Below are 42,670 nucleotides of genomic sequence, written 5' to 3' on the forward strand. Positions count from 1 at the left end.
CGCCCAACATCCCGCTGCTCTATGGGTTATGAAATAAGCAAGCTTCGATTGTTGGGTATTATTTTAAGAACTCTATAAAAAAGCCGGACAGTAGTGAATAACAATATATATTGAATTTAAACTTAGATAATAATAACTTTAAGATGTAAAATAAAAAGGAGAAAAAATGCGAAAAATTGGTCAACTGTTTTTGGTTGTCACACTGATGGTATTTCTGATTAATGGCTGTCAGGATGCTTCCATACCGAACAGCCATGAGTCGCAGCAAAAATCATATAGTCCCAACTCAGCATTGCAGACTGCAGCTATTGGCGATTATATCTGGTTTGATGAAAACATGGATGGAATTCAAGAAGATATTGAGATGGGATTAAGTGATGTTAATGTCAACCTGTATGATTGCGAAGAGAATCTAATTGCCTCTGCTGTTGCAGATGAAGCCGGTTTTTACGCCTTTGAGGAGCTTGAAGCCGGTGAATATTTACTTGAATTTGTCGCTCCTGAGAATTATGCATTTTCACCGCAGGATCAAGGTGATGATGATGCAATCGATAGCGATCCTGATCCGCTTACCGGTATGACTATGTGTTTCACGCTCGAAGAGGATACAGAAGACATATCCCGGGATGCAGGTTTGTACATGATGGAAGATGACGATTGTACTTATGACAAGGGTTTCTGGAAAAACCACACCGGCATGGGTCCGCAAGATGACCTGGCAGCCGAACTTTTGCCGTTATGGCTGGGTAATGAAGACGGTGATAAAAGCTTGAATATTGAGACTGCTGAGACAGCTTATAATATCCTGCAACAGCATGAATATGGTCATCCTTCAAACGGTATTACCGGGCTTTACGCTCATTTTTTAGCTGCCAAGCTTAATATTGCTAACGGCGCCAGTGATGAGGATATTGTCGATTTGATAGATGAAGCTGATGATTTCCTTGCCGATTACGACTGGAATGACTGGGGTGATCTTTATAATAAAGATAGACAGATGGTTAATGAGTGGAAAGGAACATTCGAAGATTACAATGAAGGGGAAATCGGTCCCGGACATTGTAATGACGATAACGAGCTGAATACAAGCCATTAAGCTGATGTCATATTAAAATTTAAAGCCTGCGGATATTTAATCTGCAGACTTTTTTAATTTAATTATTTGCCGGTAGTGTAAAAAGCAGTCGAAAAGTGTACCAAAATACGAAAATACGAAAAGACAGCTCGGGAGAGTATGTTAATCATTATCGTATAAGTCCCTATCCTGCAAAATCTATAATAATATCAACCTGCTGCTTTAGGCCGCACAAAGGCATAATAAAAATCATTGCGATTAAATTTGGCAATATCCTCAAAAATATCCTTAGCTCTTTTTTCATCGCCGGATTTCCGGTAGCTTAAGCCATAATAATACTTGGGATACTGGCTTTGAGAATCTGCCTGCGACAACTCATCAATAGCGCTTTCGTATTCATTATTCCAATAATAGACTATGCCCTTAAGGCCATGAAGAGTTTTCTCCAAGTTTGGGTTATTAGAAGTTTTAACTGATTTCTCATATTCGGCGGTTTTCGCTATGGCTAAATCATTCCTATTCTGGCTGGCATAAACCAATGCCTCTGTATAACTGCAATTACGCAGATATTGCTCTTTTAGTCTGTTATGGATTTGAGGGTTCATGCTTAGTTTGCGCAGGGCCGCAGTTTCTTTTAAGGCCTTGCTGAATTCGCTTTTCTCATAGTAGATAAAGGCTATCATATTGCGGGTGTTGGCTTCACTATATAAATTACCTGTCTTTTTTGAATATTTAAGCCGTTTTTTTAATACATCTATGGCTTTTTGATAATTCCCTTCAATGATATGCGAGACTGCTATCCAATAATAACCGGTATTTGTATCAGCCTCATTCTGGGCATGTTTAAAAATCAATTCATATTTTTCTCTCGCCTTATTATATTTTCCTAGAAACGAATAATTATGCCCCAATCCGGCGATTGATATAATAAAATCGGGATCAAGTTCTAAGGCATTGTTGTAGCTCTTTATAGAGTTATTATAATCGCTTATCATCAAATAAATCTCGCCCATTGAATCATGCGGATTAGGGTCGTCAGGCTGAAGTTTGGCGTATTTCTTCAACGCCTCAATAGCCTGAGTGTATTTATCCTGATTTGAAAGCGCATAACCAAGCATATTGTAAGCGGGCGCAAATTCAGGGTCTAATAATATCGATTGTTGATATTCGCTTTCCGATAATGCCCATTCATTGCGGTTGAAATAAAAATTGCCAAGCAAGTAATGGGCTCGCTTGCCTTCGGGCAGAAGTTCAACCAATTTCTCTAAGCATTCCCGCGCCTCATACATTTCCTCATCAAAAATCGCCTTGGCTCCATGGATAATCAACTTCTCAGGTTCACTAATATTGCCGGATAGCTCAACCGCTTTATTAAAACGATCAATATAATCAGCGGTTGTCGCGGCTAATAAAGCCAAGTGATAGTAAGCCATAGCAAATTCCGGGTCAGCTTCAATCGCTTGTTTAAAAAGCTCTCCTGCCTCTTCCTCGTAAAACGCATCATCCTTGGCCAGCCCCTCAAGGAATAGCTTCCTTGCTTCAGGCGATTTCGTAGTGTAGGTAATATCTTTAGCCTTCTGGCTGCATTGGTAAAATAATACAAAAGCCAATACTAAGACTGACACATGTATTATGACTATTTTTTTAAACACAAAATACCTCCTTGAATTTAATTCTTTATAAAAACCATTATCTAATTCGCTAAATATGTTTCTAATATTAATATTAATTTAACTTTTAAACCAATGTCAATAAGAATTTTTAAAAATTTCCCGATTATATAAATATCTTGCCATGCTTGCATTTGTATTATATTATTGCCAAACATTTACTGAAAATGCTGAAAATAAGAAGGAAGGTTGAAAATGAAAAAACAGCTGACACTGCTCATTATTTGTCTTACTACTTTATTTGTGTATCAAACGATGGCTCAGGTTTTTGATGATTCGGGAAGCAGTAACGATTCAACGGAAGTTCAAATTACCACTGAAGCTTATCCCCTTGATGAAGCAGATCATAACGTCCGGACAGAGCATGCCGGTTCGGAAAGCGCGCCTGCCGAGGAATCCGAACAGGACAATGAGGATTTTGCCTCAATACTTATTTCGCTGATAATTATCCTTCTGGCAGCTAAGCTTGGCGGCGATTTATGCGAAAGAGTAAATCAGCCGGCAGTTCTTGGCGAACTTATATTCGGTGTAATTTTAGGCAATCTATATCTGCTTGGGTTTGGAGGGTTTGAACATATCAAACATCATATTACAATCGAGATATTTGCCGAAATAGGCGTTATTATCCTTCTTTTCGAGGTTGGTCTTGAATCAAACATAAAAGAAATGATGTCAGTTGGCTTGGTTTCTTTCCTTGTTGCAATATTGGGAGTTGTTACTCCGTTTCTTTTAGGCTGGGGAGTTTCGGCGATGTTTATGCCCGATGAATCTATTTATGTTCATGTTTTCATAGGCGCGACTCTAACCGCCACCTCAGTTGGCATAACCGCCCGGGTTTTACAGGATATCGGGCGGCTAAGATACCGCGAATCGAAAATAATTCTTGGCGCGGCTGTTATTGATGACGTTCTCGGTTTAGTGATATTGTCAATTTGTACAGGCATTATCGCCGCGGCAAATGCCGGCGGTTCAGGCACCTCTAGCGGTATGGTTTTGTTTATTGTTGCCAAAGCCTTTGTTTTCATATTTGGTTCGATTGCTATTGGTACTTTTTTGGCGCCGAGACTATTCGATTTTGTGGCAAAGATGCGCGGCTCCGGACTATTAATAACTTTTTCGCTCATGTTTTGTTTCCTGTTTGCGTATATCGCCAAACTTGTTGGGCTGGCGCCTATTGTCGGCGCTTTTGCCGCCGGTTTAATACTTGAGGATGTATACTATAAAGACTTGACCAAAAAAGGAGAAACGCAATTAGATGAATTACTGAAACCAATTGCTGCCTTTTTAGTGCCCATTTTCTTCGTTCACATGGGCATGAAAGTTGACCTGATAAGCTTTGGAAATATCTCAATACTTGGCTTCGCTCTTGTGCTTACCATTGCCGCCATCATAGGCAAACAGGTTTGCTCTCTCGGTACGCTAACCGAGAAAGGCTTAAATAGATGGGTTGTCGGTATAGGCATGATTCCGCGCGGAGAAGTAGGTTTAATATTCGCCGGTATTGGGTCGAAGATGATTCTTGATGGCAAACCGGTCGTTGATACTAATACCCTGTCTGCCGTTGTAATCATGGTTATTTTGACAACTCTCGTTACGCCGCCTGTTCTAAAAGTGGTCTTTAAAAAATAGAAATTAAATTTGCTCTTAACATATTCCGGTATATGTCGATATTATACCAGATGGTAATAAATTATGACATTTAGCGGTAAATCTGAAAATATCTATTTCGCCACAAAAGGGGTAATTATTACTCTTATGATGGTATTTCTGTTTTTACAGACTAATACACATTCCGAAACTTCCATTATAATTAAATCATCATTAGTATATTTAGTCTTAAATCTTATTCTTTACTGGATAATGACTAAGAAACAAGTCAGATGGCAAAATATAATATTTGCATTATCTTTTTGGGATGGTCTATTTATATTTTTCATTATGAAATTTGGCGGTGATAGCGATAGTCAATTGTTTGTTGCTCTTTATTTTCTAATTGCGTTAACCTCAATTTATCTCCCAACTTGGAAGGTGATTTTAACAGCATCCTTTTTTTCAGCTTGTTTAATAGCAGGAGACAATATTGCTGCAGGAAACAACTCGATTCTTAATATATCAGCCAGAACCGCTTATATCTGGCTAACTGCCGGTATTGGTTCTATATTATCATACAGCATGAATCTATCGCAAAAAAAGCTATTGAAAACATTAGATACATTAAATGAAAGAACCTGGGAGCTTGAATCATCTCAATCAATGCTGAAAAATCTATATGAAACAACCCGCGCGTTATCTTCAATCCTCGATTTTGAACAGTTGTTAAAAGAAATACTTATTATTGCCGAGGATTTGCTAAATGTGAATAGGTGTACGGTGCTTCTGTCGAAAATAAACAGAGATAATCTGTTTGTTTATGCTGAATTGAATAATACTAAAAAATCGTTTTATGACCCACCTATCCCGATTTCAGATTTTCGTTCCGCTGATATTGAGAAAAGCAGCTTTAAAAGCAGTCAGATTCAAACAGGAGTATTTTATGTTAACGAGGCCCAAATGCTCGAACTACCGTTGATTTCTCATGGCAAGGTTATTGGACTTATACAACTGCAATCAATGAATAAAGACGGTTTCACAGGGAAAGAAAGAAAAAACTTCAATGTTTTTGCTAATGCTACCGCTGTTGCTATCGATAACGCTTGGCTTCACCGGGAAATGCAGGAGCTGATTATAATAGATGAATTAACAGGATTGTATAATTACAGGTATTTTAGAAATAAGCTCTCAGAGGAGATTCGGAGAGCGGACAGATACCATCAAAATCTATCGCTTTTGATGGTTGACTGCGACCATTTTAAAAAAATAAATGATTCCCAAGGGCACGAAACGGGCAATGTTATTCTCAAGGAAATTACCGACATTATCAGGTATTCGGTTCGCGATGTTGATATTGTTGCCCGCTACGGCGGCGAGGAATTTATGGTAATTTTACCGCAAACTGATGTTGAATCCACGCTTGTTATTGCCGAAAGAATCAGAGTGCAGATTGAAGAATCATATTTCACGAATTCTCAGGGTCAGCGCGACCTCAGGATTACTGTTTCTATTGGCGCCGCTATTTTCCCCGATGGCTTAAAATCCTCAAGTGAATTGCTTAAAAAAGTTGACAAGGCGCTGTATATAGCAAAAAACAATGGCCGTAATCAAGTTAGCACAGTGCCGCCAGCGAAAATGGGAAAAACAAGAAAGATTATGCAATGAACCCCGGCCAGAGAATTATACTTGGTATCGAGGGAACATATCTAACCGATTCAGTTATCAGCATCTTATCAAAAAAACAAATTGGCGGTATAATTCTATTCGACCACAACGGCGAAAACCCCAATCAACTAAAAGCATTAATAAACAGCATATACAATGCCTGCGAAATAAAGCCGTTTATTGCAATCGATTTCGAGGGTGGTAGAATCCGCCGCTTAAAAAAGTTCTTTCATCTTTTAGCAAAACCATCAGAATATGATGGCAAAGCGAATGAGTTGAAATCAGATTGCGAAAATGTAGGCAGGGATTTTAAAGAATACAATATCAATCTCAATTTAGCCCCCGTTGCCGACATTTCGTATTCACCGCTTAATGCTGCACTTGAGGATAGAACATTTTCAGCTGACCCGTTAAAAACATCCGAGTACTGCATTTCATTTTGTGAAGGATTTGCAAAGAATAACATTTTATGTTGTCTAAAACATTTTCCCGGCTTGGGTTCATCCACAAACGACCCGCATAAATTGACAGCGGTGTCATGCCTGCCCTATGATAGAATCAGAGAGAACGATCTTGTGCCTTTCAAAGCAGGCATCAATGCCGGTGTTAATATGCTGATGACCACTCATCTGTTGATGACCGCTATCGATGATAAAATCGGGGCTTTTTCTGTTAAAACTACGGGTCTGGCGCGGGCTTTAGGTTTCGAGGGAATTATCATTTCTGATGATTTATGCATGGGTGCTCTCAAAAGCGAAGACTCATTGCCGGAGATAACGCTAAAATCATTGTGCGCCGGACATGACATGGCATTAATTTGCCATAACCATAGCCGGTATAATGAGATTATTTCATATTTAGAGAATAATATATCGGTTTTGGAAAAGCATGGCCACAAACGCGCGCTTGAAAGAATTAGAGATGCCAAAGAAAGTTTGTCTTAAAGATAAAATAAAACTAAAACAGAAAACGATAATCGGACTAAACAGCGGCACCTCTGCCGATGGCGTGGATACGGCTATAATCAGAATATCAGGCAGCGGATTTAAAAGCAGGGTAAAATTTATCTCAGGCCGCCTATATAAATTTGATAAGAGACTAAGGTCGAAAATAAAAAAATATGCCGAGCCTGATTATCGAGATGCTGAGGAATGGCTTAAACTTGATATAGAGCTGGCTGAATTCTTTTCGAAAGCGGCGCTTAAAGCAATAAAATCCGCCGGGTTGAAAACCGATGATATCGATTTAATCGGCTCGCATGGCCAAACAATCCGCCATATGCCGGACACTAAATGGGGGACTATTACCTGCCAGCTTGCCGAGCCGGCGCGTATCGCAGTCCGCACCGGCATCATCACAGTGGGCGATTTCCGGGTTGCCGATACAGCCGCCGGCGGTCAGGGCGCGCCGCTGACCCCTATAGTCAATGCTATCCTGTTTGGACAGAAACATAAAAATATAGGAATGCTCAATATTGGCGGCATCGCTAATATAACCCATATTGCCCCTGATAAGCATGATTATAAAATCTTTGGCTGTGATACAGGTCCTGGGAATATGCTTGTCGATTATCTAACTAAGAAACTTTATGAAAAAGATTATGATTTAAACGGACGGTTAGCATTAAAAGGAAAGGTTGATTATTCAATCATAAAAAATATGCTCAACCGAAAGTTCTTCTCCATAAAGGGACCAAAATCTACCGGCAGGGAAACTTTTGGTAAAGCATTTGCCAAAGATTTTTTGTCTGTTTGCCGAAAGAAAAGGTTAAATAAATATGATATTATAGCCGCTGCTTCGCAATTTACGATTGAGGCAGTAAAATATTGCCTGCAGATAAATAAACTCAACTTCGATGAGATTATTATAAGCGGGGGAGGAGCTAAGAATAATTATTTCCAGGATGCGTTATCGCAAGCGTTTAAACAAATAAAAATCACCGCCTCGATTGACTATGGTTTTGATATGGATTATCTTGAGGCGATAAGTTTTGCGGTTTTAGCTAATGAGGCGTTATGCTCGAACAGGTACCGGTTGAAAAATATTACAGGCGCCCAAAAGGCGGTTGTGCTTGGCAAAATCTGCCAGAGCTGATTTTTATCATAGCGGCGGCTATATGCCTGCTCAATTCAGAATCGTTTGCTTTCTCCAAAGAGAAGCCGCCTATAAAATTTGAATTTGACCGGCAAATAAGAGTCAAATTGGGAGCTTATGACAGCCTGGCAGTTAGCTCATCCGGCGAGATGATTGTTGAATGCTATCGCGATAATAGCCGCGCTGAAATTTATTATACCTCATCCGATATAGATATTCATAAAAACAGAAAAGGGATAACAATCCTGGATAATAACGGTATTCTGGCGGCAAATCTATCCTCGGTTTTGTTTCGTCCGAGGTTTCCAAATGTATTCTTAGATTTTGACGGTAATTGCTACCGCGGCAATATCGAATGTGATATTGATGCTAATTCATCCGACAACCTGCGAATATTTAACCTTATAGACATAGAGCTGTATCTTAAAGGTGTTCTGCCGGGAGAAATCGGTGATAGAAGCGAGGCTGAGTACGAGGCTGTTAAAGCTCAGGCTATCGCTGCCAGAACCTATGCTGTCTGGCGGCTGTCAACCCAGCCGGATGATAAGCACCTGAAAAACTCCATCGACGACCAGCTTTACCTTGGGGCAAGCACAGAACTTGACTTGCTAAACAAGGCGGTCGAGGAAACCAAGGGCTTGATTATGACTTATGATAAAATGCCGATAGCCGCCTATTATCATGCTGTATGCGGGGGGTCGACAGCTCCTATCGAAAAAATATGGGACAGTAGAAAAATCCCCTACCTTAGAGGCGTTGTGGATGGCGATTATTGCCAGTGGGCTAAAACATTTTTCTGGAATGAGGATTTTAGCGCCGCCGACCTCGAAAAAAACCTGAGTAAGTATTTCGGACAGAAAAGCGAATTGCCTCGCAAGGGTTTCGGTAAAATCCAATCGATAAAATTTAAAAAGGACAATTCCATCGGCAGAATGGTAGAGTTGAAAGTGAAAACCACTACCGGCACTTTCAAAGTCGAAAATGACCAGATTCGCTGGGCTTTAAAACGTCCCTCAGCCCCGGGTTCGATATTGCCCTCAACCAGATTTACCTACAGGGTAAAAAAATCGCAGGGCAGTATCGCCGCATTAGAGTTAGTGGGCGCAGGCAACGGCCACGGGATAGGCATGTGCCAGTGCGGCGCTATAGGCAGGGCAAGGAATGGAGTCGCCTGTGAGAAGATTCTTAAAACATATTACAAGGGCATTACAATAGAAAAGCTTTATTAGATATGTAGGGCAGTCCGCCGCGCCGGACAAGACCTGCCAATTACTGCTTATGATTCAACAAAAACTGTGTTTGGTCGCATAAACGCGTTTGTCGTCAGGAAAGGATTCCTGACGACGCGAAAGGGTCCCTGACGACGCGGAGAAGCTTTATTAGATATGTAGGGTATCAGCTGCCATCGCGGATGCTCTTTTGCTGCAAAGAAGCGCTTGATAACAAGAATAGTTTGTTTCTTTTATATCGATTTAATATCTTCATAATTATTATCTGAGGATGATTGACTTATATTATCGCTAAGGCTTAATATAAATTTCTGGATTTTAGATACGCTTTTTTCGATTTCTTTTAATTTCTTGGTTATATAAACATTTTTCTCCGTCTGGCATTTCCTCAATAGAAGTTGTGTATTGCCGAGAATTACCGCCAAGGGATTATTGATTTCGTGATTATATGATAGAATTAAATCGGAGATATCTATATTATTATTTCGCTTTAATTTATTTGCAAGATCCCGATTCTCTTTGATAAGTTCCTGCAATTCTTTCGCATTAATTAATGCCGCAACTATAGTCTCCTCGAAGTTATAATTGCGGGGAATGTAGCTTATGCCTTTTTTAATGTCATAACGATACTTTCCCGAAACAATAGTCTTATCCTTTACAAATATTACATGCGGCACATGAATCTGATTATTAATAACTTTAAGTAAATATTCTGTCTCTTTTTTCGTGTAATCCTCATTGAACACAATAGCATCATAATTATTGCGTTTTATTTCATTAATAGCGCTTTCGATATTGTATTTAATAACTACTGTAAAGTTGGTTAATATATCTTGCAATATTTTAGACTGTAATTTGTTAGAGTTTCGATGGCAGTCAATAATCAAAGCTGTTATTCTATTGTTCACGGTATAACTATCGGAATACGGCATCTCTAATTTATCTAAATATTATATAGAGACGAAAGTACTGTTTTAAATTGTAAAGCCCTTTTCATTATTTAACAATGGCGAACTTTATAATCTCGCTGCCAAACTCGGTGTATAAATATCCAAGATAAATACCGGAGGCTGTTTTTTTGCCCGAATCATTGACGGCATGCCATGTTTTTCTGTTTAGCCCTTCATAAGTGGAATTTTCATCTATGGTTATAGTCTTAACTTTTTCGCCGGCGACATTGAAAATCATAATGTCAACACTAACCGGCTGTGATAATTCAAATAAAAATATTACCGAATCGCTGGCAGGATTAGGTACCGCCGTAAAATTAATTTTGACCGAACTATAGGCATTAAATTCAATAACCTTAGATTGCCTTGAGACATTATCATAAATAACTATTTCATGAACTCCCGGCAGAGGGAAATATATTTTCTGAATAAGTGTATCCGTACCTATTGGATTGCCTATAATTTCTGCGGTTGATGATTCGATGATAATATCATGTTCGCCGCCCGCCGATGAAAGCGAATCAAACAAGGCGATGGCAATCTCGACCGTATCGCCCTTATAGACCGCAGTATTTGGATATTCTACAGTGAAAAAGCCATCGATTGCGAACATATCAAACATATTGGGAATACCATAACCTAAATCCGTATCCGGGTCGTTTGCCTGGCTGGCGGTCATTCTTAACGCATTATATAATTTATCGAGGTTCCAATCGGGATGTGCCTCAAGTATCAATGCCACACCGCCGGCAACAACCGGCGCCGACATTGATGTGCCGTTGGTTAGATTAAATCCATCCGATAAGTAATTTGCCGCCGTTACAGAGGATGCCATCGCCGACACATCAGGCTTAATGTTGTCCCATGAAGAGCGTCCCGGAGAGGAACGAGAATATAAATCGCCATTCGAATTAACGCCGCCAACTGCAATCACCGAGTCGCCATCGGCAGGCGGGATAATAGTTCCCCACTCATTGCCCCGTTCATTGCCTGCTGAGTTCACTACTGCTACACCCAGCGAGGCGGCTATATCTGCGGCTATGGTTATAGCGGCACTGTCGCCGGTCAAAATAGTCGTGTCATACCAGTCATAATAACCAACCGAACTTGAAATAACATCGATGCCCAACGGCTCCATCCATTCAGCCGCCGCAATCCAGTTGTCCTCCTCGGCCTCGATTTCATTATCCAAAATCTCGGTTTTCGCAAGCATATATTCAGCTCCAAACGCCGACCCGATAAGCGAACTCTCGGCAAAGCCTCCTATCACCGAAAATGTCGAGGTGCCATGTCTTTCCTGAGCGCCCTCGCCGCCAACATTGCTGCCGCCATTGATGAAATCCCGGGTTGCTATTAATCGACCGCTGTTAATAATTGGCTGGAAAACGGGATGATCAAGCTTATAGCCGGTATCCATCATGCCGATTAGTACGCCCTTGCCCGTGTAACCGATTGCATGAAGCGAATCTATCAGGCATAGATGTATTTGAACATACGAACCGCCATAATCAATATCAGTGAATTCATCAGAAAGCAGGGGAGGGGTTGATGGTTTTGCATGGCTGTCCTCAATGTATTCAAGCCGTACTTTTGAATAGGCGGCAACCCGTTTTATCGATTTCACAAAAGGCAATTCACCGGCTTGGATTATAGCGGAACTGCCGCCGGAGACACTAACCGCATTAAGCCATCGCGAAACATGATGAACTTTCAGCCCCAATGACTCAAGCTGATTGATATAAGCTTTATTGGGATAGACGTCTAAATCTGTATAAACTGCCGATACGCCGCGTTTTTGTCGACGTTCAACGGCTCTTTCCGAAATTTCTGCTATTTGACCGGTGCCCTTAGATTTAAAATATACCCAGTGTTTTTGGCTGTCGGCTTTGGCCTCTAAAGCGAAAAGCATCCATATAAGAACCAATAAAAAGGGAATAAAACTTGAAGATAATGTACTATATAGACCTATTTTAAATACTTGACTTTTGTCGATTATCATATTAACCTATTAAATGATGTAAATATCATGATTACATATTATGAGTGAAACAAATAAAAATCAAGACAAAAAAAGCAAGTTCGGAAATCTATTCCTGCCGCTTATGGACAATCTGTACAATCTGGCTTTACGAATGACTCGCAATCCCAATGATGCCGATGATCTTGTTCAGGAAACATATCTAAAAGCATATCGCTTTTTCAGCCATTTCAAAGAGGGCACTAACGCTAAAGCTTGGATTATCACTATCTTAACCAACACTTTCCGTACTAAATATCGTAAAGACCAGAAAGAACCGAACCAGGTGGATTTTGAGGATATCGAGAATTTCTTTCTAATCGATGAATTAAAACCGCAATTCCAGCCGGCTAATAAAGCCGAAGCCAGAGATGGCGACGCTATAACAGAGATATTGAAGGCCTATGTTTCTGATGATATAATTAAGGCTTTGGAAAATATTCCGGAACAATTTCGTATAGCAGTGTTGTTATCAGATATAGAGAGATTCAATTATCAGGAAATTGCCGATATCCTCGGGATAAGCGTGGGAACAGTGAAATCAAGAATTTTTAGAGGACGTAAACTATTACAGAAGCAGCTATATGAATTTGCTAAGAAAAAGGGCATTATTAGGGGTAAGCATGATTAAATGCGAAGATGTCCTGCGAATGCTCTATGAATATATCGATAAGCAGCTTGATAAGGTATCTTCATTTCAGATTGAGGAGCATATCAAGTTGTGCAAATATTGCCGCAAGCATCACGATTTCGAAATAGCTCTTCAGAAAATGGTTGAAAGGAGTTGTTTCAAGAAAAAAGCACCTGATGTTTTAAAAACGAAAATCAAAGCTATGCTAAACGATGCTCCACCGGAGTAAGCTCATTATCAAAACGCTTTTACAAGATTAGTATCACCTATATGATGTTGGCGGTATATGCCCTCGTGCAAGAGCACTTCTGTGCGCGAAACTGGTAATGATGACAACTTGTATCATATTAACGCGTAGGGGCGTATTGCATACGCCCACTGGTTGCCAAACCTCTTAGGGAAACCTTATAGCGGTAAGGCAAACCGCGGCGGCTTACTTCTGCCAAATATTTTATAGCTACCAATCAAGTATACATCCCCGAGAGCCGCCTGACAGGAACCCCCCAACAAGTTTTAAAGAAAACTATACATCTACTGCAAATACTGCAAAATTCAGGTTTAAAAATATTTTCCTTCTGATAAACTATCCCAACCCTAAACAGTCTCGCTGAATAACCGAACTATATAACTTTTATGAATAAAAAACCTTAAAAAGCTTTATACTTTTTTCTTTTTATGACGGTTTTTCCGTAATCTTTTTTTACGCTTATGTGTTTTTATTTTATGACGTTTACGTTTTTTACCACTTGGCATACAACTATACTCTGTTCGCTTCAGAATTCATAACTAGGTTTTTAAATTCATTTGAGGGTTTAAAAACTGGAATCTTTCTGTCGGGAACTGGTACCTCCTCACCTGTTCTTGGGTTACGCGCTTTGCGAGCTTTGCGGGGTTTAATCTTGAAAGTGCCAAAACCACGGATTTCAATATTCTTACCGGTTTCTAAGCTTTTTTTAATTGCATCAAGTAAACTATCAACTGTTGCCGCTACATCGGTTCTTGTCAAACCGGTTTTTTCAGCAACTTGCTCAACCAGATCAGCTTTGGTCATTTCAATCCTCCTATTTAATTTCTTCCATTTATAGTCAAACTAGAACATCCACTGCAACTGTTTTTAGTACATCCGCTGCAACTTGAACCGGTTGATCCGACAAACACAGATGAACACTTAAAACCGCAAACTGAAAGCTTCTGTTCAATTTCCGAAGACCCGCATGAGGGGCAGACTGTTTCCTCGTTTCCTCTCACCAACTCTTCAAAATCACTGTTACACTGTTTACAATTATATTCGTATATCGGCATAAATCCACTAAACTCAACTATTTATAGATATACTCCAATTTAGGCCATGTTTCTTTCGAGATACTAATATCCAATAAAACGGCGGCTTTTTGCGCTAAATAATCCATTAGACCCGGACGGCGCTGATATTCTTTTACAACTTTTGGATCATCTCCCAAGCCGGCCATCTCGCCAGCTAATACGATAGCATCCTCAAGTCCGCCCAGTTTATCAACCAAGCCAAGCTCAAGGGCTTGATTGCCTGTAAATATCGACCCGTCAGCAATATCCTCAACTTGCTCAATATCGAGATTGCGCGATTGCGACACAGCTAAAACAAATTGATTATAAACATCATCAATCGCCGTCTGAAGCATCTCTTGTTCTTTCTGGGTCATCTCCCGCGACATATTGCCAACATCCTTTAAAGCACCAGACTTGACAACCTCTAACTGCATTCCAACCTTGTCCATCAACCCCTCAAACGTGTAAAATGAGAAAATAACACCAATTGAGCCGGTTAATGAGCCGGGGTTGGCTATAATGGTATCAGCTGCGCAGGCAATATAATATCCGCCGGAAGCCGCCAGCGATGAAATAGATACAACAACATAAGTGCCATCATTCCGAACTTTAACTATTTGGTCGTATATTTCCTGTGAGGGCGCTACTGCTCCGCCGGGGGAATTAATTCTTAGCACAATGACAGGAATAGAACTGTCATCGCTGTATTTTTTCAACTGACGGACAATATCCTCTGAGCTTTCGATAATACCCTCAACTTCGATAAGAGCAACCTTATCGCCAACCGAGACAAGCGGCATGCCTGTATAGTTGTGGGTCAGGCTCCAGATAGAAACGCCTATCATAATAACGAAAAGCGCCGCTACGCTGGCAATGACTATCCACAATACGATGTTGCGAGTACTGGCCATAATTGGAGTGAAATGTAAATCAACCTCTGGCTAATGTCAAATCATTTCTTAAGTTACCGAGCATAAATTTTTAATTTTTTGCCTTTTGTCAATTTTGAGGGATTGGAAATGTTGTTCCATTCTACAATATCTTGAATCGTAACGCCGAACATTTTGGCAATTTCCCAAAGATTGTCGCCCCTTTTGACTTTATATACTGTTGGAGAAATTTTATTTAATGCTAAAGTATTACTTGAACCAGTTTGTGGAATCTTGAGTTTCATATTGGGATAGATAGTGTTGGACTTTAACCTGTTTAGTTTTTTAATAGCTTTAACAGGCACGCCAAACTTTTTAGCCATTTTAGATAATGAATCTCCTCGTTTGACAATATAGACATTATTAGAACTCTTGGCGTTTCTTTGATTCCCCTTTTTGCCGGGGATAATCAGCTTTCTTCCCGGATAAATTCTGTTCGATGTTAGACTATTGGCTTTTTTCAAACTGCTTAAGCTCACATTGTGAGCGCGGGAAATCTCCCATAAAGTCTCGCCTCTTTTGACATGATAAAAGCCGGAACCATTTGGTACAACGTTGCTTCCACGGGATGAATAAATTTTTCCTGAACCTTTAGTAGTGGGCACCATTAAAGTGTGGCCGGAATAAATCCTGTATGGACGCTTGATATCATTAGCCGCAATAATCGATGACATAGAAACGCCGTACTTTCTGGCGATTGTTGAAACGGTTTCGCCTCGTCTGATTCTATGCCTGACCCAATTAGTATTTTTCTCAGAGGGGATTTCGGCATAGGCAGCCAGAAGCTTATCTTTTGTGCCTACCGGAACTTTCAGCTTATAGTTTTTGTAATTTGGAGGTGTTGCACCTCTTAGCAGTTCGGGATTCAGAAGTTCAAGGTCGACAACTGATATGCCTGATTTGGCTGAGATATTGCCGAATGTCATGCACTTGGAGACCTCGACAGTTTCCCATGAGATAGGCTTTTCATAAGTTGGAAAGAAACCGTATTTTTCAGGCTGTTTGGCAATAATGACAGCCGCCATAAAAAGCGGCACATAATTGCGGGTTTGCTTTAATAATTTGAGTTTCCAGAAGTCTCTTGTTTTACGTTTTCTAATCTCTCTTCTAACTCTTCCCTCGCCGCCGTTATAACTGGCTAAGGCTAATTCCCAACTATCAAATTCATCGTGCAAGTCTTTTAAATAGCGGGCAGCGGCGCGAGTGGATTTTTCAAAATCGCGTCTTTCATCATACCACCAGTTGCGTTTCATCCCATATCTTTTGCCGGTTGCATAAATAAACTGCCAGAAACCTACTGCTCGGGCATACGAATAAGCATGAGGATTAAACCCGGATTCTATCAACGGCAAATATACTATATCATGCGGTATGCCTTCTTCCCTGAGGATTTGCTCCATTAATGGCATATACCGTCCGGAGCGGCTTAAATATTTCTCGAATGTATCATGAGCCACTGTTTGCAAATATGCTAACGAGTTCTCGACTTTTTCGTTGAAAACAATCGGCACATCATAAACAACAGAATCTTTCTCGAAATGATGAAACTTGCCGGATTCCTTTAAATCTTTGAAATTCTTAATATCAGAAAAGAGGTCGCGGAAAGCGGCCGCCGAGCCTTCGGAATAAAGCACTCCCGATGTCATCAATGTTAGACGATAATCAGATTCTATCTCTTTTAAAAGCGTTTCCATCCATTGAGCTTCCGTCGGGAAATATTCAGCATCAAACTCAAGCTCGGATAAAACCAGCAAAGCCGCCTCAAAAGCTGCCTGAGATGAATCCAGTGAATTTTGCTGATAATAGATAACCCCATCGGTATAATATGATTCCGATTCGCCCAGCGCTTCGCGTATATCTGACCGCAGGCTCGAATTATCCTCAATGATAATATCAGCCGCGTTTATTTCATCGCCGTTCTGGTTATTGCCATTTCGAGCGGCAGGCTGGTTGGGGGTTAAGTTCTGTGAGCCATATTGTGAACAGCTAATGATGACAGCAAGTAAGAAAACTATGATAGCAAAAACACTATTTTTCAAAAATACCTCTCTTATTTTCATAACCTGTTGCATATAAGATTATTATCAAAATATGTCAAGTCTTTTTCAAGTATTTATCACAAATCTTGTAAATTATATTGGCATAATCTTTCTTTGTTGAATCAAACCAGCGAATGTTTTTCACCTTGCGAAACCAGGTAATCTGCCTTTTGGCATAATTGCGATGGCGCTGTTTGATTTTATTTATTGTCTGGTCTTTATCAATATTTTTATCAAACAGATAAGATATCATATCATTATAGCCAACCATCTTCTTCTTACGCAGCACATCCAGAAAAGGTTTTAGATTTAACACTTCCTGCTCAAAACCAGCATCAATCATATCATCGACACGTTTATTAATCCTGTTATATAAAATATCTCTTGCCGGCATGAGTCCCAGCCATAGCGGCTTACCCGTTTTCCGGTAGTCTCCGTTTTTTTGTATTTCCGAAATCGGCTTGCCTGTCAGTTTATATATCTCGATAGCCCTGATTAATCGCGAGGAATGCCGAGGATTGATTTTTTCAGCGCTTGCCGGGTCTATCACGGCAAGCATCCGGTGAAGTTTTTCGGGACCATCCTGTTGGCATATTTGTTCAAGTTCCCGACGGTATTCCTCATCCGGTTCGGGCGCTTTAAATAAACCCTCGGTTATAGCTTTTAGATATAAACCGGTGCCGCCGACTATTATCGGCAGTTTATTTCTGTCTGTAATATCATTGATTAAATCTTTTGCCAGCGAGGCAAACCTGAAAGCTGAGAATTTTTCGTGAAGTTCTAAGATATCTATCAGGTGATGCTTTACTCTCAGGCATTCATCGGGTGTTGGTTTGGCTGTGCCTATGTTGGTATGTTTATATATCTGACGCGAATCGGCGTTAATGACCTCGCCGTTATATCGAAGAGCTATTTGTATTCCAAGGCTGGTTTTGCCGGAACCTGTAGGTCCGCAGACTATAATGTATTTCATCGCCGTTTGAATATTTTTTCCAAGTCTTCGCGAGAGATTGAAACTACTGTCGGCCGTCCATGCGGGCACTGGAAAGGTTCTTGGCATTCAAAAAGACGATTGAACAAACCCTGCATCTGTTCCTGAGACAACGATTCGCCCGCTTTGATAGCGGCATGGCAGGCAACTGATGAGGCTAACGCCATAACGGCGTCCTCGCCGGTAGAAAGATTATCAGAAAAGCTGTTTAACAAGTTTCGAAAGATATCCTCGATGGCGGAGCTTTCAAAATAACACGGCACGCCTCTTATTATTACCGCTCTGCCGCCGAATGGCTCAATCTCAAATCCCAGACGTTCTAAATAATTCCGGTGTTTTTCGAAAACAGCCATCTCTTCGGGTTCGAGTTCAATCGAGAGATCGAAAAGTAATCGCTGCGAGGCGCCGGGACGTTCGCACAGGTTATTTAAAGCCGCCTCGTAGAGTATTCGTTCATGTGCTGTATGCTGGTCAATCATCCAGATTTTACCATCGCGAAACCCCATAATAAATGTATTATAATATTGCTGAAACCTTTCGCCGCCGATATCGAGTTCCTGTTCCGCCTCTTGAGTAATCTGAGAGTCTTTATCATCCGGGCAGCCGTGATTGGTGTTGTTTCCATGACTGTATTTTATAACTATCTCCGATTTATGTCCTGCTGGCTGATGGGTTTCGCTGTCTGCCATTCTGCTTATCGTGCCTTTGAAATCGCTTTTGTTGTTCGCAATAGAATGGGCTGTAAAAAGCGCCGGAACACGCACCGCCGTTTCGACAAGCTTCCGTAATTTCGAATAGAGATATTTCTCATCGGCAAATCTGACCTCGGTTTTAGCCGGATGAACATTAACATCGACAGCGGACTTGTCAATATCAATGAACACAGCCGCCATCGGAAAAAATCCCGAATCCAAAGCGTTGCCATAGCCCGAACGGATAGCATGCATGAGAGAAACATCATATATCGGGCGGCCATTGACATTCAGATGAATCTGGTTGCGGTTGCCGCGGCTAATTTCGGGGCGCGTTACGAAACCGTGAAGGTGAAGCCCCTCAAACGAATCCTCTACTTCAATAAGATGGGAGCTGACCTTATTGCCCCACAAGCGGGATAATCGGTCAATCAGTTTCTTGTCATGCGGGTAGTTTAATATCTCCTTTTTGTCTGATACCATTTTCATGGCATTAGTGAAGCGGCTGACAGCATATTTGCAGAAAATAGCTGTGGCTTTACGCGTTTCGGAGGTGTCGGATTTTAGAAACTTGCGCCGGGCAGGAGTGTTGTAAAATAGCTGTTTGACAGAAACCACGCAACCCTGGCGCGCCGGCGCCGGGTCGAGCAGGATTTCATTACCGCCCTCTATCCTGATTCGAGCGCCCTCTTTGGCTCCCGCTACTGCGCTCGTCATTTCTACAATCGAAACTGAGGCTATCGCCGGCAAGGCCTCGCCTCGGAAACCATAGCTGGCAATCGCCTGAATGTCAGCCTCATTTTCCAGCTTGGAGGTAGCATGACGGTCGAAAGCTAAGCGAAGCTGGTCGCGCGGGATACCGCTGCCGTTATCTACCAGCTTGATAAGTCTTGTGCCGCCGCGTTCGATAGTCAAGTCGAGCGTATCAGCGCCCGCATCAAGCGCATTCTCGACTAACTCTTTAATCACAGAGGCGGGATTTTCTACGACTTCACCGGCGGCGATTTTATCGATTAGCAGTTCCGGCAGTTTTTTTATTCTGGGCACAGTCATCATCATTTGGTGGTTGGCGTACGTCCTATTGCACCAAAAGGCATCATACGAGGCAGGCAAAGAGCCATACAAGAACGTATGTCGCCCGCATAATTAATCATCATAAACATAACTAATACTTTTACTGTAAAGTGGGGGAGATTTCAAGGATTATTTTTGGGGGCAATAAAACGTGGCATATTTCATGTGGATTATAAATCCTAATCATCAAAGTGGGGATAATCGAGTTTGTCGATGTCTAATTCATTATTTGCCGAAGCGGGCAAGCCTTTTTGACGGCGCAGACGTTCTATCTCATCAAGGGGTTTTTGCAGTTTGTTGGTTCGAGCGGCAACAAGATTATTATATTCTTTCTGGGCGTCTTCGATTCGTTTGCCCATCTTGCCCATCTGGGTTTTATAAAGCTCCCATTGCTTATAGAAACTATTCAATAACGTGATAATTTTATTGGCTGTCTTTTCGAGACTGAAATTATCGACAGCCTGTCTGATAATCGCCAAAATCGCAAACAGAGTCAAGGGTGAACATAGCGCAACTTTATTCTTGATGGCTTCATCTAAAACCGACCTGTCGTTTTCGTTGATAAAAGAATACACCTGCTCGTTGGGAATAAACATTATCACCATATCAATAGTATTTTCCGCCGGATTGATATATTCGCGGGAGGTGAGGATTTTTATATGCTTTTTAACGTCTCTAATGAATAGATTTTTATACCTTTGCTTATCAACATCGTTATCGGTTTCGAGAAATGACCAGTAATTATTGAATGGAAATTTAACATCCATATTAATTTTTTGATCGTTGGGCAAAACGAACGTGAAATCCGGTCGGCCGCTTTCGGTTTCCAGATTTTTCTGCTTATAATAATTGACATTTTTAATAAAACCGGCAAGATTGAGAACATCCTCTGCCATTCTCTCACCCCAGTTGCCCCTGACCTGTGTTCTAACCAGCGCCGTAGTTAGCTTGGTTGTTGTATCGGTCAGACGATTCAACTCATTGCCGGTTCCGGTTAACAGGGTTGATAATTCGCTGTATTTAGCCTGCCGCTCCTTCTCGAATTCCTTCATGAGACCGCCGACTTTATCCAGTTCTTCTTTCATCGAATCGAAAGTCTGAGAGATTAAATCTTTCTTGCCCTGAATGTCTTTAGCTCCCAGCGCCGATTGCTCAGACAAGACGTTTTTGGCAATCTCCATATGCTGTGTTAAACTTTTGCTTAATGCCTCCATTGATATCGAATCAAAAGACTCTTTTATTCGCTGAAGGAAATTATCGAGGTCTTGAAATTTATCGGTATGTACCTGCGATACTAATTCCTTAGCCAGCTTATCGGCATCGCGTTTCTGGAAGCGGTATATTATCAGGACGATAGCCGCGCCTATTATCAATCCCGTTATCAAATAGATTAATTCAGTCATTGTATGGCTGCGGCTCCTGTTATGATATTAGATACGCAATAGCATCCGAACGGTACGCCTTTCAAACCGATGAACCCTCGATAATAATCTTAATCGTGTTCAAATGGTATCGGGAAACCCAGAAATCTCCAAATTCGATAAGATATTTAGAGGAGAACCAGGCTATAAAACCCTGGTATTCGGCTTTTGTTTTTATAACGACCCTGGTCTTGTTCTGGCTGCTATCGAATATATAGTAGCCGGTATATATTTTATTAAACTTGCTCCAGGGGAATCTCTGACGGTTCAACTCTATTGTAATCCCCCGATTTAATTCGGATTGCACAACCTCGCCTATTAAAAGCCTGTCGCCGATATTGATGCCCGGCAGGTCTTTTAAAATCAATCTTGCCGGTTTGTTTCTTATTATATCGAGTATGCTGAAATTGAGGTTAATAACTCCCTCGGTCGCCAACTGTTTTATCCAGGGGTAAACATCCGCAGGCGGAGCATTTACAGTGAACGATTTGATGGTAGTGGTTCGCGCCTCCGGCAGAAATTTATCGATTGGATATCTGGCGGCAATTTCATCCGCGGTGGCGCCATAGTTAGTAATTTGAGGAACAAATATAAACTGATAAGCCGCCAAGCCAACAATAATCAATGTTAGGATAAAAAAAAAGTATGAACGGGCGGCTATCGTGGGGAAAAATATTCCGATAATCCATTTCCAGAAAAACTTAACAATCCAGGCAATTATAAGTATAAAACCGAACAGCGCCCAGAAAGCAAAAAGTTCGGGGTTGTTGGCGATTAAAAAAGCGGCGGCGACAATAACCCAGATTACTATTGAGATGATATGTTTTAAAAGAGTGAACATATTAAATAAATGCTCCTGTTATCTTATCAAAATATCTGTCAAATGGCTGCAGTTTCATTAATTAATTTGCAATAAGCTGTTCCGATTTACCAGTTTTACTCATTCAAGCCATTATATATAAAGATATAGCTGATAAAAATCAAGTTTAAACTCGGGAGAAAGCCAGCGCCGCGTATATTTGCCGCATCGGGACGCACAACATCCATAAACAATCGTAAGTTATAATCTGCAGCTTTACATTCTTATCCTATTATCTCGAATATTTCGCTATGTTCAGGGAATCTGCCCATCGCTTTTTTAGAAAAGATAAGTTTACCATCCCTGACAATCTCAAACACGCCGCCCCCTGATTTTATCAGCTCGACATTCATATCATACTTGCTCTTTAAAGCATCAGCCAGACTGGCCGCTTTCGGCAGATAATTTCATTCTGCGCAATATTCGATTGAGATATTCATTGTTTCTCCTTTAATGGCTGTTTCGAAATATTGATATGCTTAGTTATACCTGTCTAATCATTATATTTCGGTGTCCGCTGTTTGAATCCGATAATCCGATTCATTATCTGTTGTCTTCGCCGAATCAAGCAAGTCGTTTTTTAATGAGGCAATTATCGCTCTATCGTCATCAGTCAATATTTCCTCTGCCAAGGCTTTGAAATCCTCGGCGCCATAGGTGGAACCATAACGGGTAATAGCGCAGCCTAAAGACGGCGTCTCGGCAAGTCTCACGTTTTTTCTAATACAGGTTTTAAACATCAAGGGGCCAAGGTACTCGGAGGCTTTCATCTGGTCGAGAATTGATTTGGACAGGTTGGTCCGGGTATCGAACATGTTTGGCAAAATGCCGGCGATTTTCAGGTTGGGATGAAATTTACGTTTAATCTCACCCAGAGTTTCGAAAAATGGTATGGTGCTTTCGAGGGCAAGTATTTCTGTTTGCAGAGGGATTATAATCTCATCCGAGGCGCATATGGTATTTATAGTCAGAAGACCGTAGGAGGGTGCGCTGTCGATTATTATATAGTCGTACTCATCTAATGTTTTCAGTTTTTCCCGAAGTATATGCTCGCGATTGTCAAAAGTTAATAATTGATCTTCAACCGCTCGCAGGTTATAGCCCGCCGGCAAAATCCAACAATTGGTTTTGGGCCATTTGACTATCACCTCAGCAGGTTCTGTATTGTTTATAAGTATATCGCCGGTCGTATAACGGCTTTCGATTCCAGACCAGCCCGTAAGGCTTTTCTGCGGGTCCAGATCAACTAAAAGTACTTTCAGACCCAAAAGCGCTAATGCGGCTCCAAGATTAACGCTCGTTGTCGTCTTTCCAACTCCCCCTTTTAGATTAACAATACCAATAATCCTTGTCATTACCATTTCCCTTCATGAGGCTATTAAGAAGTTATCATGTTTAACAGGCTGTCATATTAGTCCTACAGCATAGGAACTAAACAGATTTAACTGATTCTACAATATTTAATTATTCGGTTTTCACTAAGTTCTACGTAATAAAAGCAGTTCAAAAAATTATATCTACTTGCTCCGTATTACTATCAAAAGAATTTTAATACCAGTACTTTGTTATTCACCTCAATTTAAAAAGCATACAGTTTCATCGGGAATTATATCAATCGCTGTTATCATCCTTGTTGTTATCGCCGGATGATTCAATTATTTTCTTAGCCACGATTACTTTGGCCGGACGCAAGACCCTGCTGTTATGGAAATATCCTTTTTGAAGTTCCTCTACAATGATGCCGTCATCTTTGTCGCTGACCTCTTTTTGCATAACTGCCTCGTGATAAACCGGGTCGAATTCTTCATCAACAGCCTTAATCTCTTTCAAGCCGCGTTTCCGAAGCGTTTCTTTCAGCTTATTTAGAATCATCTCGATGCCTTGCTTTAACGTTTTAATATCATCAGTATCCTGGTGCAAGGCTCTATCGAAATCATCGACAACTTCCAACAACTGAAAAATAAGGCTGCTTTCGGCAGTTTCGGTCAGACGGGAATATTCGCGGGCAGTTCTCTTTTTATAGTTTTCAAATTCGGCGGCTAATCTTAGATATCTGTCATTAAGCTGCTGATACTCTTCCGATTTTTCTATATCTACAACCGGATACTCGATATTGTCGCTGTTTTTATGAGCGCCGGGTTTTTCTTTTGGTTTATTATTTTCCTTATGTTCTGGTTTCTTTTTCTCTTTTTTATTTTTAGTCATCTTGCCTCGATTAAATTTTTTATTTGCTAAGTTAATTACTAAAATTTAGAGAATATGTCAAGATTATTTAAGGCGGGAATTTCCTGAAATATTTTCAACATAGCAGATCGTGTAATAAGCTCGTCTGAGGTTGTATGACCGACCTGCGATAAACTAAAAATATTTCGAGAAACACCGAAATATAATATCAGTTGACATCGATAGAAAAAGGCTTTAATTTCCTGAAAATATGCAGCTGTAGCTCAGTTGGTTAGAGCGTCTGACTGTGGATCAGAAGGCCGATGGTTCAAATCCATCCAGCTGTATTTATTTTAAAGGAATCGAATATGGCAAAACGCGCTAAAGCCCGATTGCCCAGAGGTTTTCGGGATATTTTTTCAGAGGACTATAAACTTCGCCGGCAGATGATTGAAGCAATCCGGGCAGTTTATGAAAGCTATGGTTTCGAGCCTATTGAGACGCCGGCGGTCGAGTTTGTCGAGACGCTGGGCAAATTCCTGCCCGAATCCGACCAGCCTGATGCCGGTATATTTGCGTTTAATCCAGAGGACCAATGGCTGGCTCTGCGGTATGATTTAACAGCGCCGCTTTCACGAATAGTTGCCATGTATAAAGAATTGCCGCGTCCGTTTCGACGTTATCAGGTAGGGCCGATATGGCGTCTGGAAAAACCAGGTCCCGGCCGTTACCGCGAATTCTACCAGTTCGATATTGACACTGTCGGCACCGGCTTGATGGCCGCTGATGCTGAAATATGTATGATTATGTGCGACTCGTTAGAGGCGCTGGGATTCAAGAGGGGCGAATATATAATTAAAGCAAACAATCGCAAAATCCTTGACGGCTTAATAGAAGCAGCTTTTGAAAATATCGGCAAAGAGAAACATTGCGAACAAATTAAAAAATGGTTTGAATCAGGCTCAAAAGACAAACATATAGATTTGTCTGAAATAACTCCCGAACTCATGTATAAACACAAGCTCGATATAATGCGTTGTATCGACAAACAGGATAGAATCGGCATTGATGGGGTTGTCAAGCTTTTGAAAACCGGCAGGGAAGATGAAACAGGCGATTTCAAATCAGGTTGTTTTTTGGATGATAAACAGGTATCATCGATTATTAATTTCCTCAAACTTGATTGTAAAAGCAGGGCAAGTTTTCTTGATGGCGTTGCCAATCTCGAGTTAAGCGATATTGGCAAAGAGGGTTTGAGCGAGCTTAAAGAGATTGATAAATTCCTTGCCGATGCCGGATATAATGATGATAGAATTGAATTTGACCCCAATGTCGTTCGAGGGTTGGATTATTATACCGGCCCTGTGTATGAGGCGCTATTAACTATTGAGACTGTCGATGAAAAGGGCAAGCCTATTCAGTTTGGCAGTGTTGGCGGCGGTGGACGGTATGACAATTTGGTCGAGCGGTTTACCGGACAAAAAATAATGGCAACCGGCGCATCGATTGGTGTTGACAGACTTCTTATGGCATATAAACAGCGTGTTAATGAGAAATATAAAACAGCTACATCCGTTCTGATAACAGTTATGGATCGTCCGATGCTGGCTAAATACCAGAAAATGGCAGAGGAAATCCGTCGGGCAGGAATAACCGCCGAGCTTTACCTTGGCAAGAAAGGCATCGGCGCCCAGACAAAATACGCCGATAAGCGAGGCATTATTGTGGCAGTGATTGCTGGTGAGGATGAGTTCAACAAAAACGAGGTAACGCTTAAAGACTTGCGCCTCGGCTCACGGTTGGCTGATAAAATCACCGACCGCGATGAATGGCGTAAAGACCAGCCGGCGCAAATTCAGGTATCGCGGGATAAGCTGGTTGAGGCGGTAAAAGATATTCTAAGCAGATATCAGTAAATCGCGCAGTATTTTAAAATCACAATAAATATTATCGCCATGAAATAACACACCCCTAACCCCTCTCAAGAGGGGAATAATAGATTTCCTCATTGCGTTCGTTTATCGGGTTTAAACACAGTATCTTAGGGAAAAATAGGCATCCGTGATTAAAAAAAGTGAAAAAATATTAAACTTATGGGTTGCATTAACCGTTATATTATTTTAAATATTGTTAGTTTAATGAGGAGTCGGTTTAAATTAAATATTGATAATGAAATATCCTGATAAAAATATCAAAGCTGAAAAATTTACGGCGGAAATGTTGCCCCAGGTTTCCCGGACATTCAACCTGGCAATAAAATTTTTGCCGAAAGAACTTAGCCGCTCTGTGGGGCTGGCGTATCTTTTATGCCGTATTGCCGATACTTACGAGGATTCAGACATATTAAATCCGTCCGAGAGACAGGAAATGCTTTTGAATTATGCGGCGCTTTTAGATGATTGCAATCATTACGACAAAGATTTAGTAAATAGTTTGGAAAACGCATTTGTCGATTGCAGTCAACCGCGTCAACCTGATTCAAATCAAGCCACCGCTAAAAACCTTCAATCAGCCGATGATCTTCCCAGCATAAGATTAGTTGAGAATCTGAATCTGGTTCTTTCCTCGGTGAATACTCTTCCCGCGAACCACAAAAAGCATATTTTCAACAGGGCGCAGGAGATGGCTAAGGGCATGGCTAATTATACGATGCTTGCCAGCGGCAGAGAATCGAATGTATGTTTCCTAAAAGATGAGGCTGACTGGGACAACTATTGCTACTATGTTGCCGGAACTGTCGGTCATATGCTAACCGATATTTTTTCCGATTATGCCGGTTTCTCCGATACTGCCAGAGAGAAACTTCATATATTTGGCAGGTCTTTCGGCATAGGCCTTCAGAAAGTTAATGTTTTGAAGGATGCCGTAGTTGACACTAAACGCGGAATCTGTTTTTTGCCGCAGACATTTATCGACCGTTATGGTGTCTCATTTCCTCAGTTATCTGGCACCGGTTCCAAAGGAGACCTATCAGGGCTTGTCAGCGCTGTGGTTGATGTATGCCGCAATCATTTTCAGGATTCGCTCGAATATATCAAGATTATCCCTCATAAGCAGCTTGGTTTGAGGATGTTTCTTATAGTGCCGGTTATGTTAGCTGCCGCCACGATGAGGCTGTTTTCCGATTATCCTCAGCATCTCCTTGAAAAAGGCGATATAAAACTTACCCGCAAGGATGTCTGGCGTCTTGTAAGACGGTCATTCTACTGCAAATTTTCCAATCGTCTGCTAACATATTCATTCGGGAAAATTTATCCCGGGTAAAAAGTTAATAATGGAAGATTTTAAATTTGAACCTATCGGCTATATTGAATGTCCTCAATTAAAAACTATCGATGATATTTACGATAGAAAAAAGCGCGAAAAAATCAAGGCTAAGGTTGTGCTCAACGACAAGTTCGAGGAAGCCTTAGAGGATATTGAAACATTCGATTATATCTGGTTGATTTTTATATTCAATAGAAATATCGGTAAAGGGTATAAAACAAAATTTAAACCCCGACCTGACCCCTCTGCTGAAAGAGGCCTTTTCCTAACAAGGTCGCCCTATCGGCCAAATCCGATTGGCTTGTCATGTGTAAAACTGCTCGGACATGAAAAGAATATCTTATATTTCGAGAACTCCGATATTATTGACAGCACGCCGCTATTGGATATCAAACCATATATTCCCAACAGCGACAGTCATCCCAATTTGAGAGCGGGCTGGCTTGATAAGCTAAAATGATTTTCCAATGACTCGGGATGGAAAAATACCTGTAACCTTTGACATTTACTATTAAAATCCCTATATACAGATATGACTGAAGCAATTGCGACATTTGATATAGACGGCACACTTATAAAACGAAAAAATCCCAATTTATCCACTGCCAAAATAGACGCTATCAATAATTCGATAAATAAGGTGTTTTCTATCGACAGTATTTATTACCTCGATTTAATGAGTCCCGAGATGTACGGGATGACCGACAGATCCATCCTGCGCAAGATACTCTTTAAAATTGGCATAGATAAGTCGGTTATTGACCATAAATTTGATATTTTATTTGAAGAGATTTTAAAATATTTTTTCCAGCATCGCAAAGAGATTTGCGATGATTATATTATTCTGCCCGGAATTGTTCAGCTTCTTGATGCCCTTGAAAAACGGGGAGTAAAGCTTGGCCTTGCCACCGGAAATTTATCAGAGTTTGCCTATTGGAAACTTACCGGTGTAAAACTTGGCCATTATTTCAAATTCGGCGGATTTGGTGAGGATAATGAAGACAGGAGCGGCATTATTTCTGCGGCTCTCAAAAGAGCAAACAATTGCAGCAATACCAAAGCCTGTCATTTTGGCGATACGCCTTTTGATATTGAAGCCGCGAAATCCAATAATATTTTATCAGCGGCTATTTCATCGCAAGGCGGAGGAACTTTCGATTCTAAAACGCTTGCTGATACCGGAGCTGATTTGGTTGTGAATTCATGGGGGGAGATTGACAGGATATTAGAGCTTTTTCATAAGTAAATTAAAACTCATAGACCGCCTTATATGAATTAATCTTGCTGCTAAGCATTGCTTGGTAATAAGAGGGCGTATACGCCTAAGGCGGACGACCCTATGCGCTGCTTTATTCAGAAAATAATGGAAAAAGCCTTCTATGAATTAATCCTTGACTTGTAATCGCAGATAAAATATAAATTATCAGGTAAGCATTTTATTGTAAGGAATACTTAAATCATTATGATCTCAATTCCAATAATAGTAGATGATGTTAAAAAATTGGCGGAGTTTGCCATGACGCGCTGTCTTTATTTTACTATCGATTCGGATATTCCATTAACCGGCAGTTCCATAAGAGTCAATAAGAGAAAAATATCTTTATATATGGTTGGCTTTTCTGGCATAATCAGGAAGCCGCTTGGGAGCAAACGCACTTTTTCATCATTTCAGCTTATAGATGAGCTTTTTGACACGATTGAAACAGACCCGAATTTATTTATCGACCCGAATGATATCTGGCTGCCAAACATGATATTTAGCGATTTGCCGCATGAAAGAGGCAATATCTCTCGTCTCTTTGGTTATCCGCCGCTCAAAAGAGGCAGCGTTTATCGTATCAATGGAGATATATTTACCGAGGCATATAAGTTCAGAATGGATCAGATTTCGCAGGAACAGTTCATTGATTTCTGCAAACAGGTAGTTGATTCGACATTCTATTCGGAGGTTGAAACAATAGCTTTTAATGAATGGGAAAAACATCAGATTGATGAAACAAGGAGGCTTAAAAGCCAGCAGTAGTTTCTGATGTAATTATAAAGAAAATTATCGAGATTTTTAACGTATGAGTACGCTTGAGGCAACACTAATAGATGTCGGTTGGGGCGATTCGATTTTCATTGAAGCGGATGATAACAGCGGCCAAAAACATTACGCCCTGATTGATTCCAACGATACAACATATATGCTGTCGTCGTTTATTTATCTGAAAAGATATTTCGAGAAACAAAAGATTAAGTATGCTGATGTTAAACCGGTTTTCGATTTTATCATACTTACGCACGCGCACTCAGACCATGGCCAGGGCTTAAAGAAGATATTCCGCGAATTCGGCACGAAGCATTTCTGGTATTCAAAATCGAATAATCTCGGTGTTCTTGCCGGCTTGATGAAATACAGCAACCGGTCTAAAAATGTCGAAAACCATAAAGCTGTTAATAATCATACACCGCTGCCTTTATCATCTTTGGGGGATGTCGAGATGAAGGTTTTGTGGCCGCCTCCCAACCATATAGAAAACGATGAGAACAATAATTCGGTTGTTCTGCATTTGAAATTAGGTAACGCATCAATTGTTTTATCAGGCGATGCTGAGGAAGATGTCTGGCATCAAATAGCTGACCGCATCCCATCCGACACTAAAGTATTCAAAGTGCCTCACCATGGCTCTGTTAACGGCACCTTCGACAACTCTCATAACACACCATGGTTTTCCAATTGCCCTGCTGATGCCTTGTTAGGTATAAGCAGTCATATAAGACCATACAAACATCCCCACCGTGAGGTAATCGAACTTTTTGAAAATCATAATCGAAAGTATTTCCGAACAGATCGGCATTATCATATTACGTTTCAACTACAAGACGGCAATGTTCGGGTGAAGTATTCGCATTATAATGATGTTTAACCCCCAGGGATTTTACATGCTCGGTATCAGCATATTCGCGGCAGCTGCTCGCCGCTTAGCATATCAATGATGCGTTCAACGCCAAGCCCGCTTTTCATAGTTACTAAACCCGTATCCCGATTAGTTGTTTTGCCGATTATGCAGGCGTCGGCGCTAACAGAATCAGAATGCATAATCTCCAGCGCTTTTTCTGCATGTTTCTTCGGGATAAAAGCTATAAACCTGCCCTCATTGGCTATATATATCGGCTCAAAGCCAAGTATCTCGCAAGCGGCTTGAACCTCCTCGTCAACCGGTATGGAACTCTCATCAATTTCAATTTTATAACCGGAGCCTTTGGCGATTTCAACTAACGCAGAAGCCAGTCCGCCGCGGGTTAAATCTCTCAGGCAATGTATTTCAACTCCCGCATCAATAAGATTCATCACGCAATTTCTTAGCGGTGCGCAGTCGCTCTCTATTGTCGTTTCAAAAGACAACCCCTCGCGTTTCGCCATAACGGCAATTCCATGACGGCCTATATCGCCGCTGAGGATAATAATATCTCCGGCCTTTATGCTCGATGGGTCAATAGTCAAAGCATGTTCGATAATACCGATACCGGCAGTATTGATAAACACGCCATCGCCTTTACCTTTATCTACAACTTTAGTGTCGCCGGTTATTATTCTGACTCCTGCTTCTTTGGCAGTCCGGCCCATAGATATGGCTATTTCCCAGAGCGTTTCTATAGGCAGCCCCTCCTCTAAAATGAAGCCAGCGCTAAGATACAATGGCTTTGCGCCGCACATTGCCAGGTCGTTAACCGTGCCGTTAACCGCCAGCGTTCCGATATCTCCTCCGGGAAAGAAGAGCGGGCTTATAACATACGAATCCGTTGTGAAAGCCAGCTTGCCGGCGCCCGGATTAATAACCGCCCCATCATGTTCTATTTCAAGCTCCGGATTTTCGAATGACTGCTTGAATATCCTGTCGATTAACTGATGCATTAATTTGCCGCCGCCGCCATGGGCTAATAGAATGTTGGGGTAATCAGATATTGGTACAGGGCAATTTAAGTTTAGTTCATTATACGTTTTCATAATTGTCGCTCTTGGTTTATTGATTTTGATTGCTTATAACTTTTCGATAGCGATAATAGGCGGCGCAGGCTCCCTCAGAGGAAACCATAGTGGCGCCTAATGGATTTTCAGGCGTACAGCGTTTGCCAAAGGCTTTACACTCCGGCGGCTTTTTCAGGCCCTGTAGGATAAGCCCGCTTATACACTCCGCCGATTCTTTGCTATCGAGACCGGAGATATCGAATTTGTTCTCAGCATCATACTCTGTATATTTATCAGCCAGCGTCAAACCGCTGTCGGGAATTTCTCCTAAGCCGCGCCAAGTGCGATTGACCACCTTATAGACTTCTCTCATTAATTTCTGAGCTTGTATATTTCCTGCTCTTTGCACTGCGCGCGCGTATTGATTTTCGACAAAAGCTCGACCTTGTTCAAGCTGAATTATGTTCATATGAATGCCCTGCAGGATATCTAACGGCTCAAAACCCGTTACGGTGATGGGAACCTTATACTTTAAGGCTATCTTTTCATATTCGGCGAATCCCATTATGGTACAGACATGGCCGGCCGCTAAAAATCCCTGAACCTTGCCTGCCGGTGACGATAATATCGTTTCAATAGCTGGCGGAATCAATACCTGAGCATTCAATATCGAGAAATTTGATAACGCCAACTGCTTGGCTTGATAAACAGTCATGGCATTAGCCGGCGCGGTAGTTTCAAAACCGATGGCAAAGAATACCGTCTCTTTTGATGGATTATTTTGAGCTATTGTTAACGCATCCATAGGCGAATATACTACGCGGATATCGCCGCCCTCCGCTTTTGCCGATAAAAGATTCTTGACGCTGCCCGGCACTCTGAGCATATCACCGAAAGAGCAGAAGATAACATCATCATTCAAGGCTATCGTGATTGCTTTGTCGATAATATCTATAGGCGTAACACACACCGGACAGCCGGGCCCGTGAAGCAGAGTTATTTTATCGGGCAGTAGTTGGTCGATGCCATGCTTCAAGATGGCGTGTGTCTGCCCGCCGCAAACCTCCATGATTGTCCAGGGCTTGGTAGTTATCCGGGTGATTGCCTCAGCATATTTTAAAGCGGCTTGAGAATCACGGTATTCATCGAGATACTTCAACGATTATCATCCTCAAGTTCAATTTTAGAGATTTGATCAAGGTAGTCAAATACTGTTTCCGCTTCTTTTTCATCAACGATGTTTATAGCAAAACCGGCGTGGACTATCACATAATCGCCAATTTGCGCTTGCGGCACATAAGCCAGATTTGTTTCCTTAATCACTCCTCCGAAACTAACCTTGCCCGCTGCCATCAAAGATTCGCTATTTTCAATACTGATTATTTTACCTGGTATTGCCAGACACATTTATCTAATCCTTATCATTTAATATTTAAAGATGCAGCAAGCTGACCCAGACATATGCCGCCATCATTCGGCGGTATCAGGTGATGCCAATATGGCTGAAACCCGGATTCAATCAATCGGGCAATCGTCCGCTCGGTTAAATATTTATTTTGGAAACAGCCGCCGGTCAATAAGACTTTTTTCTCGCCTGTATTTGCTGCTATGGCTATTATCATTTCCGTTAGCGTATTATGGAATATCCTTGAGATTTCTCCTGTCGGTTTCAGGTTATCCAAATCGTCGATGATTTCAAGTATCATCGGTTCCCAGTCTATAATATATGATTCATTCTGCTTTTTCAATGCGAACTTGTATGCATCGTTTGTGCCATATTTTTCCGCTTCAAATTCAAGCTTCATGGCTGCTTGTCCCTCGAAACTAATGCGCGGTCCGAGTTTTAGAATAAATGACACTGCATCAAACAACCTGCCGGCACTGGATGCAACAGGTGCGTTTATTTTTCTTTCGAGCATCTTTCGCAGGATTTTCAATTCGTTTTGATTGAAGGCATCGGCAATAATATGTTTCCTGTCGTCGAAAATATTATCTCCGAATATTTCATACAGCAAACCCAGTGCCGACCGGCGCGGTTCATTAATCGCTTTTTCATTTCCGGGAAGCCTGAATGTTCGCAGATGCGCAGTTCGAGAAAACGAATCTTTGCTGATTGTTAAAAACTCGCTGCCCCAGATTGTGCCATTGAGACCATAACCAGTGCCATCCCAGACCACGCCGAGCGCCGGCCCTTCAATATCATTATCAATCAAGCAGGAAAGAGCATGGGCATAATGATGCTGAACTTTTAACTGCGGTATGTTCATATCGGAAATATAACTTGATGAATAATAATCCGGATGTTTATCGCAAACAATAGTGGTCGGCGTAAAATCATAAAGGTTTGCAAGAGACCTTATTACATTCTTGAAAGTATTGCATGATTGACTATTTTCCAGATCGCCTATATGCTGGCTGATGAAAGCCTGATTGCCGATTGATATAGCAATACTGTTTTTTTGATGAGCACCAACTGCCAGACGGGGAGGGATTTTATCGGTTAATGGAATAGGCAACGGCGCATAACCGCGAGCGCGGCGCAATATCAATTCGCGCCCCATCATTACCCGCACGATGGAATCATCAACATGATTGACAATAGGACGATTGTGAACCAAGAATATATCGGCGATGCTCCCCAAGCGGCTTAACGCTTCATGATTATCAATGCATAACGGTTCATCCGAAAAGTTGCCGCTGGTCGCTACTACCGGAAACCTTAGTTCAGCCATCAGCAGATGATGCAATGGCGTATAGGGAAGCATTATCCCAAGATAGGGGTTATTCGGCGCAGCAAGGGCAGAAACACCAGCCGGACTTTCAGCGGCATTATGTTTTCTCCTCAACAGCAAAATAGGTGATTCCGGCGAACTAAGTAGTTGGCGTTCCAGTGCGGAAGTTTCGCAGTCGGATGCAGCCGTGTCCGAGTCGGGATACATCAGGGCAAATGGTTTTTCCATACGGGCTTTTTTATACCGGAGACGGGCGACAGCTTGTTCATTTCTAACGTCAACAATAAGCTGAAAGCCGCCTAATCCCTTTAGAGCTATTATCTCGCCGTTTCGGATAGCATCGCAAGCATTAAGCAAGGCTTCATTATGAGATGCTAAAATACTTCCATTCTTGTCCCACAATTCAAGGCGCGGCCCGCAATTGGGACAGGCATTAGGTTGAGCATGGAACCGCCGATTGAGAGGGTCTTCATATTCAGACCGGCACTCATCACACATTGTAAAAGTTTTCATCGTTGTATTTGAGCGGTCATAGGGGAGAGCTTCAATAATGCTGTATCGCGGCCCGCAATTCGTGCAATTGGTGAAAGGGTATTGATAGCGCCGGTTGTTTGGATCGAATATATCATGCAAACAATCTGAGCAGACAGCAATATCAGGCAAGACCAAAGCGGTTTTCTCACCTGATAGTTCGCTTTCTTTTATTGTGAAGCCATCATATCCAACCGTATCGGCAATTTCATATTTAACGCTTTTTATTAGCGAATGCGGAGGGCTTTCAGTTTGAGCGCGAGTTAAAAATTCATTTAATGTTTCAATGTTTCCTTCAAGTTCTATTACTACCCCCTGCGCAGAGTTGCTAACCCATCCCGGAATTTTAAGCTGCGTTGCCAAACGATAAATAAAGGGGCGGAATCCTACCCCCTGAACAGCGCCCTGTATCCATATTTTCAAACGGCAATTTTTCTTCTTTTCCCCTGATAGTATTTTTATATCTATAGACATTTTCTTGTTCACTTTGAATCTTCAAAGCTGCGAATGCAGGTTATCTCACTCGCAAGCCGGCGATCTTTACTGCGCCTCTATGATACCCATCCGGAAACAACCGTTCCAGCTCTTCCAAATCGATGTGGTTTTCTTCACAGGTCTCATAGACCGTGGGAACATCATTGTTGTCATTAAAATATTTGCGAAGAAACATTATAATTTGCCAATGCTTGTCGGTCAGTTTGCCGTTTGGTATTTTCATATCATAAGCTCTGCAGGCGGCATAATATTCATTCCATTCATTGGGGTTCAGCAAGAATCCGCGCACATCAACAGCGTATGTCTTCTCAGCGGCTAATAAGTTATGATTCTCAGTAACCAATTGTGATTCATTATCCCCAATATACCCCTCTTTATAGGTAATGCCTGCAAGTTTACAAGCGCCTCTAAGATATCCACTGGGGAAAAGCCTTTTTAGATTTTGGAGATTCAAGCCGTTTTTTATGGAAACTTCAAAAACAAGAGGGCATTTCCCTGTTTCCTTGAAAGTATTGCGAATGAAATAAATAATATCCCAGTGTTCCTTCGTTAAACTATGGATTATTTTAGCTCCTATAGCCATTCCTTCAGCATAATTCTCATCCCAATGATTAAAGTTTATTAGAAAATCTCTTGAATCTACTTCATAAGACTTATTATTGTAAGTAAAGGTACCCATACTGACTCCTTATTTAAGAACCGCCAATTTTATTCAAGGTAGTACTCCTTTAATACTATCAACTGATTTATTTAATATATTTTACCGTTTCAATGCTGTCAAGTTAATGTATCGGATTTCTCACTCTCCGCCGCGGCGGAGAACCAGACCTACCTTAAATCTGCTTTTAATCATAGATTTTGCAGTTGATATTTTAGCAGTAAATTTAACTTGTCATACATAAGTGGGGCGTATTGCATACGTTCTCTTTTTTTCAGACGAGCCTACAGACTGCCTTTTTTTAATCTGCTTTCAATTTCATTGCTTGGAAATATTATTTATTTCCTTCTCAATTAGATCAATAACTTCATAAGCGGCGCTTTCAACTTCCGGAGTTAGGCCGATTCCAGCTGAAAAATCAATACCCTCTATGCCGAAGACAATTAACGAATCGGGGATTTCCCCCAAGCTTTTAGCCAATTCTATCGATTCGACTAAGCTGATTGAATGAGTTGAATATCCGGTAAATATCTCGCCGGGAATCGTCTCATTCAAAGCGTCAAACCTATAAACTGTTCCGGATTTGGCTGATGAAATGACTGCATCTATAATGAAAACCGCATTATCATTCGACCATATATTCATAAGAGCCGCACCATCGCTGACACCATCAATCACTTTAACATCATCAAGCTTCATCGCTTTAATTTTTTCAACAGTATATAATCCGACTCCATCATCTTTTCGATACTTATTACCCAATCCTATAACTAGTATAGAATTATTTATTTTCATGGTTAGTCCGTTTAATCGCGGTTAATATTAAGTTTTAAAAAATGACAGGAACAAGATATGCAGGGATCATAGTTGCGAACCGCCTGTTCGCATTTCCAAGTAAGGTCTTCCTTGGATAGGTCGAGATGTTTGGGGACAAAAGCCATCAGGTCGCTTTCGACAGTTTTTTGATTTTGCGAGGTTGGCGGGATAATTCTGGCATCCCGAATAACACCGTAATCATCGATTTTGTAATGATTATACAGTAGTCCACGGGGAGCCTCGGAACAGCCATAACCTACGCCCGCCCTTGGAGCGACTTCAATGAAAGGCTTGTCCGGCATCTCGTAATTTTCGATAATCTTTATAGCTTCCTCGCAGGCAAAAAGCGTCTCGACACTTCGCACGATAATACTTTTAAAGGGATTATTGCATGTCTTTGAAAGCCCGGCTTTCTTAGCAGCCTCCTGAGCAATCGCGGGAAGCTTATCGAAATTGAGGCTATAGCGCGCCATCGGACCGACGAAATAAGAACCGCGTTCTTTAATAACCGCATGAAGCGAGGTTGAATGTTTCACATGTTCTTCTTCAAAATGATTAAGGAACTCGCTAATATTAATATCCAAGCCCTTGCTTGAAATTATCTGCTCGCCGATAAGCGGATACTCATCCGGGTGGCAAGTGGAAACGAATTCATAATCCTGCTCAAAATCGGGGAACGGCAAGGTTGAAACCCAGCGAACCGTTTCAAGCGAGGCATCCCTGGCCCATTTTAAAGATTCTAATATAGCGCTTAGCTTCTTTTTGGTTGGGACTTTATAGAAACCGCCCACCTTGACGCTTACAGGATGAATCTCCCGTCCGCCCAAAAGTATAATCAGGTCATTGCCGATTTTTTTCAGCTTTAACCCTTGCTTTACGACATCCGGATGATCCTTTGACATCAAGATAGCATCCTGATAGCCGAGAAAATCGGGGGCATGCAGCATGTAGATATGCAAGGCATGGCTTTCAATCCATTCGCCGCAATATAGCAAACGCCGCAGTTCGCGAAGCTGGCCATCCACCTTGACTCCGCATATGCTTTCCATAGCATGAACTGAACTCATCTGGTAGGCGACCGGACAGATGCCGCAGATACGAGCCGTAATATCCGGTGCTTCCGTGAATTTTCTGCCGCGCAGGAAAGCCTCAAAAAAACGAGGCGGTTCAAATATCTTGAGCTTGGCGGATGTAACCTTGTCGCCTTTTATTTTGATATCTAACCCGCCTTCACCCTCAACACGAGCTAAGTAATCTACTTTTATAGTTCTACTTTTCATGGGCTTCGCTCTCTTTCCTGAATGGCTCTGCGTAAGCATTGAATCCTCTTAAAGCCCTTATAATGTCATCTTTACTAACGCCCAGTTTGCTGTAACAATTGCTGAGCGAGCTGGTATTAGGGGTTTCTTTCGGGCCAAAACAGCTGTAACAACCGCGATTAAACGAGGGACAAATCGCATCGCATCCGGCTTGTGTTACCGGTCCCAAACATGGAGTTCCATGAGCCACCATCACACAGACATTGCCTTTTCTTTTGCACTCCATGCACAAGCTGTAGGAGGGAATATTAGGTTTTCTGCCGTTTAGCAAGGCGCTTATAAGCTCAACCAACTGATATTTATTAATCGGACAGCCGCGCAGCTCGAAATCTACGAAAACATGGTCGGCTATCGGAGTCGACTTGTTTAACGTTTTGATATATTCCGGGTTTGCATATACTATAGAGATAAATTCATTAACATCTTTGAAATTTCGCAGGGCTTGAATGCCTCCCGCTGTGGCGCAAGCGCCGATAGTAACAAGAATCTTTGAGATTCGGCGGATTTTATGAATGCGTTCCGCATCATGAGGTGTAGTTATCGAACCCTCCACCAATGAAAGGTCATACGGGCCTTTGGCAATTGCCCGCGAGGCTTCCGGGAAATTTGCAATATCAACAGCGCCGGCAACCGTTAGCAATTCATCCTCGCAATCCAAAAGACTTAACTGACAGCCGTCGCATGAAGCGAATTTCCAAACAGCAAGCTTTGGTTTTCGTATTGGAGTCATATTAAATTTCCCGTTTCAAATATATGTCTTTAATATAATCATAACAATAAACCGGCCCGTCCTTGCATATAAATTCCGACCCCATCTGGCAATGACCGCAGAGACCTATACCGCATTTCATATTTCTTTCCATTGAAACATAGATTCGGTCATCGGAGATGCCCCTTTTCTGAAGCGATAGCGCCGTGAAACGCATCATAATTTCAGGTCCGCAAACCATGGCGATTGAACTCAATGGATCAAAGGGGGCTTTACCTATCAGGTTGGTTACAACTCCGACATTGCCTTTCCAGTCGCCGGCAGCGCGATCGACAGTGATATGGGTTTCTATATCAAACCGCGACCGCAGCTTCATTAATTCCTTACGGAAAAGGATGTCATCGGGCGTTCTGGTTCCATATAAAATCACGACTTTTCCGTATTCTTCTCTATGCGCCAAGACATGATATACAACCGGACGCAATGGCGCCAAACCTATGCCGCCCGCCACTATTACAACATCATAGCCGTAAGCTTTCTCTGCCGGCCAGCTTGTGCCATAGGGACCGCGTATGCCAATGGAATCGCCGGTTTTTAATTTCCACATCGCCTTGGTAACATTTCCGACAGCTCGCGTCGTATGCACCAATATATTTTGTTTGCTTGGGTTGCCGCTAATAGAAATCGGCACTTCACCCACTCCAAAGACATAAAGCATATTGAATTGCCCCGGAGTAAATGAATGATTTTTGACTCGACCCTTGGGAACCAACTCCATCGTGAAAGTATCATGGGTCTCCTTAATCACCCGTTCAACAAGATAGGGCTGAGTCGACATCGGGTCGGCCATAAGAGCCTCGCTGGACGAATTATTCTTCTGTTTGCGGGCCATAAATATCCATTAACTGCAGTCTGGTAGCATTCATCCGTTCGGCTATCACCAGTGCGAATCGTTTCATTATCTCATAACCAAAATCGTGGTCATCATCACATTTTCCTCTGAGGCATTTGCCGTCAAGAGCAACTGCCCGAGTCATCTCTAAAGCGCGGGCATCAAAATGCCAGTGATAAGGGGGCACCAGCCATGACCATCCGGTTACCTCCCCTTCCTTTCTGGTTTGAATAACAACTGCTCCCTTTTGTGGAATGAAAGTTTCGATATTTACTTTGCCCTGACGAATGAAATAGAACGAGTTGGCTTCCTCTCCCTCGCGAAATAAAAATTCGCCGGGTTTGAAGACAACATTTGACGCACAACCGGTGAGCAATTTGATATGCCGGTCTGCAAGCCCCTTAAGGAAGGGCTGTTCCACTAATACTCGCTCAAGCATTTCCATCTTCTACATCCTTTTTATAAATGGACGCATCATTTATTGATTTCGCTTTCTTCAATAATTGAAGCTTCTTCGGTTATATCTATACCTGCAGGACACCACGTGATGCAGCGTCCGCAGCCTACACAACCCGACATGCCGAACTGGTCGTGCCAGGCGGCTAATTTATGCATCATCCATTGACGGTAGCGGGACATCGGTGAAATACGGATACTGCCTCCGGCTATATAGGAGAAATCTAAAGTAAAACATGAATCCCATACACGCCGCCTTTGAGCTATTTGCCCTGACAGATCGGTAGTATCCTCTATGGTAGTACAGAAACAAGTAGGGCAAACCATAGTGCAATTACCGCAGGTAAGACACCGCGCGGCTATTTTTTCCCAATAAGGATTTTCAAAATTGCGCTGAAGCAGATTTTTAATTCCTGCGGCGTTTAGCTTGCGTCCCATATTATTAGAAGCATTTTCCACTTTCTTGTCGGCGGCTTCAATTTCTTTATCGCCGGCAGGATTACAGGGAACTTCTTTTAGTATTTCAGCGCCAGCCTCAGAGCCAACTTCGACAACGAAGTAATGGCGACCCTTTTCAATAACCTCAGTCAGAGCCAGGTCGAAACCCGTAATTGCTTTTGGTCCGGTATTCATTGATACGCAAAAACAGGTGCCGCTAGGATGAGTGCAGTTAACAGCTATGATGAAAACATTATCGCGGCGTTTCTTGTAGGATGGGTCGGCATAAGGTCCATCGAGGAATATCTTATCATGAATAGCAATGGCATTAAGTTCGCATGAGCGAACGCCAATAAATGCCCGCTTTGGAACCTCTTCATTATTCTTTATAATTTCAAAACCGCTTTTAGTCTTTCGAGCCTCCCACAATTTTTGCACAGGCGGATAAAGATATTTCTTCCATGAATGAGGGCTAGATGCATAACCGAACAAGGACTTGTCATCACTTTTTGTCAGTCGGTAACTAGCGTTATCTTGCTGGTCATGGAATCCGATTGGAAGTTCATCAAGCGATGAAATAGCGTCATAGACAACGGCATTTTCACTAACAATAGGTCCGATAATCTCATAACTTTTTAGAGATAGAACCTCAACGATTTTGTTCAGGTCGTTTCTGAGTGTAACGAATTTGGGTCTTTTTTTGAAATCAGCCGCTTTCATTGTGAAACCTTTCACAAACCTGTGAAAAAATTTAACGGCTTTAACTGATTTTGTCAAGGAAATAATGAAGAAATTAGAATATATTTTATACAGCCGCATCCCGACAATAATCCACGGTGAGACTGATGAGTCCGCTTGTGGCGGATGCCGCCTGCGTGATTGTTTTCTCGCTGCCAATCGGTACTTGGTAACAAGAGAGGTTGTTGACAAAAAGTAATATAGGGATATATTTCAACACCATGGAAATAGTCGGGGCTATTAAGTTTTAATTATTAACCCGGATTTTGCAGTAGAACTACAAATAAATTATTCGGAATCTTGTTAAACATTTAGCATTAAGAACACACCCCCAACCCCTCTCAAGAGGGGAATAAATCAATAAAGGCACACGAGGACATGTGCCGCCCAATCCAACCTTTCTCAAGAGCAGAGTAATATTTGCGTTAACACGTCATATGATTATGCAATTTAAAGTCCCCGCCGCGGCGAGGGAATGACATTATTATAGTATCCGCCTAAGGCGGACAAAAGGCCGGATAGTAGTGATTTGATTTGTTTCTATATCTAAACTAATGCCGAAAATAACTTGATTTATCTCGCAGCTAAACTATCATTAATGTATAATGCAACATTAAAGGAGATTTAAAATGATTAAGAAAATAAGTCAGGTTATTGTCATGGTAGAAAACTATGATAAGGCTATCAACTGGTACTCTGAAAAGCTGGGGTTTGAACTTCATCGCGATATACCATTCGGCGAGGGTCAACGCTGGGTATCGATGTTACTGCCGGACGATAAAGGCGTAGAGCTTGCCTTAGTACGAGTCGATAGCCAAAAGAAGCTTGATAGCGTAGGCAATCAAACTGCCGACAATGTATTTTTAGTGGTTGAAACTGACGATTGCAAAGGCGATTATGAAAAACTGAAAGCTAAAGGAGTGGTATTTCATAGCCAACCAGAGCAGATGACTCGCGGTATTGAAGTCATTTTTGAGGACCTTTACGGCAATAGAATTAATCTGCTTCAAGCTGTCGAATAGAATCTTTGCTAACAGGTTGACAGGACAGCGGCAGGTCGGGTTCCGGCTCGCCGAAGGCGAGGAGAAACACGGCATTTCGAATTTGATAAACGAATTGCTAAGAGAAAGAGAATTTATCACTACTGTCCGGCCTTTTGTCCGCCTTAGGCGGATGCTATAATGATGTCATTCCCACACTGCCCGCGTCATTCCCACACTGCCCGCGTCATTCCCACACTGCCCGCGTCATTCCCAACACCGTCCGCGTCATT

At 41.7% G+C, this 42,670-nt stretch carries 41 protein-coding genes and 1 tRNA gene; 17 read left to right on the forward strand and 25 right to left on the reverse strand.

All coding sequences use genetic code 11. The features are described 5' to 3' along the window. Positions 1 to 166: 166 nt before the first annotated feature. Entirely contained in the window at positions 167 to 1,096 is a 930-nt protein-coding gene (locus tag J7K40_09075; protein MCD6162548.1) for a hypothetical protein, read from the forward strand. Positions 1,097 to 1,284: 188 nt separating this feature from the next. Here the strand turns inward: J7K40_09075 and J7K40_09080 are convergent, their stop codons facing one another. After that, positions 1,285 to 2,727 carry a tetratricopeptide repeat protein gene (locus J7K40_09080; GenBank protein MCD6162549.1) on the reverse strand — a complete coding sequence of 481 codons (1,443 nt, stop codon included), beginning with the start codon at positions 2,725 to 2,727 and terminating at the stop codon, positions 1,285 to 1,287. A gap of 213 nt (positions 2,728 to 2,940) precedes the next feature. Between J7K40_09080 and J7K40_09085 the strand changes: the two genes are divergently transcribed. The 5 genes from J7K40_09085 (at position 2,941) to J7K40_09105 (ending at position 9,323) form a co-directional block, all read left to right on the forward strand. After that, on the forward strand, positions 2,941 to 4,374 hold the full coding sequence (locus J7K40_09085; GenBank protein ID MCD6162550.1) for a cation:proton antiporter: 1,434 nt from the start codon (positions 2,941 to 2,943) through the stop codon (positions 4,372 to 4,374). 63 nt (positions 4,375 to 4,437) lie between these two features. Beyond that, positions 4,438 to 6,000 carry a sensor domain-containing diguanylate cyclase gene (locus tag J7K40_09090; GenBank protein ID MCD6162551.1) on the forward strand — a complete coding sequence of 521 codons (1,563 nt, stop codon included), beginning with the start codon at positions 4,438 to 4,440 and terminating at the stop codon, positions 5,998 to 6,000. Continuing rightward, positions 5,997 to 6,944: a glycoside hydrolase family 3 protein gene (locus tag J7K40_09095; protein ID MCD6162552.1), complete on the forward strand. Its 948-nt coding sequence runs from the start codon at positions 5,997 to 5,999 to the stop codon at positions 6,942 to 6,944. The genes J7K40_09090 and J7K40_09095 overlap by 4 nt, the downstream gene beginning before the upstream one ends. Next, complete coding sequence (locus J7K40_09100) at positions 6,922 to 8,094, forward strand: anhydro-N-acetylmuramic acid kinase (protein ID MCD6162553.1); 1,173 nt, start codon at positions 6,922 to 6,924, stop codon at positions 8,092 to 8,094. Before J7K40_09095 ends, J7K40_09100 begins: the two co-directional genes overlap by 23 nt. Beyond that, positions 8,016 to 9,323, forward strand: a complete 1,308-nt coding sequence (locus J7K40_09105; GenBank protein MCD6162554.1) for a SpoIID/LytB domain-containing protein — start codon at positions 8,016 to 8,018, stop codon at positions 9,321 to 9,323. Before J7K40_09100 ends, J7K40_09105 begins: the two co-directional genes overlap by 79 nt. A 233-nt stretch (positions 9,324 to 9,556) precedes the next feature. On the opposite strand, the gene J7K40_09110 is transcribed toward J7K40_09105, so the two are convergent. Both J7K40_09110 and J7K40_09115 read right to left on the reverse strand, forming a co-directional pair. Further along, positions 9,557 to 10,162: a HAMP domain-containing histidine kinase gene (locus J7K40_09110; GenBank protein ID MCD6162555.1), complete on the reverse strand. Its 606-nt coding sequence runs from the start codon at positions 10,160 to 10,162 to the stop codon at positions 9,557 to 9,559. Positions 10,163 to 10,319: 157 nt separating this feature from the next. Next, the gene (locus J7K40_09115) at positions 10,320 to 12,272 is read right to left on the reverse strand and encodes a S8 family serine peptidase (protein MCD6162556.1); all 1,953 of its coding nucleotides are present in this window, start codon (positions 12,270 to 12,272) and stop codon (positions 10,320 to 10,322) included. A 40-nt stretch (positions 12,273 to 12,312) separates the two neighbouring features. Between J7K40_09115 and J7K40_09120 the strand changes: the two genes are divergently transcribed. Both J7K40_09120 and J7K40_09125 read left to right on the forward strand, forming a co-directional pair. Continuing rightward, positions 12,313 to 12,921 carry a sigma-70 family RNA polymerase sigma factor gene (locus tag J7K40_09120; protein MCD6162557.1) on the forward strand — a complete coding sequence of 203 codons (609 nt, stop codon included), beginning with the start codon at positions 12,313 to 12,315 and terminating at the stop codon, positions 12,919 to 12,921. Continuing rightward, positions 12,914 to 13,150, forward strand: coding sequence for a zf-HC2 domain-containing protein (locus J7K40_09125; GenBank protein MCD6162558.1), 237 nt, complete (start codon positions 12,914 to 12,916; stop codon positions 13,148 to 13,150). The genes J7K40_09120 and J7K40_09125 overlap by 8 nt, the downstream gene beginning before the upstream one ends. Positions 13,151 to 13,678: 528 nt before the next feature. On the opposite strand, the gene J7K40_09130 is transcribed toward J7K40_09125, so the two are convergent. From J7K40_09130 to grpE, 11 genes are all read right to left on the reverse strand, one after another. After that, positions 13,679 to 13,972 carry an integration host factor subunit beta gene (locus J7K40_09130; protein ID MCD6162559.1) on the reverse strand — a complete coding sequence of 98 codons (294 nt, stop codon included), beginning with the start codon at positions 13,970 to 13,972 and terminating at the stop codon, positions 13,679 to 13,681. 14 nt (positions 13,973 to 13,986) lie between these two features. Continuing rightward, positions 13,987 to 14,223 carry a zinc ribbon domain-containing protein gene (locus J7K40_09135; GenBank protein MCD6162560.1) on the reverse strand — a complete coding sequence of 79 codons (237 nt, stop codon included), beginning with the start codon at positions 14,221 to 14,223 and terminating at the stop codon, positions 13,987 to 13,989. A gap of 17 nt (positions 14,224 to 14,240) precedes the next feature. Beyond that, positions 14,241 to 15,137 carry a signal peptide peptidase SppA gene (sppA, locus tag J7K40_09140; GenBank protein MCD6162561.1) on the reverse strand — a complete coding sequence of 299 codons (897 nt, stop codon included), beginning with the start codon at positions 15,135 to 15,137 and terminating at the stop codon, positions 14,241 to 14,243. Between the two features lie 53 nt (positions 15,138 to 15,190). Beyond that, on the reverse strand, positions 15,191 to 17,215 hold the full coding sequence (locus J7K40_09145; GenBank protein MCD6162562.1) for a LysM peptidoglycan-binding domain-containing protein: 2,025 nt from the start codon (positions 17,213 to 17,215) through the stop codon (positions 15,191 to 15,193). A 34-nt stretch (positions 17,216 to 17,249) separates the two neighbouring features. Continuing rightward, positions 17,250 to 18,167 (reverse strand): tRNA (adenosine(37)-N6)-dimethylallyltransferase MiaA, encoded by a 918-nt coding sequence (gene miaA / locus J7K40_09150; protein ID MCD6162563.1) that lies wholly within the window; start codon positions 18,165 to 18,167, stop codon positions 17,250 to 17,252. Beyond that, positions 18,164 to 19,924, reverse strand: a complete 1,761-nt coding sequence (gene mutL / locus J7K40_09155; GenBank protein ID MCD6162564.1) for a DNA mismatch repair endonuclease MutL — start codon at positions 19,922 to 19,924, stop codon at positions 18,164 to 18,166. The genes miaA and mutL overlap by 4 nt, the downstream gene beginning before the upstream one ends. Positions 19,925 to 20,130: 206 nt before the next feature. After that, positions 20,131 to 21,354: a DNA recombination protein RmuC gene (locus tag J7K40_09160; GenBank protein MCD6162565.1), complete on the reverse strand. Its 1,224-nt coding sequence runs from the start codon at positions 21,352 to 21,354 to the stop codon at positions 20,131 to 20,133. Between the two features lie 61 nt (positions 21,355 to 21,415). Continuing rightward, complete coding sequence (locus J7K40_09165) at positions 21,416 to 22,213, reverse strand: hypothetical protein (protein MCD6162566.1); 798 nt, start codon at positions 22,211 to 22,213, stop codon at positions 21,416 to 21,418. A gap of 242 nt (positions 22,214 to 22,455) precedes the next feature. After that, positions 22,456 to 22,671 carry an Rdx family protein gene (locus J7K40_09170; protein MCD6162567.1) on the reverse strand — a complete coding sequence of 72 codons (216 nt, stop codon included), beginning with the start codon at positions 22,669 to 22,671 and terminating at the stop codon, positions 22,456 to 22,458. 60 nt (positions 22,672 to 22,731) lie between these two features. Then, a complete protein-coding gene (locus J7K40_09175) occupies positions 22,732 to 23,586 on the reverse strand; it encodes a ParA family protein (protein ID MCD6162568.1) in 855 nt (284 codons plus the stop codon). Positions 23,587 to 23,842: 256 nt separating this feature from the next. After that, positions 23,843 to 24,436, reverse strand: coding sequence for a nucleotide exchange factor GrpE (grpE, locus tag J7K40_09180; protein MCD6162569.1), 594 nt, complete (start codon positions 24,434 to 24,436; stop codon positions 23,843 to 23,845). A gap of 231 nt (positions 24,437 to 24,667) precedes the next feature. Between grpE and J7K40_09185 the strand changes: the two genes are divergently transcribed. From J7K40_09185 to J7K40_09215, 7 genes are all read left to right on the forward strand, one after another. Further along, positions 24,668 to 24,741: transfer RNA gene (locus tag J7K40_09185), tRNA-His, on the forward strand. Positions 24,742 to 24,762: 21 nt separating this feature from the next. Continuing rightward, positions 24,763 to 26,310, forward strand: a complete 1,548-nt coding sequence (locus tag J7K40_09190) for a histidine--tRNA ligase (protein MCD6162570.1) — start codon at positions 24,763 to 24,765, stop codon at positions 26,308 to 26,310. A 253-nt stretch (positions 26,311 to 26,563) separates the two neighbouring features. Then, on the forward strand, positions 26,564 to 27,658 hold the full coding sequence (locus J7K40_09195; GenBank protein ID MCD6162571.1) for a squalene/phytoene synthase family protein: 1,095 nt from the start codon (positions 26,564 to 26,566) through the stop codon (positions 27,656 to 27,658). Between the two features lie 10 nt (positions 27,659 to 27,668). Then, the gene (gene tsaA, locus J7K40_09200; GenBank protein MCD6162572.1) at positions 27,669 to 28,121 is read left to right on the forward strand and encodes a tRNA (N6-threonylcarbamoyladenosine(37)-N6)-methyltransferase TrmO; all 453 of its coding nucleotides are present in this window, start codon (positions 27,669 to 27,671) and stop codon (positions 28,119 to 28,121) included. A 72-nt stretch (positions 28,122 to 28,193) separates the two neighbouring features. Beyond that, positions 28,194 to 28,907, forward strand: coding sequence for an HAD family hydrolase (locus J7K40_09205; protein ID MCD6162573.1), 714 nt, complete (start codon positions 28,194 to 28,196; stop codon positions 28,905 to 28,907). Between the two features lie 216 nt (positions 28,908 to 29,123). After that, positions 29,124 to 29,684: a hypothetical protein gene (locus J7K40_09210; protein MCD6162574.1), complete on the forward strand. Its 561-nt coding sequence runs from the start codon at positions 29,124 to 29,126 to the stop codon at positions 29,682 to 29,684. Between the two features lie 43 nt (positions 29,685 to 29,727). Beyond that, on the forward strand, positions 29,728 to 30,570 hold the full coding sequence (locus J7K40_09215; GenBank protein ID MCD6162575.1) for an MBL fold metallo-hydrolase: 843 nt from the start codon (positions 29,728 to 29,730) through the stop codon (positions 30,568 to 30,570). A gap of 26 nt (positions 30,571 to 30,596) precedes the next feature. Here J7K40_09215 and hypE read toward each other — a convergent pair whose 3' ends face one another. The 11 genes from hypE to J7K40_09270 form a co-directional block, all read right to left on the reverse strand. Next, the gene (gene hypE, locus J7K40_09220; protein MCD6162576.1) at positions 30,597 to 31,652 is read right to left on the reverse strand and encodes a hydrogenase expression/formation protein HypE; all 1,056 of its coding nucleotides are present in this window, start codon (positions 31,650 to 31,652) and stop codon (positions 30,597 to 30,599) included. 16 nt (positions 31,653 to 31,668) lie between these two features. Next, on the reverse strand, positions 31,669 to 32,772 hold the full coding sequence (gene hypD / locus J7K40_09225; GenBank protein ID MCD6162577.1) for a hydrogenase formation protein HypD: 1,104 nt from the start codon (positions 32,770 to 32,772) through the stop codon (positions 31,669 to 31,671). Next, complete coding sequence (locus J7K40_09230) at positions 32,769 to 33,020, reverse strand: HypC/HybG/HupF family hydrogenase formation chaperone (protein MCD6162578.1); 252 nt, start codon at positions 33,018 to 33,020, stop codon at positions 32,769 to 32,771. Before J7K40_09230 ends, hypD begins: the two co-directional genes overlap by 4 nt. 14 nt (positions 33,021 to 33,034) lie before the next feature. Further along, a complete protein-coding gene (gene hypF / locus J7K40_09235) occupies positions 33,035 to 35,350 on the reverse strand; it encodes a carbamoyltransferase HypF (protein MCD6162579.1) in 2,316 nt (771 codons plus the stop codon). Positions 35,351 to 35,390: 40 nt separating this feature from the next. Continuing rightward, positions 35,391 to 36,050, reverse strand: a complete 660-nt coding sequence (locus J7K40_09240) for a TusE/DsrC/DsvC family sulfur relay protein (GenBank protein MCD6162580.1) — start codon at positions 36,048 to 36,050, stop codon at positions 35,391 to 35,393. A 297-nt stretch (positions 36,051 to 36,347) separates the two neighbouring features. Beyond that, a complete protein-coding gene (locus J7K40_09245; GenBank protein MCD6162581.1) occupies positions 36,348 to 36,824 on the reverse strand; it encodes a hydrogenase maturation protease in 477 nt (158 codons plus the stop codon). Between the two features lie 11 nt (positions 36,825 to 36,835). Next, complete coding sequence (locus J7K40_09250) at positions 36,836 to 38,125, reverse strand: Ni/Fe hydrogenase subunit alpha (GenBank protein MCD6162582.1); 1,290 nt, start codon at positions 38,123 to 38,125, stop codon at positions 36,836 to 36,838. Further along, on the reverse strand, positions 38,115 to 38,894 hold the full coding sequence (locus J7K40_09255) for an oxidoreductase (protein MCD6162583.1): 780 nt from the start codon (positions 38,892 to 38,894) through the stop codon (positions 38,115 to 38,117). Before J7K40_09255 ends, J7K40_09250 begins: the two co-directional genes overlap by 11 nt. A gap of 1 nt (position 38,895) precedes the next feature. Continuing rightward, positions 38,896 to 39,723: an FAD/NAD(P)-binding protein gene (locus J7K40_09260; GenBank protein MCD6162584.1), complete on the reverse strand. Its 828-nt coding sequence runs from the start codon at positions 39,721 to 39,723 to the stop codon at positions 38,896 to 38,898. 19 nt (positions 39,724 to 39,742) lie between these two features. Continuing rightward, the gene (locus tag J7K40_09265) at positions 39,743 to 40,210 is read right to left on the reverse strand and encodes a cyclic nucleotide-binding domain-containing protein (protein MCD6162585.1); all 468 of its coding nucleotides are present in this window, start codon (positions 40,208 to 40,210) and stop codon (positions 39,743 to 39,745) included. A gap of 29 nt (positions 40,211 to 40,239) precedes the next feature. Continuing rightward, a complete protein-coding gene (locus J7K40_09270) occupies positions 40,240 to 41,379 on the reverse strand; it encodes a 4Fe-4S dicluster domain-containing protein (GenBank protein MCD6162586.1) in 1,140 nt (379 codons plus the stop codon). Between the two features lie 64 nt (positions 41,380 to 41,443). Here J7K40_09270 and J7K40_09275 point away from each other — a divergent pair, with 64 nt between their 5' ends. Next, positions 41,444 to 41,596 carry a hypothetical protein gene (locus J7K40_09275; GenBank protein ID MCD6162587.1) on the forward strand — a complete coding sequence of 51 codons (153 nt, stop codon included), beginning with the start codon at positions 41,444 to 41,446 and terminating at the stop codon, positions 41,594 to 41,596. A gap of 430 nt (positions 41,597 to 42,026) precedes the next feature. Then, positions 42,027 to 42,419 carry a VOC family protein gene (locus J7K40_09280; GenBank protein MCD6162588.1) on the forward strand — a complete coding sequence of 131 codons (393 nt, stop codon included), beginning with the start codon at positions 42,027 to 42,029 and terminating at the stop codon, positions 42,417 to 42,419. Positions 42,420 to 42,670: the final 251 nt, after the last annotated feature.

The sequence above is a fragment of the Candidatus Zixiibacteriota bacterium genome, assembly GCA_021159005.1.
GTDB lineage: Bacteria > Zixibacteria > MSB-5A5 > UBA10806 > 4484-95 > JAGGSN01.

Excerpts from the sequence above, each read along its gene's own strand:
- J7K40_09075 (MCD6162548.1), top strand. The coding sequence starts at position 167 with ATGCGAAAAATTGGTCAACTGTTTTTGGTTGTCACACTGATGGTATTT.
- J7K40_09085 (MCD6162550.1), top strand. The coding sequence starts at position 2,941 with ATGAAAAAACAGCTGACACTGCTCATTATTTGTCTTACTACTTTATTT.
- J7K40_09090 (MCD6162551.1), top strand. The coding sequence starts at position 4,438 with ATGACATTTAGCGGTAAATCTGAAAATATCTATTTCGCCACAAAAGGG.
- J7K40_09095 (MCD6162552.1), top strand. The coding sequence starts at position 5,997 with ATGAACCCCGGCCAGAGAATTATACTTGGTATCGAGGGAACATATCTA.
- J7K40_09100 (MCD6162553.1), top strand. The coding sequence starts at position 6,922 with ATGCCAAAGAAAGTTTGTCTTAAAGATAAAATAAAACTAAAACAGAAA.
- J7K40_09105 (MCD6162554.1), top strand. The coding sequence starts at position 8,016 with ATGCTCGAACAGGTACCGGTTGAAAAATATTACAGGCGCCCAAAAGGC.
- J7K40_09115 (MCD6162556.1), bottom strand. The coding sequence starts at position 12,272 with ATGATAATCGACAAAAGTCAAGTATTTAAAATAGGTCTATATAGTACA.
- J7K40_09120 (MCD6162557.1), top strand. The coding sequence starts at position 12,313 with ATGAGTGAAACAAATAAAAATCAAGACAAAAAAAGCAAGTTCGGAAAT.
- J7K40_09125 (MCD6162558.1), top strand. The coding sequence starts at position 12,914 with ATGATTAAATGCGAAGATGTCCTGCGAATGCTCTATGAATATATCGAT.
- J7K40_09130 (MCD6162559.1), bottom strand. The coding sequence starts at position 13,972 with ATGACCAAAGCTGATCTGGTTGAGCAAGTTGCTGAAAAAACCGGTTTG.
- J7K40_09135 (MCD6162560.1), bottom strand. The coding sequence starts at position 14,223 with ATGCCGATATACGAATATAATTGTAAACAGTGTAACAGTGATTTTGAA.
- sppA (MCD6162561.1), bottom strand. The coding sequence starts at position 15,137 with ATGGCCAGTACTCGCAACATCGTATTGTGGATAGTCATTGCCAGCGTA.
- J7K40_09145 (MCD6162562.1), bottom strand. The coding sequence starts at position 17,215 with ATGAAAATAAGAGAGGTATTTTTGAAAAATAGTGTTTTTGCTATCATA.
- miaA (MCD6162563.1), bottom strand. The coding sequence starts at position 18,167 with ATGAAATACATTATAGTCTGCGGACCTACAGGTTCCGGCAAAACCAGC.
- J7K40_09160 (MCD6162565.1), bottom strand. The coding sequence starts at position 21,354 with ATGACTGAATTAATCTATTTGATAACGGGATTGATAATAGGCGCGGCT.
- J7K40_09165 (MCD6162566.1), bottom strand. The coding sequence starts at position 22,213 with ATGTTCACTCTTTTAAAACATATCATCTCAATAGTAATCTGGGTTATT.
- J7K40_09175 (MCD6162568.1), bottom strand. The coding sequence starts at position 23,586 with ATGACAAGGATTATTGGTATTGTTAATCTAAAAGGGGGAGTTGGAAAG.
- grpE (MCD6162569.1), bottom strand. The coding sequence starts at position 24,436 with ATGACTAAAAATAAAAAAGAGAAAAAGAAACCAGAACATAAGGAAAAT.
- J7K40_09190 (MCD6162570.1), top strand. The coding sequence starts at position 24,763 with ATGGCAAAACGCGCTAAAGCCCGATTGCCCAGAGGTTTTCGGGATATT.
- J7K40_09195 (MCD6162571.1), top strand. The coding sequence starts at position 26,564 with ATGAAATATCCTGATAAAAATATCAAAGCTGAAAAATTTACGGCGGAA.
- tsaA (MCD6162572.1), top strand. The coding sequence starts at position 27,669 with ATGGAAGATTTTAAATTTGAACCTATCGGCTATATTGAATGTCCTCAA.
- J7K40_09205 (MCD6162573.1), top strand. The coding sequence starts at position 28,194 with ATGACTGAAGCAATTGCGACATTTGATATAGACGGCACACTTATAAAA.
- J7K40_09210 (MCD6162574.1), top strand. The coding sequence starts at position 29,124 with ATGATCTCAATTCCAATAATAGTAGATGATGTTAAAAAATTGGCGGAG.
- J7K40_09215 (MCD6162575.1), top strand. The coding sequence starts at position 29,728 with ATGAGTACGCTTGAGGCAACACTAATAGATGTCGGTTGGGGCGATTCG.
- hypE (MCD6162576.1), bottom strand. The coding sequence starts at position 31,652 with ATGAAAACGTATAATGAACTAAACTTAAATTGCCCTGTACCAATATCT.
- J7K40_09230 (MCD6162578.1), bottom strand. The coding sequence starts at position 33,020 with ATGTGTCTGGCAATACCAGGTAAAATAATCAGTATTGAAAATAGCGAA.
- hypF (MCD6162579.1), bottom strand. The coding sequence starts at position 35,350 with ATGTCTATAGATATAAAAATACTATCAGGGGAAAAGAAGAAAAATTGC.
- J7K40_09240 (MCD6162580.1), bottom strand. The coding sequence starts at position 36,050 with ATGGGTACCTTTACTTACAATAATAAGTCTTATGAAGTAGATTCAAGA.
- J7K40_09245 (MCD6162581.1), bottom strand. The coding sequence starts at position 36,824 with ATGAAAATAAATAATTCTATACTAGTTATAGGATTGGGTAATAAGTAT.
- J7K40_09250 (MCD6162582.1), bottom strand. The coding sequence starts at position 38,125 with ATGAAAAGTAGAACTATAAAAGTAGATTACTTAGCTCGTGTTGAGGGT.
- J7K40_09255 (MCD6162583.1), bottom strand. The coding sequence starts at position 38,894 with ATGACTCCAATACGAAAACCAAAGCTTGCTGTTTGGAAATTCGCTTCA.
- J7K40_09260 (MCD6162584.1), bottom strand. The coding sequence starts at position 39,723 with ATGGCCGACCCGATGTCGACTCAGCCCTATCTTGTTGAACGGGTGATT.
- J7K40_09265 (MCD6162585.1), bottom strand. The coding sequence starts at position 40,210 with ATGGAAATGCTTGAGCGAGTATTAGTGGAACAGCCCTTCCTTAAGGGG.
- J7K40_09270 (MCD6162586.1), bottom strand. The coding sequence starts at position 41,379 with ATGAAAGCGGCTGATTTCAAAAAAAGACCCAAATTCGTTACACTCAGA.
- J7K40_09275 (MCD6162587.1), top strand. The coding sequence starts at position 41,444 with ATGAAGAAATTAGAATATATTTTATACAGCCGCATCCCGACAATAATC.
- J7K40_09280 (MCD6162588.1), top strand. The coding sequence starts at position 42,027 with ATGATTAAGAAAATAAGTCAGGTTATTGTCATGGTAGAAAACTATGAT.